Origin of the sequence: Nonomuraea sp. NPDC049637 (assembly GCF_040675235.1) — a bacterium.
In the GTDB taxonomy this organism is placed as follows: Bacteria; Actinomycetota; Actinomycetes; order Streptosporangiales; family Streptosporangiaceae; genus Nonomuraea.
Map to the genome: position 1 here is coordinate 170,542 of NZ_JBFAOM010000004.1, position 54,665 is coordinate 225,206.

A 54,665-nucleotide genomic window follows, 5' to 3' on the forward strand; every position below is an offset into this window, starting at 1 on the left:
GTCCGGCGCGTCGCTCTCGCCGTGGCTGAGCGAGTCGAGGGTGACCACCCAGCCGTCGTCGCTCGCCGAGCCGTCGACGACCACCACGCACGTGACGTCGGGCAGCTCCTTCTGCACGGACCTGAGCTTGGCCACCTGCTCGTCGTCCTCGGCGATGACGATCGTGCTGCCGGAGTCGGTGATGACGAAGGCGCACTCGGCGGCCGTGTTCGACGGGTAGATGGTGGTGGTGGCCGCGCCCGTGGAGAGCACGGCCAGGTCGGCGAGGATCCATTCGAGCCTGGTCGAGCAGAGGATCGACACGCGCCTGCCGGGCCCCGCGCCGAGCCCGGACAGCCCCAGCGCCAGTCCGCGGACGCGCCGGCCGACCTCGCTCCACGACAGGGAGGTCCACGCCTCGCCCGACGGCACCCGGTACGCCTCGGCGTCGGGGGTGGCCGCGATCCGGTCGCGCAGCAGGGAGGGAATGCTGGACATGCCTGACCTCCTGAGGGGTGTGCCGCCGACTCTAGGACGAGTGCGCCGGATCAGTCGATGGCCGTGATCGACCTGCCGCCGGCCGGGGGCGGTCCGGCGCACGCGACCGTCCTGGACGTGCGCACCTCCCACGCGCCGCATGCGCAGCGCAGGTAGGAGACCACGCCCTCGGAGGTGCGGTGGGAGGAGACGAGGGTCAGGGCGAAGGGGTCGTGCGGCTCTCCGGGATGCATGACTCCAACCTGATGTAATGACCTTGTGCATTTCAACACTTACGGCGGCAACGGCGCCGAACTCGCCGCGGCCCTCGTCAACGCGAGGGACTTCAGCCCGGCCGCGGTGCGGGAGACGCTCACGGCCAACGCCATGCGGCGCACGGACGTCACGCCGGCCCAGGCGGCGGAGCTGGCGGCCTGGGCGCGCCGGCTGGCCCCCGTCTTCGGGGAGCCCGACCTCGACGTGCAGGTGCGGCTGATCAACGAGCTGCTGGAGATCACCGCGTCCAGGCCGCACATCAGCACCCACGACGGCCTCGAACCGCACCTGCACTTCTTCTCCGCCGAGGCCGACATCGTCTCCAGGGCCAAGGACACCACCGCGGGCGGGCTGGCCATGGCCGTGTGCTTCTCCGACGGACGGCGGCTCGGGCGGTGCGACCGGACGGGGTGCGAGACCGTCTATGTGGACACCTCGCGTAACGGGCGGCGCCGGTTCTGCTCGCTGACCTGCGCGAACCGGGTCAACGTGGCCGCCCATCGAGCCCGGGACGTTGCCCGTCGGTCGTCTTTCGGGTAATGTGTCCGGGTCGTATCGCCGACCCCTGGGGGCAGTTGACGTGAGGATCTGAGGCCGCGGGCACCGCGCCTACCGCCCGGTCACGGGCTCTGTCGCGTGCGCACCTCGACCTCGGCGACCTCTTCGCCCCGGTTCTTCCCAGCTCAGGCTGTCCGGTTGTCGCGCGCGCAGCGGTGTTCCCGCCAAGTCACGAAATTTCGATTTTTGTGATGGGAGCCGCCTGATGTCTTTTTCCATTGTCGTCGATCACGTGTCCTTCGCCTGGCCCGACGGGACCATGGTGCTCGACGGTCTCGACGCCGCCTTCCCCGCCGGGCGTACCGGGCTCATCGGGGCGAACGGGTCGGGCAAGTCCACCCTGCTCAGGATCATCGCCGGGGAGCTGACCCCGGGGTCGGGCTCGGTCTCGGTCACCGGCGAGGTGGGGTACCTGCCGCAGAACGTGCCGCTGGCGGGCAGCCGCACGGTGTCCGACCTGCTGGAGATCAGCGGGAAGCGGGCCGCGCTGCACGCCGTCGAGAACGGCGACGTCGCCGAGGAGCACTTCACCGCCATCGGGGACGACTGGGACGTCGAGGAACGCGCGCGGGCCGAGCTCGACCGGCTCGGGCTCGGCCACGTCGGGCTCGACCGCACGGTCGCGACGCTGTCGGGCGGCGAGGCCGTCATGGTCGCGCTGGCCGCGCAGCTCCTCAAGCGCCCCGCCGTGCTGCTGCTCGACGAGCCCACCAACAACCTCGACCTGGACGCCCGGCGGCGGCTCCACGCCGCGGTCTCGGCGTACCCGGGTGTGCTGGTCATGGTCAGCCACGACCGGGCGCTGCTCGGCCTCGTGGACCAGATCGCCGAGCTCCGCGACGCCGCCGTGCGCCTGCACGGCGGCAACCTGAGCGACTACGAGCGGCAGGTCGCCGCCGAGCAGGAGGTGGCCGAGCGCACGGTCAGGACCGCCGAGGGCGAGGTGCGTCGGCAGCGGCGCGAGCTGATCGAGGCCAGGACCAAGCTGGACCGGCGCGGCCGCAACGCGCGGAAGGCGTTCGAGAACAAGAAGGTGCCCAAGATCGTCGCCGGCGGGCTGAAGATGAAGGCCCAGGTGTCGGCGGGCAAGCACCGCGCGCTGCACGAGGAGCGCCTGGCCGAGGCCAGGAACAGGCTGACCGAGGCCGAGCTGGCCGTGCGCGACGACGCCGAGATCCGCGTCGAGCTGCCCGGCACCGCCGTCCCGGCCGGCCGGACCCTCCTGGCGCTGCCGCTCGACCGTGCAGACCGTGCAGACCGTGCAGACCGTCCAGACCGTCCAGACCGTCCCGACCGTCCCGAGCGGCCCGGCCGGCCCGATGGCGCGCCCGGCCGGGACGGGCTCAAGGCGCTCGACCGGCTGGTCGTCCGGGGCCCGGAACGCATCGCGCTGCTCGGGCCCAACGGGTCGGGCAAGACGACCCTGCTGCGCAGGATCGTCGAGCACGGCGCGCACGTCCCGGTGGGGTACCTGCCGCAGCGGCTGGACGTGCTCGACGACGCGCTGAGCGTCGTGGACAACGTCCGGGCCGTGGCGCCGGCCGCCTCGGTCAACGACGTGCGGGCGCGGCTGGCCCGCTTCCTGTTCCGGGGCTCGCGGGCCGACCAGCCCGTGGGCACGCTGTCGGGCGGCGAGCGGTTCCGCGCCGCCCTGGCCGCGCTGCTGTCGGCCGATCCGCCGCCGCAGCTGCTCCTGCTGGACGAGCCGACGAACAACCTGGACCTGTCCAGCGTCCGCCAGCTCTCCCAGGCGCTGGCGGCCTACCGGGGCGCGCTCGTCGTGGCCAGCCATGACGTGCCGTTCCTGGAGACGCTGGGCATCACCCGGTGGCTGCGACAGGATCGCGACGAGGGACTGGCCGAATCGTAATTGACGTCTGGGGATCAACCGGGCAATAGTGGGGCAGGTGGCTTCACCCCGGTTGATCTCCTGCGTTCTCGCCCTGGCGACGGTGACGCTCGCCGCCTGCTCCTCCCCGCCACCGCTGACCGGCGGTGAGCCGAAGGTCAGCGGCGTGGCGGACGGCAAGGGCGGAGCCTTCAGCGGCGATCCCGGTGGCGACCCCGGCGGGGACCCCACGTCCGGCTCCAGCCCCGCCGTCAGCGCCCTGACGCCGGAGGCGTACAAGGGCGAGCTCGACAGCAGGCACAAGGCGATGACCGGCGCGATCAGCGGGCTGGCCGGCGCGCGCGGGGTCCAGGCGCTCAACCAGCGCGTGGACAAGGCCGAGCAGGCGCTGAGCGGCGCCGCCGACGCCCTGTCCGCGATCGCGCCGCCCGCCGAGATCCGCGCCCAGCACGACGCGTACGTCACCAGCCTGCGCGACGTCGCCGCCGAGCTCGGCTCCACCGCGGGCAAGGTCGGCAGCCGCGAGCTGTGCACCTCCTCGGCCGTGCTGAGCGACCTGAACACCAAGCTCACCGCCCTGAACAAGGCGGGCGAGGCCCTGCAGAGCGCCGGCGACTACCCGGCCGACGTCGTCACGGTCAAGGCCGGCGGCAAGCAGAACAGGCGGCTGAAGAACGGCGCGTTCATCCGCCGGACCTCCCTCGGCGGCCGCAGCTCCCTGGAGGTCGACAACGGCGGCAGCCGCGACGCCGTCGTCACGGCGGTCAGGGGCGGCGGCAAGACGTTCAGCGTGTACGTGCGCAAGAGGGCCAAGTTCAAGGTCAGGGGCGTGCCCGACGGCACGTACAAGATCTACTTCACCCACGGCGTGGACTGGGACGGCAAGAGCCGGTCCTTCAGCCGCCAGTGCAGCTTCGAGCGGTTCCAGAAGTCGGTGAAGTTCAAGACCACGGTCACCGCCACCCAGATCCTCTGGCACGACTGGCGGGTCACCCTGCACGCCATCTCCGGCGGCAACGCCCGCACCGCGCCCGTCAACCCCGACGACTTCCCGAGCTGACCCTCCAGGCCCGGGCCCGCACACGCAAAAGGGCCGCGCGGACGCGCGGCCCTTTTCCGGCTGCCGGGGCGATCAGGTCGAGAACAGCATGCCCACCCAGCTGCGCTGGCGGTGGTGGCCGTAGTGGTGACCGCCGTGGTGGGGAGCGCCCCAGGCCGGCCCGGGGGCGGGGGGCGGCGGCGGAGCGGCGTGGTACTGCGACTCCATGCGGGTCAGGGTCTCCAGCTCGCCATAGTCGAGGAAGATCCCACGGCAGTTGTCGCACTGCTCGATGTGGACGCCGTTGCGCTCATATGTCCGCATGTTGCCGCGGCACTTCGGGCACTGCATCTAAGTCGCTCTCCTTGGATCCGGGGTCTCAGGCTGAAACCTACCGCGTGCGGCCCCCGTCACGCTCGGACGATTCTGCTGCACGATTCGATTAACGCGTGCTCCACCTCGTCGAGTTCCCGGTTCTCGCGCTCGGCGTTGAGCACGGCCACGGCGGCCAGTTGCACGGTCAGCGCCCGGGCCGGCAGGTCGAGCCGCTGCCAGGGATCGTCGCCCTGGCCGAGCGCGGGGCCGCCGGAGGCCAGGTAGGCGCCGAGGAACCGCTCCCAGACGGCCGGCTCCAGCAGGCCCGCCGCGTACCAGGCGGCCGGTCGCGCCAGGTCCCAGGCCGGGTCGCCGACGCCCAGGTCGTCGACGTCGATGAGCAGCCACCGGTCGCGGCAGACCAGCTGGCCCAGGTGCCAGTCGCCGTGGGTGAGCAGGCCCGGCACCGGGGCCGGCTCGGGCAGCTCCTTGAACGCGTGCCGGACGAGCTGCTCGACCGGGCCGTCGCCGCTCATCCTGGACACCGCGCGGGCGGCCCGCGCCGGGCCTCCGGCGGGCGGCATCGGCGGCACCACCGTCAGGGGGACGGCGTGCAGCCGGGCCAGCAGCCGCGCGCCCTCCTCCCAGGGAGCGGACCCCGGATCGTCGTGGGGGACCGGGCGGCCGGCCGGCCAGACGCTGACCGCGCGGCCCGCCGCCGTCAGCACCTCGGCCTCCAGCGGGGCCAGCAGCACGCCGTTGACCGCGGCCGCGGCGGCGGCCCTGAGGCGGGCGCGCAGCGGCTCCACCTCGTCGCGGGCGGAGTGGGCCTTGACCACCACCTCGCCCATCCGTAACACGACCACGTCGGTGCGTGTCTGGTGTCGCACGGGTTCGCCCGTGCCGCCGTACGCTGCGGCGATGCCCGCAAGCTCCTCCTCTAGACCCACTCGTACAGAGTATTGGGCAGTGTTGGGGGTAAATGCCGTCGTGATGGCGGAAGCAAGGGAGTGGGCGGCGCTGGCGCGCGAGTGGCTGAGGGCGAGCTCGCCGCGGGCCGCCCAGGCGTTGCGCGAGCATGATCAGGAGGCCGCCCGGCGTCGCCGGGAGCGGCGTCCGGCGCCGCGCCGGGGGAGGCCCGTGGACCAGGAGGCCGCCCGCGAGCCGGCGCGGTGGGCGGTCGAGCCCGAGGCGGCGGACGGTCCGGGCCAGGAGGAGATCGAGCGGGCGCGGGCGGCGCTGACGCGGGCGACCTCGCTGGAGCGGGCGCGGGCCCGTGCGCGGCGGGAGCGGGGGCACGGGTGACATGACGATGAAGCCACCCGCCCCCTCGGCGAGGGCCGCCGTCAGGCGCTGCCGAGCCTGACCGCGCCCGCCCCTACTTCCGCAGCCAGAGCATGTAGTACGGGCTGTCCCAGCGGCACTCGTACTCCTTGTATCCCTTCGTGACGAGCAGGGTGGTGCCCGCCGACACGCAGTTCTGCAGGGTGCGGTACGCCTGGTACGGGGTCCAGCTCGTGGCCGAAGCGCCGGCCGGGGCGGCGACGGAGAGGGTGCCGACGGCGAGGGCCCCGGCCATGGCCAGGGCCACGCCGAGCCGTGCGGACTTCTGTCGCATGCATCGTCCTTCCTCGTGGGCGGCGCGGACGCGCCGTGTTGATCATTTCCACGGTAGCGCTTCTTGATCAAAAAGATGCCCTTTTTGTCGATCTTGTACCTTTCGTGTGGTTGGAGATCGCGAACCCCGGTCGGCCAGACTGGGACCATGAGAATCGGTTTCGCCGTACCCCAGTCAGGGCCCTGGGCCACACCGGAGAACATGCGCCGCGTCGCCGCGCGGGCCGAGGAGCTCGGCTACCACGAGTTGTGGACGTTCCAGCGGCTGCTGTACCCCGTCGGGCATCCCATGGGGCCGACCTACCGCGGCGTCCACGACCCGCTGGTCACGCTGGCGCACCTGTCCGGCATCACCGGGACGATCCGGCTGGGCGTGGCCGTGGTCAACGCGTACGTGCAGCCCGTCGTGCTGGCCAAGCAGCTCGCCACCCTGCAGACCCTCTCCGGCGGCCGGGTCAGCGCCGGCATCGGGCTCGGCTGGGTGCCGGAGGAGTTCGAGGCCGCCGGCGTCGGCATGGAGCGGCGCGGGCGCAGGGGCGAGGAGTTCGTCGAGCTGCTGCGCAAGGCATGGACGGACGACGTCGTCGAGCACGACGGCGAGTTCTACCGGGTGCCGGCCGCCCACATGGACCCCAAACCGGCGCCGGGGCCGCCGCAGGTCCTGCTGGGCGGCACCGCCGAGGTCGCGCTGCGCCGGGCCGGCCGGCTGGCCGACGGCTGGATCAGCTCCAGCAGGGAGGACCTGTCGGCGGTCGAGGGCCGGATCGCTCTGATCAAGGAGGCGATCGCCGCCGCCGGGCGCGACGCGGCCTCGTTCCGCTACGTCTGCCGCGGCGTCACGCAGGTGCGGCCGGCCGGCGCCGAGGACGCCCGCCGGCCGCTGACCGGCACGTACGAGCAGATCAGGCAGGACGTCGCCGCCCTGGCCGCCGCGGGCGTCACGGACGTCTTCCACGACCTCAACTTCGACAAGGAGATCGTCACCGCCGACGCGGGGGAGGCGATGCGCCGGGCCGAGGAGGCCCTGGAGGCGCTGGCGCCCTAACCGCCGTAGGGGACCGTGATGATCTCCAGGTTGTGCCCGTCGGGGCCCGACCAGTAGAGGCCGCGGCCGCCGTCGTGGGTGTTGATCGTGCCGGGCCTGGTGTGCCCCGGATCGGCCCAGAACGTCAGGCCGCGGCTCCTGATCCGCCCCCAGATCTGGTCGAACTCCTCCTCACCGACGAGGAAGGCGTAGTGCTGCGGCGTCACCTCGCCGTCGGCCTGCATCACGTCGAGCGAGACGTCGTTGGCCAGCGTCACGACCCGGAACGGGCCGTAGACCGGCGCGGGCTCCAGGCCGAGGACGTCGACCAGGAAGGCGGCCGTGGCGTCCCGGTCGGTGGCGGCGACGATGGTGTGGTTCAGCTGCACGGGCATGCGTTCACGCTACGTGCCGCAGCGCCTCGGCGGCCACCGCGCACCGCAGCTCGCGCATCCCCGGCCGCCCGCGCACCGGATGGACGGCGTTGGTCAGCAGCACCACGGTCAGCCCGCGCGCCGGATCGACCACCAGCGACGTCCCGGTGAACCCGGAGTGGCCGTAGGCGCCGCTCAGCGGGCCCACGATGCCGGGGTCGCCGATCCGCACGCCGAGCCCGTGCCGGAACGCCGCCCCCTCCACCCCCTGGTCGCGGGTCATCTCGGCCACGCTCGACGGGCTCAGCATCGCGCCCCCGCCCAGCCGCAGGGCCTCCCCGAAGGCCAGCAGGTCGTCCGCCGGGGCGAACAGGCCCGCGTGCCCGGCCACCCCGCCCAGGGCGTGGGCCGTCTCGTCGTGCACCTCGCCGCGCACGCAGCCGGGGCCGGGGCGTTCCGGCTTGAACTCGGTCGCGGCGACGCGCTCGGCCCGTCCGCCGCCGCCGCCGACCGGGCGGTAGCCGGTGCCGGCGAGGCCGAGCACGTCCGTGATCCGGGCGCGGACCAGGACGTCGAGCGGGGCGGACCCGGCCAGCTCGGCGATCCGGCCGGCCATCACCATGCCGACGTCGCTGTAGAGGTAGGGGCCGCCGACCGGGCCGGTGACCGGCGTGGTGAGCATCGCGGCCATGCGCTCCTCCGGCCCGGCCTGCGGGAGCTCCAGATCGATCCGGCGGGTCGGCGTCAGGCCCGCCGTGTGGGTGAGCAGGCGGCGCAGCGTGATCCGCGGGTCGGCCCCGGGGATCCACGCCCGGACCGGCTCGTCCAGGTCCAGCAGGCCCTCCTCGGTGAGCGAGAGCACCACCGACGTGGTGCACAGCTTGCTGACCGAGGCCAGGTCGAACACCGAGTCCCGGCGCGCGGGGGGCCGCTCGGCGGCGAGGGTTCCCGGGCCGCCGGACCCGGCGCCCGGCACGCTGCCCGGCACGCCGTCGGAGTCGCCGTCGGAGTCGCCGTCCTGGGTGCCGCCCGGCACGGCGTCGGTGTACCTGACCAGTTCGCCCACCGCCGCGGCGGCGGTCACCGTGCCGTGCGCGGCGATCAGCGCGACCGCCGCCGGGCACACCTGCGGCACCGCGGCGGCCAGCAGGCGCTCCAGCCGGTCCGACATCCCCGTTCCCCCCTCGTCAAGCCCCCGACAGTCCCCCGGGGGCGTCCCGTCCGGTACGTCAGCCGCTGAGCGCGTCGCTGAGCCGCTCTCCGTGCGACTCCAGCAGCGCGCGGGCCGCGTCCGGGTCCAGGCCGTGCTGGATCATCACCACGGCCGTCTTCGCCTGCCCGCCGGCCGCCTCCAGCGCCGCGCCCGCCGTCGCGGCGTCGGCCCCGGTGATCTCGCTCACCATGCGCAGCGCGCGGGAGGCGAGCTTGCTGTTCATGGCCGACATCTCGATCATCTTGTTGCCGTAGGTCCGGCCCAGCCGGACCATGGAGATCGTCGAGATCATGTTCAGCACGAGCTTCTGCGCCGTGCCCGCCTTCAGCCTGGTCGAGCCCGCCACCACCTCGGGCCCCACCACGACCTCGATCGCGTGCTCGGCGGCGGCCGACAGCGGCGCGCCCGTGTTGCACGACAGCGCCGCGGTCAGCGCCCCCCGGCCGGCGGCCTCGGCCAGCGCGCCCAGCACGAACGGGGCCCGCCCGCTGGCCGACACGCCCACCACCGAGTCGAGCGCGCCCACCTGCAGGTCCTTCATGGCCGCCGCGCCCGCCTCGGCGTCGTCCTCCGCGCCCTCGATGGACCGGGTCAGCGCCTCCGGCCCGCCCGCGATGACGCCCTGCACCAGCGAGGGGTCGGTGCCGAACGTCGGCGGGCACTCGCTGGCGTCGAGCACGGCCAGCCGTCCCGAGGTGCCGGCGCCGACGTACAGCAGCCTGCCTCCCTCGGCCATCCGGGCGGCGATCGCGTCGATGGCCGCCGAGATCGCCGGCACGGCCGCGGCCACGGCCACGGGCACCTCGGCGTCGGCCTGGTTCATCAGTCGGGCGATCTGCTCCGTCGGCAGCCGGTCGATCTGGCTGTAGCGGGGATCGCTCTGCTCGGTGGACAGCTCGGGCAGCGGATCAATCATGACGCTAATTTCCACCCTTTACTTCTCAGTTGTAAATATCTTTCAGAGAATGGATCCATGTCACACGTACGCACCGGAGCCGAACGGCTGGCCGCGGACCCCGCGCTGGCCGGCGGCGCCCGTCTCGGCCTGATCACCAATCCCACCGGCGTCCTGCCCGACCTGACCCCCACGACCGACGCCCTGCTGGCCGCGGGCCTGCCCCTGACCGCGCTGTTCGGCCCCGAGCACGGCCTGCGCGGCACGGCCCAGGCGGGATCGAGCGAGCGCGACGCGGTGGACCCCGCGACGGGACTGCCGGTCTACGACACCCACGAGCTGTCGGGCGACGACCTCGACCGCGTGGTCGCCGCCTCCGGCGTGGACACGCTGGTCTTCGACATCGCTGACGTGGGCGCCCGCTTCTACACCTTCGTGTGGACCATGTACGACCTGCTGGCCTCGGCTGCCCGCCTGGGCCTGTCGTTCGTGGTGCTGGACCGGCCCAACCCGCTGGGCGGGACCGTCGAGGAGGGCCCCCTGCTGGACCCGGCGTTCGCCAGCTTCGTGGGCCGCTTCCCGCTGCCCGTGCGCCACGGCAGGACCGCGGGGGAGCTGGCGGCGCTGTTCGGCTTCGACGCCGACCTGCGGGTGGTGACGATGGAGGGCTGGCGGCGGGACATGAGCTGGGCGCAGACCGGCCTGCCCTGGGTGATGCCCTCGGTCAACATGCCGACCCCCGACACCGCGCTGGTCTATCCGGGCACCGGGCTGTTCGAGGGCACCAACTTCTCCGAGGGCCGCGGCACCACCCGGCCGTTCGAGCTGGTCGGGGCGCCGTACGCGGACGAGCGTTACGCGGCCGCCCTGAACGGGCTGGAGCTGCCCGGCGTGCGGTTCAGGGACACCTGGTTCACCCCGACGTTCCACAAGCACGCGGGCGTCCCCGTCCGCGGGGTGCAGCTGCACGTGCACGACCCGCGGGCCTTCCGGCCGGTGCTGACCGGGTTGTCGATGCTGCACACGGCCCGCGTCCTCTACCCGGACGACCTGGTCTGGAAGGGCGATGACCTGTTCCTCGACCTGCTGTGGGGCTCCGACACGCTCACGCGCTGCCTGGAGGCCGGGGACGACCCGCGCGAGCTGTGCCCGCCGCCCGGCCGTCCAGAAGGACATCTGCTCTACAGCTGACATCAGGCCAGATCGCGCCGGTAGAGCCAGAAGACGCGTTCGGCTCGCGCGCCCACGGCGCGCGAGTAGAACCGCAACGGCCCCACCCATCCGATCTCGGCGTTCTCCTGACCGGCGGCCCGCTGCTCGGCCAGGCAGCGGCGCAGCAGCACTCCGCCGAGGCCGAGCCCGCGGGCGTCCGGCGCGGTGCCCATCGGGCCGAACCAGGCCGGCCGCGCCCCCCAGGCGGCGAAGGCCAGGACCTGCCCGTCGCGCTCGGCGTAGTGCAGGCCGGTCGCGTTGGCCGCCTCCCAGGCCCACCGCTCGTTCCAGTGCTCCTCGACGAACGCGGCCACGGCCGAGCGGTCGGCGCCCGCCGCCCGCACCGTGACCCCCGCCTGCTCCAGCCGCGCCAGATCGTCCTCGACGGACAGGTCGGCCCGCAGGTCGGCGGTCATGTTCCAGGCGACGTGGTAACGCTCGTAGCCCAGGCTCTCGGCCAGGCAGGCGGCGGCGGTGTACCGCACGTCGATGCCGGGCCAGGCGTAGCAGGGCGGGTTCCCGGCGAAACGCGCCTGCCGCACGCCGTGCCCCCGCAGCCACTCCTCGGCCGCCCGCACCAGCGCCCGCCCGTGCCCGCGGCCCTGGACCGAGGGGTGCACGGCCAGCAGGTCCAGGTGCCCGACCTCGGGGTCCTTGGAGGAGACCGACGTCATCACCACCCCGCCGTCGGTCGCCAGCGCCGTCCAGCGGCGCTCGGCGGGCGGCTCGGCCAGGCGCCGGACCAGGTCGGGGGCCTCGGGCGCGTCCAGCGTCAGCGCGGCGGCGGCCACCCGGGCGGCCTCGGCCAGGTCCGCGCCGCGGACGGTGGGCGACATCACACCTCGCTCATCGGGCGCGCGATCACGTCGCGCCGCTCGGGGTAGAAGCACGCGTGCTGCTGCGGCACGCCCTCGGTGATCTGCAGCAACGGCCGCTCGCCCGCGCACCGCTCGCCGCGGAAGGGGCAGCGGCGGGCGAACAGGCAGCCCTCGTCGGCCTTGCTCTCGTCCAGCGACTCCAGCGGCGTCACCGGCTGCGCGCCGGGCTCCTCCAGGCCGTGCAGCACGGGGATGGCAGACAGCAGCGACTGCGTGTACGGGTGCACCGGGTCGGCGATGACCGTGTCCACCGGGCCGCGCTCGACGACCTGGCCGCGGTAGATGACGTAGAGCTCGCCGTCGTCGCCGATGTAGCGGGCGGTGGCCACGTCGTGGGTGATGAACAGCACGCTCACGCCCAGCCGCTCGCGCAGGTCCTTCAGCAGCGCGAGGATGCCCAGCCGGAGCGAGACGTCGATCATCGAGACGGCCTCGTCGGCGACCAGCATCTCCGGGTCGACGGTCAGCGCGCGGGCGATGACCACCCGCTGCCGCATGCCGCCCGAGAGCTGGTGCGGGTAGCGCCCCAGCACCGAGCCCGGGTCGAGGCCCACCATCGACAGCACCTCGGCGGCCCGCTCCTCGATCCACTCCTTCGACCGCCCGGTCTGCCCGGCCCGCAGGCTGAGCGGCGCGTAGAGCGTCTGGTGGATGGTCCGGGTGGGGTTGAGCGCCGAGTACGGGTCCTGGTGGATCATCTGGATCTTGCGGAAGTACGGCTGGCGCTTCTTCTGCTTGAGCCCCGACATGGACACGTCGCCGATGACGATCTCGCCCTCGTCGTAGGTCTCCAGTCCGGCGATGATCCGGCCCAGCGTGGTCTTGCCGCAGCCGGACTCGCCGATGAAGGAGGCCGCGCCGCCCTTGGGGATGGCGAAGTCCACCCCGCGCAGCGCCCGCACCTCCCGCCCGGCCAGCACGTTGCCGCGCTGCTTGTACGTCTTGACGATGCCGGTCCCGGTGATCACGCGTGCTCCTTCACGGTCACGGCGTGGCAGGCCACGATCCTCGATCCATGCGCCACGGCCAGCGGGTCGACGGTGTCGCACACGTCCATGCGCAGCGCGCAGCGCTCCCTGAACACGCAGCCCTCCTTCGGCACCGTGGCCAGCGTCGGCGGCCGGCCGGGCAGCGCCTGGGCCTCGGCGATGTCGCCCACGAGCCGGGGGATGGCCCTGATCAGGCCCCGGGTGTAGGGGTGGCTGGGGGAGCCGAGCACCTCGCGGGTGGGGCCCTGCTCGACCAGGCGGCCGCCGTACATGACGACCAGGCGGTCGGCGACCTCGGCCACGACGCCGATGTCGTGCGTGATGACCAGCGTGGTCAGCCCGCGCTCGGCGTGCACCTCGCGGACGATCTTCAGGATGTTCGCCTGCGTGATCATGTCCAGGGCGGTCGTCGGCTCGTCGAGCACCACCAGGTGGGCGTTGAGCACCAGCGCCAGCATGATGCCGACCCGCTGGCGCATGCCGCCGGACAGCTCGTGCTGGTGCGAGTCGAGCACGCGCGCGCCGTCCAGGCCCATCCGGCCCAGCAGCTCCTTGGCCTCGCGGACCAGGCCGCGCAGGTCCTCCACGCCGTGCGAGCGGCCCAGGTCGAGGAGCTGCTTGCCGACCGTCTTGAGCGGGTTGAGCGAGTTCTGGGCGGCCTGGAAGACGTACCCGATGTGCCGGCCGCGGGCCTTGCGCAGCTCCTCGCCGGCGAAACCGGTCACGTCGCCGAGACCGTCGATCTCGACGCTGCCCGCGGCGATCCTGCCCGGCGGCTGCACCGCGTTGAGCAGCGACAGCGCCAGCGTGGACTTGCCCGAGCCGGACTCGCCGACGATGCCGGTGATGGTGCCCGGCTCCAGCGTCAGCGTGACGTCCCGGACGGCGGGCAGTTCGCCCGCGGGGGTCTTGTAGACGACCGTCAGGCCGTCGATGCGCACTCCCGGCGCTTGTTCGGCCACTTGCTACTCCTCGCGCAGCCGGGGGTTGAAGATCTCGTCCATGGCGTCCACCACGAGCACGATGCCGAGCGTGAGCAGCAGGATCGCCAGCAGCGGCGCCAGCAGGTAGCCCAGCGCGTTCGGCGTGATCATCGCGCCCGCCTGGAACACGGCGAGGTTGAGCATCACACCCCAGTTGTCCGACTCGTACGGCAGAACGCCCAGGAAGAACAGGCCCACCTGCGAGTAGACCGCGCCGGTGACCGCGATGAGCATGTTCATCGCGATGTAGGGCGCCATGCTCGGCAGCAGCTCCTTGCCGATGATGTGCGTGGTGGACAGCCCGAGCCCGCGGGCGGCCTCGATGAACCCGCGCTCGCGCAGCGACAGCGTCTGCGCGCGCACCGCCCGCGCCACGCCGCCCCAGCCGAGCAGGCCGAGCACCAGGCCCATCTGGAAGGGGTTGCCGAACTTCCACACGGTCGCCAGCACCAGCAGCAGCGGCAGGCCGGGGATGGTGAGCTTCATGTCGGTCAGCCGCATGAGCACGGTGTCCCAGCGGCCTCGCTTGAAGCCGGAGAACAGGCCGATCGCGGTGCCGGCGACGACCGTGATGAGCGCGGTGACCAGGGCGGTGAGCAGGACGTAACGCGAGCCCTTGATGACCAGCGCGGTCACGTCCCGGCCCTGCGGGTCGGTGCCGAACCAGTGGTCCCAGCTCGGCGGCTGGGTGATCGCGCCCGCGTTGCCCGGCAGGTGCTCGGGCAGCAACATCGGCCCGAGCACCGCCATGACGATGAAGCCGGCGATGATGACGACCCCGGCCATGCGGCTGGGCTTGCGCTTCATCACCCGCCAGACGCCGTTCCAGAAGTTGCGGCGCATGGCCGAGGCGGCCGGCGCGGCCTCAGGGATGAGCGTGGCGCTCACGAGCCCTCCTCTCCGCTGCGCACCCGCGGGTCGATGACCGTGTAGAACAGGTCCGCGACGATGTTGGCGATGATCGTGCCGACCGTGATCAGCAGGAACGCCCCGCCCATCAGGCCGTAGTCGCGGTCCTGGACGCCGCTGATCAGCAGCCAGCCGAGCCCCGGGTAGTTGAAGATCTTCTCGATGAACACCGCGCCGCCCAGCAGCAGGCCCAGCGACAGGGCGAGCATGGTGAACAGCGGCAGGATCGCGTTGCGCGCGATGTAGCGGAACACGATCGAGCGCTTCATGCCGCGCAGCTCGGCGGCCAGGATGAAGTCGTCGCCCAGCACGGTGACCACGCTCGACTTCATCGCCAGGATCCAGCCGCCGTAGGCCGACAGCGCGTACGTGGCCACCGGCAGCACCGCGTGCTCGACCAGCGAGCCGATGTAGCCGGCGTTGAAGCCGGGCTCGAACAGGATGTCCACCGAGCCGTCGGCCGGCAGGATCGGGAGCAGCGTCGCGAAGATCACCACGAGCAGCATCGCCAGCACGTACTGCGGGATGCCGTGCAGCAGCGAGCCGGAGATGGCCAGGGCGTCGCCCAGCTTGCCGGTGCGCTTGATGGCGGCGTACACGCCGAGCAGGATCCCGACGAGGAAGCTCAGCAGCGTGCCGGCCAGCACCGGTAGAACGGTCCACTTGGCCGCGTCGGTGAGCACGTCGACCACGGAGGTGCCGGGCCGGCTGACCGACATGCCGAGGTCGAGGTGGAGCAGGCCGGACATGTAGTCGGTGTACTGCTGCCACAGCGTGCCGTCGGGCATGAACCCGTACAGGACCTTGACGGCCTGCGCGGCGGCCTCGGGCGACATGCCCTGCTCGACCAGCTTCTCGTAGCGGGCGGCCATCGGGTCGCCGGGGATGTTGTTGATGATGAAGAAGCTGATCGTCGCGACTACGAGGATCATGACGAACCCGCGGGCCAGGTGGCCCGCGAGTCGTCGTGCGATGAGCGCCATGAACTACGACTTCGCCTTGATCATGCCGAGCTGGATCCAGACGCCCGAGGGCAGGACGCCGGCGCCCATGCGCAGGATCTCGTCGTCGTGCGGCCAGCCGGTGAAGCGGCTGTTGTTGACGAACTGGGTGTTGACGTAGTCCCAGAGCTGGATGACCGGGAGGTCCTGGTTGGCGGCCTTGGCGAGCTGGGCCATGATCGGCTTGGCCTGCTCCTCGGTGGCCGAGTTCAGCTTGCCGGTCAGCTCACCGGGGTTGATCTTGGCGCCGTCGACCTCGATCTCCTCGGGGCCGCCCATCCAGTTGCCGGCCTTGCCGGGCTCGGAGTGCTTGACCTTGCCCGCGACGTTGGTCCAGCCGTTGGAGGCGCCGTACAGGCGCTGGTAGATGTCGTACGGCGCGGGTCCGAGCGCCATCAGCCAGAAGCCCACGTCGTACTTGCCGGCCGCCAGCTCCTCCAGGTAGAGGGGGTAGTCGGCGGTCGTGACGACCTCGGCGTCGACGCCGGCCTTGACGAGCTGGCTCTTGATGTTCTCCTGCGCCGACAGCCAGTCGGAGAAGCCGGAGGGCGCGTGCATGGAGACCTTCCACGCCGAGCCGTCGGCCAGCGTCCACTTGCCGTCCTTCTTGGTGAGGCCGGCCTCCTTGAACTCCGCCTCGGCCTTGGCCACGTCGGGCGCGTACGGCTCCAGCTTGGGCAGCTCGTCGGGGATCCACGCCTGCGCGGCCTTCTGGTGGATGCCGCTGGTGGTGACCGCCGCCGTGCCGCCCTCGGGCGAGGCGACCTTGGTGACCTCCTCGCGGTTGATCAGGTAGGCCAGGCCGCGGCGCACGTGCACGTTGTCGTACGGCTTCTTGGACTGGTTGAAGGCCATGCTCACCGCGACCGGCGAGTAGCCCTTGATGACCTCGTTGCCGGCGGCCGCCTTGATCCGGTTCATCACGTCGGACGGCGCGGCGGTGAAGCCGGCGTGGTCGAGCTTGCCCGCGGTGAGGTAGTTCCAGATCTGCTCGTTGCCGGTGTAGTTGAGGAACTTCACCTGCGCCGGCGCCACGTTCGCGGCGTTGTAGAAGTACTTGTTCTTGACCAGCAGCGCCTCGGACGGGTTCACCCGCTCCAGCACGAACGGGCCGGCCGAGGTGTCCTTCGGCGGGGCGAAGGTGAGCACCTTCTCGCCCAGGCCGGTGATGGTCTCGCGGGCCTTGTCGGCCGCGGCGCCCTCGCCCCTGGAGGCCTTGAGCTGGTCCCAGAAGTCCGCGGGGAGCACGCTGCTCCACACGTGGGAGGGCAGGACGAACGTGTCGAGCACGCCGCGGGCGAACTTGGGGCTCGGGTTCGCCATGTCCTGGGTGATCTTGAGGGTGTGGTCGTCGACCACGGTCACGTCCGCCGCCGCGCCCGCGGCGCCCGGCGTGATGGAGAACGCCGTGCTGCCCTGGGTGTAGGCGATGCCGATGGACATCTTGACGTCCTCGGCGGTGACCGGCTTGCCGTCGGACCACTTGGCGTTCGGCTGGAGCTTCAGGGTGATCGCCGAGTTGTCCGGCGCGATCTCCCAGCTCGCCGCGATGCCGGGGAGGGCCTGGTTGGGGTCGGTCAGGTGGTTCTTGACCCAGCCCAGCTTCATCGCCGTGTAGCCGGGGAAGGAGTTGCCCTTCGGGTTGTACGGGTTGGCCGGGGCCGTGGCCTCCAGGCCCGGCCTGTTGACGTCGATCGTGGTGAAGAGCCCGCCACCACCACCGCTCGAGCCGCCGGACTTGTTGTTAGTACCACCGCTGCACGCCGCTGTGGCGGTGGCGAGGCCCAGCAACGCCACTACCGCTGCCAGTCGCTTCATCTGCCGCTCCGGGGGATGTCGGACCTGTTGAGGATCTGTAGGGAATTGACCGGACCCTACGGTCGCCAGCAGGCAGCGTCAATAATCTCCAGATGTTGTGAGTGTAATGTAACTTTCCTTCATAGAGGTCCGCCGTGGCGCCAATCTCCATCGTGCGACGGAGCGGGGCTTCAGTCCACGACCAGCACGGCGGCGCCGCTGACGCGGTCGGCGGCCAGATCGGCCAGCGCCCGGCCGGCCTCCTCCAGCGGGTAGAGCGTGGTCGCCACCCGAGGCGGATGGGCCAGCGCCAGCTCCAGGTAGGCCCGGCCGTCGGCCCTGGTGTTGGCGGTCACGCTGCGCAGCGTGCGCTCCTGGAACAGGTGCCGCTCGTAGTTCAGCGCGGGCACGTCGGTCAGGTGGATGCCGGCGATCGCCAGCGTCCCGCCGCGGTCGAGCGCCTCCAGCGCGGGCGGCACCAGGTCGCCGACCGGCGCGAACAGGATCGCCGCGTCCAGCGGCTCGGGCGGCCGGTCGCCCGCCGAGGCCGCGCCCAGCTCCAGCGCCAGCCGCCTGGAGGCGTCCGACCTGGTCACCGCGTGCACCGTGGCGCCCTGCGCGACGGCCGCCTGCGCGGTGAGATGGGCCGAGGAGCCGAAGCCGTAGATGCCGAGCCGGCCGCCCGGCGGCAGGTCGCAGCGGGCCAGCGCCCGGTAGCCGATGATGCCCGCGCACAGCAGCGGCGCCAGCCGCTCGGCCGGCACGTCGGCCGGCAGGGGATAGACATAGTCGGCGGGGGCCGCGACGTACTCGGCGTAGCCGCCGTCGGCGTCCCAGCCGGTGTAGGCGGAGTCCGGGCAGAGGTTCTCCGTGCCGCGCAGGCAGTAGCGGCACCGGCCGCACGTCGAGCGCAGCCAGGCCACCCCCACCCGCTCGCCGGAGCCCTCGACCCGGCCCACCACCTGGTGCCCGGGGGTGGTCCGCGGCCGCCGCGGCGCGAGGTCGCCCTCGGCCAGGTGCAGGTCGGTCCGGCACACGCCGCACGCCTCCACCCGGACCAGCACCTCGCCGGGGCCCGGCTCGGGGACGTCCCGCTCCACCCGCACGAGCGGGCCGGTCGCCATCGGCCCCGGCCGGTCCACCACCCAGGCGCGCATCACGCCCTCGACAGGCGCTCGTAGGCCAGCGAGGCGTACAGCGCGGCGCCGTCGGGCAGCACGGAGTCGTCGAAGACGGCGTCCGGCGAGTGGTTGTAGGGCGCCGTGGCCGGGTCGCGGTCGGGCGGGCAGGCCCCCAGGAAGACGAACGCGCCCGGCACCTCCTCCAGCACGTACGAGAAGTCCTCCGACCCCATGACCGGCTGCGGCGCCACGAAGTAGCGGCCCGGCCCGAACAGCTCGTCGGCGGTCGCCGAGACGAACCCCGCCTCGCCCTGGTCGTTGACCGTCACCGGGTAGCCCATGCCGAACGACGTCTCGACCGAGAGCCCGTGCGCGGCCGCGATGCCCTCGACCACCTCCACCAGACGCCGCTTGACCAGCGTCCGGTGCTCCTTGCTGAACGTGCGCACGGTCGCCTCGAAACGCGCCTCGTCGGGGATCACGTTGTCGGCCGAGCCGCCGTGGAAGGTGCCCACGGTGATCACCACGGGGTCGAACACGTCGAACGTGCGGGTCACCATCGTCTGCAACGCCGTCACCATCTCGCAGCCGGCGGCGATCGGGTCCTTGGCGCGGTGGGGGCTCGACCCGTGCCCGCCGGTGCCCTTCACCGTCACGCAGAACACGTCGGCCGCGGCCATCATCGGGCCGCCCCGCGAGGCGAACAACCCCGGCGGCAGCATCGCCGACACCACGTGCATCCCGTACGCCGCCACCGGCCGGGCGCCGGCCGCGTCGAGCACGCCCTCGCCGATCATGTGCTTGGCGCCGTCGTGCCCCTCCTCGCCCGGCTGGAACATGAAGATCACGTCACCGGCGACGTCCGCGCGCCGCGCGCTGAGCAGGTGGGCCGCGCCGACCAGCATGGCGGTGTGCAGGTCGTGGCCGCAGGCGTGCATCTGGCCGGGGTGCTGGGAGATGTAGGGCAGGTCGTTGCGCTCGCTCACCGGCAGGGCGTCCATGTCGCCGCGCAGCAGCACCGCGGGGCCGGGACGGCCGCCGCGCAGCACCGCGGTGACCGAGCTGAGCGTCTTGCCGGTGGTGATCTCCAGGGGGAGCCCGTCGAGCGCGGCCAGCACCTTCTCCTGCGTCCTCGGCAGTTGCAGGCCGAGCTCGGGGGTGGTGTGCAGGGAGCGGCGGAGCTGGACGAGCTCGTCCCGCATGTCCAGGGCGGATTCGGTGAACGACATGATGAACATTGTTCACGTGTGCGGCGAGAAGTCGACAAGGCACGCTCGATACCATGAACGGGTGACTCAGCGTAAGCGGATCGACTCCTGGTTGTCCGACATGGACGGCGTCCTCGTCCACGAGGGGCGGCCGATCCCCGGTGCGGACGAATTCATCAAGCGGCTCAAGGAGTCCGACAAGAAGTTCCGGGTCCTGACCAACAACTCCATCTACACCCAGCGCGACCTGTCGGTGCGCCTGGCCGGCGCCGGGCTCGACGTGCCCGCCGAGTCCATCTGGACCTCCGCCCTGGCCACCGCCCAGTTCCTGGAGGACCAGCGCCCCGGCGGCTCGGCGTACGTGATCGGCGAGGCCGGCCTGACCACGGCCCTGCACGAGGTCGGCTACGTCCTGACCGACCTCGACCCCGACTACGTCGTGCTCGGCGAGACCCGCACCTACAGCTTCACCCAGATCACCCGCGCGATCCGGCTCATCGAGGCCGGCGCCCGCTTCATCGCCACCAACCCCGACCCGATCGGCCCCTCCACCGAGGGCTCGCTGCCGGCCTGCGGCGCGGTGGCCGCGATGATCACCAAGGCCACCGGCGTCGAGCCATACTTCGTGGGCAAGCCCAACCCCCGCATGATGCGCAGCGCGCTCAACGCCATCGAGGGCCACAGCGAGACCACCGCCATGATCGGCGACCGCATGGACACCGACATCGTCTCCGGCATGGAGGCGGGGCTGTTCACCATCCTGGTGCTGACCGGCGTCACCCAGCGCGACCAGGTCGACCGCTTCCCCTACCGCCCGTCCCTGGTCGTCGAGTCGGTCGCCGACCTCGTCGACCTGATCTGAGCCCGGCGACCCGCCCGGGATGACAAGTCTTCTTCCGGGGCGCGAAGGATCGTGGCCCGGGAGAAGAAAACCACTCCCGGCGGCCGCCGTCCGGCGGCGCGGGCCGCGTTCGGCTGCGATCCTTGGTTGCGGAAGGTGACTTACCGAATGCGAGGAGGCAGCCGTGTGGCGTGAGGATCCGGGGGAGCAGGGGCCGGCGGCGGAGCTGGCGACGCTGCGCGTCGAGGTGACCGAGGAGCTGCGGTTCGTCAGGACGGCGATGGCCGAGGAGTTCAACTCGCTGCGCTCGGAGATCCTCGACCTCAACATCAAACTGGACCGGCTGCTGCAACGCGCCGGCATTTAGGACAACGAGGTCGACACCGCATCACATGGCCTTCGGGTAGCCTAACCTACGGTCCCGTAACCTGAAGGAGAAGATCTTTATGGCGATGTCTCAGACGGAACTGCTGCACGAGCTCGAACCCGTCGTGGGCGTGGAGCTCGATCGCCACAACGCGACGGCCAAGGAGTGGTTCCCGCACGAGTACATCCCGTGGAGCGAAGGACGTGACTTCGACGGCATCTACGGCGGCCAGGCCTGGCAGGAGGGCGACTCCAAGATTCCCGAGGCCGCCCGCATCTCGCTGATCGTCAACCTGCTCACCGAGGACAACCTGCCCAGCTACCACCACGAGATCGCCACCACGTTCGGCCGTGACGGCGCGTGGGGCACCTGGGTCCACCGCTGGACCGCCGAGGAGGACCGCCACGGCACCGCCCTGCGCGACTACCTCACCGTCACCCGCGCGGTCGACCCGGTCGCGCTGGAGCGGGCCCGCATGCACCACATGGAGCAGGGCTTCGTCACCGAGTACAACACCATGCTCCAGCAGCTCGCCTACGTCTCCTTCCAGGAGCTGGCCACCCGCATCTCCCACCGCAACACCGGCCGGGCCTCCGGCGACGAGGGCTGCGAGCGCCTGCTCGCCCGCATCGCCGCCGACGAGAACCTGCACATGCTCTTCTATCGCAACCTGCTCAAGGCGGCCTTCGAGCTCGACCCCAACCAGACCATGCGCGCGGTGACCGACGTCGTCACCACCTTCCAGATGCCCGGCACGGGCATGGAGGGCTTCGCCCGCAAGGCCATGATCATCGCCCACGAGGGCATCTACGACCTGCGCCTGCACCTCGACGACGTGCTCATGCCGGTGCTGCGCCAGTGGGCGGTCTTCGACAAGACCGGGCTCGACGCCGAGGGCGAGCAGGCCCGCGAGGAGCTGTCGGCGTTCCTGGCCAAGACCGAGGTCACGGCCGCCCGGTTCGTCGAGCGCCGCGACGAGCGCCGCGCCCGCGCCGCCGCCAGGGGCTGACGCCGGGCCGCTGCCGTCCGCACGGCCGTCCGCACGGCCGTCCGCACGGCCGTCCGCGGCCGTGGCATGATCCCTCCTCATGGAGCTCCTGGGCACGCTGTTCGTCTCGCTCGCTATCCTGGTGATGATCCTGCTGCTGGCGACGGCGGCCCAACGCCTGCTCGGGGTCAGGTTCGGCGCGTTACGCACCTTCCTGGCCGCGATGGTGGCCTGGGGCCTGGCCCAGCCGATGCTGACGCCGGTGATCGCCTCGTTCGGGCCGGTCGACCCCCAGACCACGCCCGACGCGGGCGCGCTCGGGCTGCTGCTCCTGATCGCCATGTGCATGGTGCTCATCCCCATGGTGATCCTGGTGCTGGCCGAGGCGCTGGTCCCGCCGGGCTCGGTGCCGGGGCCGCTGGAGGTGCTGCGCTCGCTGCGCGGCCGGATCCGCCGGGCCCGGCGCTACTCGCAGATCACCAGGATCGCCTTCCGGCACGGCCTCGGCCCCTACCTGCGGGGCCGCGGCGAGAGCCTGGAGGACAGGTCGGGCAAGGTACGCCTGGCCAGGTCGCTGCGCCAGGCGCTCGACGACGGCGGCGTCACTTTCGTCAAGCTCGGTCAGGTGCTGTCCACCCGGCGCGACCTGCTGCCGGCCGAGTTCATCGACGAGCTGGGCCGCCTGCAGGACCACGTCGCCCCCGCGCCGTGGGAGCGCATCGAGCCGGTGCTCGCCGCCGAGCTGGGCGGGCCGGTCGAGGAGGTGTTCGCCGCCTTCGACCGGACGCCGCTGGCCGCCGCCTCCATCGGCCAGGCCCACACCGCCCGCCTGCACACCGGCGAGGACGTCGTGGTCAAGGTGCGCAGGCCGGGCATCGAGGGCGTGGTGGCCCAGGACCTCGACATCGTCCGCCGGCTGGCCGCCACGCTGGAGTCCAGGACCCGGTGGGGGCGTTCGCTGGGGCTGCGCGACCTGGCCGAGGGGTTCGCCGTCGCCATCCGCGAGGAGCTGGACTTCCGCGTCGAGGCCGCCAACATGGCCGCCGTGGCCGCCTCCGGCAGCGGCGGCGTCACCTACCCCGAGCCGTTCCCCGCCCTCTGCACCGAGCAGGTGCTGGTCATGCGGCGTCTGTCGGGCGGGCCGGTCACCGCGGCCGCCCCCGGGCAGGGGCCCGCGCTGGCCCGCGACCTGCTCGACTGCCTGCTCCGGCAGATCCTCGTCGAGGGCGTCTTCCACGCCGACCCCCACCCGGGCAACCTCATGCTGCTCGACGACGGCACGCTCGGCCTGCTCGACTTCGGCTCGGTCGGCCGCCTGGACGGCTCCGTCCGCTCGGCCCTGCAGCGTTTCCTGCTCGCGATGAACCGGCAGGACCCGCTCGGCGTCACCGACGCGCTGCTGGAGGTCGTCCCGCGGCCGGAGGAGATCGACGAGGCGGCGCTGGAGCGGGCGCTCGGCCAGTTCATGGCCAGGCACCTCGGGCCCGGCATGGACAGCGTGCAGATGTTCACCGACCTGTTCAAGATCGTCTCAGCGTACGGGCTGTCCGTCCCGCCCGAGGTGGCCGCCGTGTTCCGGGCCCTGGCCACGCTGGAGGGCACGCTGGTGCGGCTGTCGCCCGGCTTCAACCTGATCGGCGAGGCCCGCGCGTTCGCCGGGCGCTACCTGGCCGAGCGGGCCGGGCCCGAGTCCGTCAAGGAGGCCGTGGGGCAGGAGCTGGCCGCGCTGCTGCCGATGCTGCGCCGCCTGCCGCGCCGGGTCGAGCGCATCGCCAGCGCCGCCGAGCACGGCAGGTTCAGCCTGAACGTCCGGCTGCTGGCCGACGACCGCGACCGCCGCTACGTCACCGGGCTGGTCCACCAGGTGCTGCTCACCGTGCTCGGCGCCACGGCCGGGCTCATGGCCGTGCTGCTGCTCGGCATCGAGGGCGGGCCCGTCGTGGTCGGCACGACGAGCCTGTACCAGCTCCTCGGCTACAACCTGCTGGTGATCGCCTCGATCATGGTGCTCCGGGTGCTCGCGCTGATCTTCCGCCGCCCGCCTGACCAGGAGCGTCACCGGCGCTGAGGCGAAGACTGAGCTGCTTTTGACCTCGGGCTGGTCTTGGACATCCGAGGCATCGGGAAGTTTCCAGGTGACACCGGAACGCCTGGGGAGCAGTAGGTGAAAATCATCGGGATCGCCGCCAGTCTCCACGCGGGGTCTTTCATCAACAGATTGCTGGACGCAGCGGGCGGCGAACTGCCGGAAGGCGTACGGTTCGAGATCTGGACGGGGATGGGCGACGTCCCGCCGTACCAGCCGGGCAAGGTGCCGGTGGCGGCCAGGGAACTGCTCGGGCTGGTCGCCGGGGCCGACGCGGTGCTGCTGACGGCTCCCGAGCACAGCCTGCTGCCGCCGGAGCTGACGTACACGCTGGAATGGCTCTCGGCCGGCGACGTGCTGTCCGGCAAGCACGTGGCGGTGATGAGCGCCAGCGCGCGGGCGTGCGGCGCGATGTGGGCGCAGGCGGAGCTCTACAAGCAGCTCCAGGGCGCGGACGCGGTCGTGATGGGCGCCGAGCTGGTCATCTCGCCGGCCTGCCCGCACTTCGACGACGACGGCCACCTCACCGACCCCGTGCTGCGCGGCCAGGTGCGCGCGGTGATCGGGCAGCTCTGCCCGGCGGGCGTCAGGGAACCGGCGTTCTCGCTGTGATCCTGAGCCGGCTCAGTGGGGGTCGCGGCGCAGGCGCTTGACGTCGGAACGGTGCTTCTTGCCCGCGATGCGCCGCTCGACGGCGCCCCGGCTGGGCTTGGTCGGGCGGCGGCGCTTGGGCGGCGGCGCGACGGCCTCCCGGACGCGCTGGGCCAGCCGGTGACCGGCGGCCTCCCTGTTGCGCAGCTGGGACCGGTACTCCGAGGCCACGACGGTGATCGTGGCGGCGCCCAGCCGGTCGAGCGCGCGGGCCTTGAGCGCGGGCGGGATCGCCGTGCTCGCGGCCACGTCGAAGATCAGCTCCACCCGGCTGTCGGTGGTGTTGACGCCCTGGCCGCCCGGACCTGAGGAACGGGAGAAACGCCAGACGAGCTCGGCGTCGGGGATGACGATCGAGTCGTTCACGACCAGCGGGCCGGGCATGGCGGGAGCTCCTGTTCCGGGGGAAAGCGTCTTGCTCAGATGAGTGTCACCGTATATGAGCGACATATGCCGTCCGCAACGGCATTTTCAATCACTGCCCTCGCTGCGAATATGGAGAGAACATTTCGCGGGAAGGGCAAATTCCATGGACCCGAAGTGGGTCGCGCAGGCGGCGCTGACCGTTGGGCTCGCCGTGGTCTCCGCCGTCGTCTTCCTGCTGCTGAGGTGCCAGGGGAAGGGGCGGCCCTTCGGACCCGCCGGGCGGCGGCTCGCGGTCGCCATCAGCCTGCTCACCGGCGGCCTGTCCGCCGGCGCCGCGCTGGCCGGGCACGCGCTGCTGAGCGACTCGCTGGCCACCGTCCTGGGCGCGGCCGCGCCGAGCGGACTGTGGCTCGGCCAGATGCGCGCCAGGCAGGACGAGCGGCGCTCGCTGGCCCGGGAGGCGGCCACGTTCTGGCTGGTGTCGCTGCTAGCCCGGCTCGACCAGGCGATGGCCGAGGACGAGCGCGTCTGGTGCGAGAAGCGGGTGGACCCGTCCTGGAACGTCTACGAGCTGAGCCTGGCCGCGGCCCGCTACCACGAGCGCATCCGCGAACGGCTGTCGGCCGACGACCGGCGGCGCGAACGGGTGCACGCCCGCCTGGACGCCGTCGGCCGCCGGCTGGACGTGGCCGCCCTGATCGAGGACGGCGCCGCCCGCTCGAAGGTGGCCACCGCGCTCACCCTCTCCCGCCACACCAGGATCCCCAGGTACGAGCGCTACCTCGGCAACCTCAACCGGCTGCACGGCGTGCTGCGGCACGACGCGGAGAACGACGTGCTGCGCCTGCTGGCCGCGGCCTACCGGGCCGGCTACCGCTCGCTGCCGGGGTACGTGCCGCCGTCACGGGCCCGCGGCGGCGAGCACATCGCCCGCGCCCGCTGACCGGGAATGACGGCCGGCGCTCAGGTCAGGGCGGTGGGGGAGCCCTCGGCGTCGCCGAGCGTGAGCTCCAGGCGGGCGCCCAGCGCGTCGACGACCGCGCCGAGCGTGCGCAGCGTCAGGTTCTCGTCGCCGGAGAGTATCTGACTCACCCGGCCGGGCGAGACGCCCAGCGACGCGGCCAGATCGGCGCGGGTGATCTTGTGTTCCCGCATGTACCACGTGATCTCGTCGACGACCTCTTGGGCGAGACCGCCCACCTCGTCACGGGGGTTCCGGCGAAAGGCCATGTCGGTCTCGCTCTCGACGCTGTCCGTCCTCGTGACTCCACTTTAGCTCTACCTAAACCTTTAGGCAAGCCTAAACCTCTGCGGCTCTTGACGGGCGGGGACCGGCGGCGTATGCCAATATCCGCGGGAAGACCGAGCGGTCAGGGGGAGGCGCTGTGACGGCCATCGTGGGCGTGCACGGGATCGGCAAGTACAACTACTACCTGGAGGCCGGCGGGTCGGCCGCCGGGGCCGCCGCGGCCATGCGGCTCAAGTGGGACCGCTACCTGCACGCGGCGCTCGGCGGTGAGACGGCCGCCTACTTCAGCGAGGTCGCCTACTTCTCCCACCTGCTGCGCGACCCCAAGCCCGGGGAGAGCTCCAAGCAGGCGGCGGCGCGCGTCGAGGCCGCCACCCAGCAGGTGCTCGTCGAATGGGCCAAGGACCTCGGGCTCGGCGAGCACGTCACCGGCGCGCTCAAGTCGTTCACCGGATGGCTGCTCGGCAAGCTCGACAGCAGGTCGGCGGCGTTCGCCAAGCTGTTCGCGCCCGAGGTCGCGGTCTACCTGACCGACCAGGAGCGGCGCGAGCGGTGCCGGCAGGCCGTGGCCGACGCCATCCGCAGGAACCGGCCGCGGGTGGTGATCGCCCACTCGCTCGGCAGCGTCGTGGCCTACGAGGCCCTGTGGGCCAACCCCGACCTGCCCGTGGACCTGCTCCTGACGCTCGGCAGCCCGCTCGGCATGCGCAACGTCGTCTTCGAGCGCCTCCTGCCCGCCCCCGTCAACGGCCTGGGCGAACGCCCCAAGAACGTCGCCCGCTGGGTGAACATCGCCGACAAGGACGACATCGCCGCCATCCCGCCCGCCCTGCGCGCCAGCTTCACCGGCGTGGACGTCGAGGAACTGGTCAACCTCGACTGGATCGACTTCCACACGGCCGAGAAATACCTGGGCTGCCCGGCCCTCGACCCGCATCTGCGACCATTCCTTGCATGACGTGGATTGTGTTCGACTACGGCAACGTCCTGTCCCTGCCGCAGCCCGCGGCCGACGCCGAGGCCATGGCGCTGGCCGTCGGCGCGGAGCCCGAGGCGTTCCTGCGCCGCTACTGGGAGCACCGCCTGGAGTTCGACCGGGCCAGCCTGAGCCCCGTCGCCTACTGGTCGGCCGTGCTGGGCCGGGCCGCCACCCCGTCCGAGGTCGCCCGCCTGGTGGCCATGGACGTCGCGAGCTGGGCCTACCCCGACGAGGGCACGGTCGCCGTCCTCGGTGAGATCCTCGACGCGGGCGACGGCGTGGCGCTGCTGTCCAACGCGCCCGTCTGCATCGCCGACGGCCTCGACGAGCTGCCCTGGATCGCCGCCATCGGCCACCGCTTCTACAGCGGCAGGATGGGCCTGGTCAAACCCGACCGGGAGATCTTCGACGAGGTCGCCCGCGAGCTGGCCGCCGACCCGTCCGAGATCGTCTTCATCGACGACCGGGCCGAGAACGTCGAGGGCGCCGAGCGCGCGGGCATGACCGGCGTGCTGTTCACCAGCGCCGCCGCGCTCCGCAAGTCCCTGCGCGAGCTGCCCCGCTGACCGCCCGCCGGCTCCCCGCCGGCCTCCCGCCGGGCGACCGGCGCTGTTCACCCACGCTTGACTCCGCTGTCATGACGGGGCCACGACGGGGTCAGCGCGGGCGGACATACCTGGAGCGTGGACCGCAGAACGTTCCTGACAGCGGCGGCAGCCGGCCTCGTCGCGCCCCGCGCCGTCACCTCGCCCGCCTCCGCCACGACACTGAGATCCGACCCGTTCACCCTCGGCGTGGCCTCCGGCGACCCCTCCGCCGACGGCTTCGTCCTGTGGACCCGGCTGGCCGTCGACCCGCTCGGCGGCGACGGCCGCGGCGGCATGCCCGCCCGCGACGTCGAGGTCGACTGGCAGGTCGCCACCGACGAGCGGTTCTCCTCGGTCGTCCGGTCGGGCATCGTGACCGCCCGGCCGCGCGACGCCCACAGCGTGCACGTCGAGCTGGACGGGCTGGAGCCCGGCCGCGACTACTTCTACCGGTTCAGGAGCCAGGGCAGGCTCTCGCCCGCCGCCCGCACCCGGACGACGCCCGCCGGGGAGAGCCCGCTCACCTTCGCCGTGGCCGCCTGCGCCCACTACGAGCACGGCTACTACACCGCCTACCGCCGCCTGGCCGAGCAGGAGCCCGACCTGGTCGTCTTCCTCGGCGACTACATGTACGAGTACGGCCCCAGCGGCTACACCGCCCTGGCCGGACGGGTGCGCACGCACACGCCGGGCAAGTGCGCCACCCTCGCCGACTACCGGCTGCGGCACGCCCAGTACAAGAGCGACCACGACCTGCAGGCCGCGCACGCGGTCGCGCCCTGGCTGGTGGCCTTCGACGACCACGAGGTGGAGAACAACTGGGCCGGCCCCGTCTCCAGCACCGGCGCGCCCGGCTTCGCCCGCCGCCGCGCCGACGCCTTCCGCGCGTACTACGAGAACATGCCGCTGCGCCGCGCCAGCCTCCAGGGGGCGGTGCTGCGCATCAACCGGCGCGTCTCCTGGGGGACGCTGGCCCGCTTCCACCTGCTGGACACCCGCCAGTTCCGCGACGACCAGGCCTGCCTGGACGGGGTGCGGGCCGGCTGCGACGAACGGCTGTCCGACGGGCGCACGCTGCTCGGGTCCGCCCAGTGGCGGTGGCTGGAGGAGGGGCTGAGCGGGTCCGGCGCCCGGTGGAACCTGCTGGGCCAGCAGATCCTGATGGCCCAGCGCGACTACAAGACCGGGCCGGGCCGCGAGGTGAACCTCGACTCCTGGGACGGCTACGCCGCCGAGCGCACCCGTCTGCTCGGGTCGCTGTCGGGCACCTCGAACCCCGTCGTCCTGACCGGGGACGCGCACATGCACCACCTGGCCGACCTCAAGACCGACTTCGACGACCCGGACTCCCCGGTGGTGGCCAGGGAGCTGGTGACGTCGTCGATCGCCAGCGACGGCGACGGCTACCGGGACCGCACCTGGATCGCCGAGGCCCTGCAGGAGAACCCGCACATCTCCTACATCGACCAGCGGCGCGGCTACCTCATGGCGCGGCTGACCCGGGACGAGCTGTCGGTGGACTTCCGCACGCTCGACTACATCTCCCGGCGCGGCGCGCGGGCCCGCACCGCCCACCGGCTCACGATCCCGGCCGAACCGCCCCGCTCGGCCGCCGGCCGGGCCGCACCCCGCCATGGCTGAGGTACGGCGGGGTTCGCAGTCCTCGTCGGCCGGGGACCTGCGGGAGCGCGGTCCTCGTCGGCCGGGGACCTGAGGGAGCGCGGTCCTCGTTCGCTGAAGGTTCGCTGGGAGCGGGCTGAGGGCCGGCTGGGAGGCGCGGGCGGGTGGTCAGGCGCCGGGCCAGGTCCCGTCGGGGAACTCGCCGGTGGTGGTGCCGGACATGACGACCTGGTCGCGTTCGTCCAGACCTGAGGTGATCTGGACGTACTGGTCGCCGCGGACGCCGGTGCCGACCACCTTGGCGGCGTCGTGCCCGCCCGCGCGCACGGTGACCACCTGGGCGCCGTCGGAACGGCTGCGGACGGCGGCGGCCGGGACGTAGATCGCGTCCTTGGCCTCGGCGGTCGTCACCGACACCGTGGCGGTCTGGCCGAGCATGAGCCCGGCGGGCGGCTCGTCGAAGGCCAGGGTGACGGAGTAGCGGACCAGCTGGTCCTCGACGGTGGCGGTCGGGGCGATCGCGGTGACCGTGCCGCCGTGGCGCTCGCCGGGGCGGGTGGCGAGGGTGATGGCGGCCTGCTGGCCGAGTTTCAGCCGGTTGACGTCGGACTCGGTGACCATGGCCTGGACCTGGAGCTCGTTCAGGTTGCCGAGGCTGATGAAGGTGCCGGTGCCGGCCGTGTCGCCGACCCGGCCCGCCACCGACAGGACGGTGCCGGAGGTGGGGGCCACGATGCGGGTGGCGCGCACGGCGTCGGCGGCCTCCTCCAGGGTGGCTTCGGCGCGGTCCACGTTCGCGGCGGCCTGGTCCTTGGTGATCCCGCCCCTGGCGGCGCCGTCCTTGGGGGTGGTGGCGGTCCTGGTGGTGCCTCGCGAGGTCGTGCCGGGGGAGCAGGAGCCGGTGGGACGGGCGGAGGCCGTGGCGTGCGGCCTGGCGGTGGGCCTGGCGGTTGGGGACGGGGGCGCGGTGGTCGAGGGCCTGGCCGTGGCGGACGGCTCGGGGGTGGACGGGCCGCCCGGTGCGGAGGGTTCGCCGGGGTTCGACGGTGTGCCGGGACTGGAGGTGTGGCCGCCTCCAGGAGTGCCCCCACCAGGGGTGCCGCCTCCAGGAGTGCCCCCGCCGGGAGTGCCCCCGCCGGGAGTGCCCCCGCCGGGAGTGCCCCCGCCGGGCGGGGGCGCCGTCACGGTTACCGTGGCCGTCACCGTTGCCGTCACCGTGGCGGTCGCGGTGACCGTCACCGTGGGCTGGGGCTCGGAGGGCTCGTGAGTGGGGGTGGGCGTCCTGGTGGGGGTGGGGGGCGCGGTCGGGGGCCGGCTGTGAGCCGGGGACGCGTCCGAGGGCCGCGTGGAGGCGGGGGTGACGGCCTTGCTCGCCTTGGTGGCGGGGGCGTCGGTAGGCGTGGCGGCGGCGGGCGGAGTGGTCGCGGGCGGAGTGGTCGCGGGCGGGCCGGCCGGGCCGAAGACGCCCTCGCCCGCCGAACCTCCCCCGATGGCCGCGCCAGGGCCGCCCGCCGCACCCGGAACGGCGCCGCCGCCGGGAGTGGCGGCGGTGGTGTCCGGGGTGGGCGAGGTGGCGGGACCGGTGCCGCCGGTGGTCGGGGTGGGCCTCGCAGTGACCGGCGGCTCGGGCTTCGAGGAGGCCGACGGGGCGGGGCAGGCGGCGGCGTTAGGCGTGCCCTGGTTGGCGGTGCTCCCCGTGGTTCCGGTGCTCGCGGAACCGGCGGTTCCGGTGCCGGTGGGTCCGGTTGAGGTGGTGGCGGTGGTGAGGGCTTCTTGGGCGGCGGAGAGGTCGGCCTTGGCGGCTGCGTACGCCTCGCGGGCGGCCCGCCCGTCGATCCTGGCCAGCACCTGGCCCTTGGTCACCTTGGTCCCGACCTTGACGTACACCTTGGTCACCGGGCCGGACGAGCCGAACGCCAGGTCACGGCGGGCACCGTCCACGGTGTTGCCGGCGGCGCTGACCAGGGCCGTGACCGGGCCCCGCTGGGCGGCGGCGAGCCGTACCCGGACGGCGGGCGGGTCGTCGTCGCGGAGCGCCAGCGCCAGGCCCGACCCGGCGACGAGCACGGCCAGGGCGAGCCCGCCCAGCGCGAAAGTCGGTCTCATGGCGGCCCATCCTGGCCGACCAGCTTCACGGCAGCCTGCGAGCAGCCTGAGAGTTCGCTGTGTGACCCCGCCCAGGCCCGGGTTGTCAGCGAACGTTCAGCTCCGTCACGGCTGCGGCGCAGGCTGGTGTGCAAGTGTCACCGGCTGTGAAGGTGTCGACAAGGCGCAGAGCGCTGATGACCAACGGAGCGCTGGGCGTGCTCCTGCTGGGCGGGGCCACGCTCGCCTACGTCCAGCTCGGCACGGACCGCGCGGCCGGCGAGACGGCCGTGCGCACGGTGACGGCGAGCCGCGGCTCGGTGTCCGCGTCGGTGTCGGCGTCGGGCGCGGTGGCCAGCTCCAGGACCAGGTCCCTGTCGTTCGGCACGAGCGGCACGGTCGAGCGCATCTACGTCAAGGCGGGGGACAAGGTCGACAAGGGCGACATCCTGGCCAGGCTGGACGACTCCGCCGCGCAGGAGAGCCTGTCGGCGGCCAAGGCCACGTACCAGAGCGCGATCGACGAGGGCACCGGCACGGCCGCGCTCTACGCCTCCTACGTCAAGGCGCGCAACGCCTACCGCGAGGCCGAGCGCACGGTCGCGGCCACCGTCCTGCGGGCCCCGTTCAAGGGCACGGTCACGGCGGTGAACGGATCCGTCGGCGGCACCGCCTCCGGCTCGGGCGGAAACCAGAGCCAGTCCCAGTCCCAGGGCCAGTCTCAGAGCAACGGCAGCGGCACGGGCGGGTTCGTCGACCTGGCCGACACCGGACGGCTCCAGCTCGTGGGCACCTTCACCGAGTCCGACGTCGGCAAGCTCGAACAGGGCCAGAAGGCCACCGTCACCTTCGACGCCCTGCCGGGGGTGACCGCCGACGGCAAGGTCACCCAGATCCAGCCGGTCGCCTCCACCAGCAACAACGTCGTCCAGTACCCGGTCACGGTCACCTTCACCAAGGTGCCCGCCAAGGTCAGGCTGGGCCAGACCGCCACCGTCGAGGTCGTCGTCGGCCGGGCGGAGAACGTCGTCACCGTCCCCTCCACCGCGGTCTCCACCAGCGGCGGCCAGACCACGGTCACCCTGCTCAGGGACGGCCGCCAGGTCAGGACCCAGGTCGAGGTCGGCGTCCGGGGCACGGCGCTCACCGAGATCAGGTCCGGGGTGTCCGAGGGCGACCAGCTCGTGCCGCCCGCGACCGGCACGCAGGGCACCAGCCAGCGCGGCGGGTTCGGCGGCGGGTTCCCGGGCGGCGGCGGCATGCCGGGTGGCGGGCGATGACGGCCCCCGCCACCGCCCCCGCCACCGCGACGGCGGCCCCGGTCCTGCGGGTGAAGGACCTGGTCAAGGAGTACGGCGAGGGCGACGCCAAGGTCCACGCCCTGCGCGGCGTCAGCCTGGACGTCGAGCGCGGCGACTACGTCGCCATCATGGGCGCCTCCGGCTCCGGCAAGTCCACCCTGATGAACATCCTCGGCTGCCTCGACGTCCCCACCTCCGGCACGTACCAGATCGACGGCGCGGACGTGGGACGGCTGGCCGAGCACCAGCTCGCGGTCCTGCGCAACCGCAGGGTGGGGTTCGTCTTCCAGTCCTTCAACCTGATCCCGCGCATGAGCGCGCTGGCCAACGTCGAGCTGCCGCTGGTGTACGGCGGCGTCGGCCCGGCCGAGCGGCGCTCGCGCGCCCTGGCCGCGCTGGAGCAGGTGGGGCTGACCGACCGGGTGCGGCACGAGCCGAACCAGCTCTCCGGCGGCCAGCAGCAGCGCGTGGCCGTGGCCAGGGCGCTGGTCACCGCGCCCGCGCTGCTGCTGGCCGACGAGCCCACCGGCAACCTGGACACCGCCTCCACCCGCGACGTGCTGCAGATCCTCGACCGGCTCAGCGCGTCCGGACGCACGATCGTGCTCATCACCCACGAGGACGACGTGGCCGCGCACGCCAAACGGGTGATCCGGCTGGTGGACGGCGAGATCGTGGAGGACCGCCGCCAGGCGCCGGTCGACGGACCACCCCCGAGGACGGCGGCCAGTGAACCAGCTTGAGATCCTCCGCTTCGCGCTGCGCGGCCTGCTGGCCAACAAGATGCGCAGCGCCCTGACCACGCTGGGCATCCTCATCGGCGTCGCCGCGGTCATCCTGCTGGTGGCGGTCGGCGAGGGCTCCTCGCAGAGCATCCAGAAGAACATCCAGCGCCTTGGCGCCAACACGCTGACGATCTCCCCGTCCTTCTCGGGCGGTGGCGGCGGAGGCGGCTTCGGCGGGCGCGCGCCGGGCGGCGGCGGCAACACCGGGCCGCGCACGCAGGCCAGGCAGCTCAGCCTGGCCGACGCCAAGGCGCTCACCGACCGGACGCTCGCGCCGTCGGTCAGGTCCGTCTCGCCGGTGGTCGGCGCGAACTCCGCCACCGCCGCGTACGGCGCCGCCAGCCACACGATCGCGCAGTTCGTCGGCACCTACCCCAGCTACTTCGAGGCCATGAACAAGCCGGTGGCCGAGGGCACGTACTTCTTCAACGACGACGTGCTGGCCGCCAGGAAGGTCGTGGTGCTCGGCCGGACGGTGGTGGAAGAGCTGTTCGGCGCGGTGGACCCGATCGGCCGGCAGGTCAGCGTGTCCGGGGTGCCGTTCACGGTGGTCGGGGTGCTCAAGGAGAGCGGCTCCACCGGCATGCAGGACGCCGACGACGTGGCCGTGGCGCCGCTGCCCGCCGTGCAGCAGAGCCTGAGCGGGTTCGGCTCGCTGGACTCGATCGTCGTGCAGGCCACCGGGGCCGAGGCCACCACGGCGGCGCAGTCGGAGGTGACCGCCGTCCTCAACCAGCGGCACGGCATCACCGACGGCAACCCCGACTACCGGATACTCAACCAGGCCACCCTGCAGGAGACGGTGAGCGAGGCCACCGGCACGTTCACCGTGCTGCTCGGGGCGGTGGCGGCGATCTCGCTGCTGGTGGGCGGCATCGGCATCACCAACATCATGCTGGTCACCGTGACCGAGCGGACCCGGGAGATCGGCATCCGCAAGGCGATCGGCGCGCCGCGCGGCGCGATCCTGGGCCAGTTCCTGATGGAGGCCACCCTGCTCAGCCTGGTCGGCGGGCTGCTCGGGGTGCTGGTGGCCTTCGTCGGCACCCGGTTCACCGTGGCCGGCATCGAGCCGGTCCTCGTGCCGTCGTCCGTCGCGCTGGCGCTCGGCGTGTCGGTGGGGATCGGGCTGTTCTTCGGCAGTTATCCCGCCAACAGGGCGGCCAAGCTCCGGCCGATCCAGGCCCTGCGGCACGAGTAGGCGGCATGAGTAAGGAGACAGACATGGACCGGCTCGACTCCTCGCCCTTCCCCGACGACCTGGGGGAGGAGCTCGCCGTCCGGCCACGCGGGGGCGTCTCGAAGCTGACGCTCGGGCTGGCCGCCGGGGTGGTGCTGGTGGCGGGCGTGCTCATCGGGATCCAGGCGGGCAAGCTGTTCGGCACGTCCGACGCCGCGCCGTCCGCCGCGCAGCTCCGGCGTACGGACGGCCAGTTCCCCGGCGGCGGCTACGGCCAGCGCGGCAACGGCGCCCAGAACGGCGCCCAGAACGGCACCCAGAACGGCGGGTTCGGGCAGCGCATGGGCGGCGGCACGGTCGGCACCGTCGAGAAGGTCGACGGCGACAAGATCTACGTCAGGACCATGGACGGCGCCACGGTGACGGTCACCACCAGCGACCAGACCACGGTCCAGATCTCCAGGCCCGGCAAGGTCGCCGACCTGGCCGCCGGCACCACGGTCGTGGTGCGCGGACAGCAGTCCGGGGACGGCTCGGTCACCGCGACCGCGATCACCCAGGGCGCCCAGGGCATGCCGGGAGGGGGCCCGCGATGAACCAGCCCGAGGCCAGGCTGCTGGTGGTCGACGACGAGCCCAACATCAGGGAGCTGTTCTCGGCCGGCCTGCGCATGGCCGGGTTCGAGGTGCTGACCGCCGCCGACGGGCGGGAGGCGCTGCGGGTGGCCGAGGAGAGCACGCCCGACCTGGTGATGCTCGACGTGATGCTGCCCGACATCGACGGCCTGGCGGTCGCGGGAAGGCTGCGGTCCCGTGGCCGCCGGGTCCCGGTGCTGTTCGTGACCGCCAAGGACACGCCGGAGGACCGGATCACCGGCCTCGGGCTCGGCGAGGACTACGTGACCAAGCCGTTCAGCCTGGAGGAGGTCATCGCCCGGATCCGGGCGGTGCTGCGCAGGACCCGCAGGGGCGCGCCGCCGCCCCACCGGCTGAGCGTCGCCGACCTGGAGCTGGACGAGGAGAGCCACGAGGTCTGGCGCGACGGCGTCCCGGTGCGGCTGTCGCCGACGGAGTTCCGGCTGCTGCGCTACTTCATGCTGAACGTCGGCCGGGTGCTGTCCAAGACGCAGATCCTCGACCACGTCTGGAACGGCGACTGGCGCACCGACGTGGGCCTGGTGGAGTCGTACGTGTCGTACCTGCGGCGCAAGATCGACACCGGCGACCGGAAGTACCTGCACACGCTGCGCGGGGTCGGCTACATCCTGCGCCCGCCGCGCCTATGAGGAAACACCTCGCCCGCGCCCCGCTCTGGCTGCGGCTGGTCTCGGCCACGCTGCTGCTGGTCACCCTCGCCATCACGGTCACCGGCCTGTTCGCCGTGCGGCTGCTGCGCGGATACCTGGTCGAGCGGGTGGACCGGCAGCTGGTGGCGGCCGCCGCGCCGCGCGACCTGCCGCCGCCGCCCGAGGCGTGGCCGGCCGGGCGGCAGCCGCAGCGGTTCTTCGGGCTGTTCCACTCGGTGCTGGTGGACGCGGGCGGCGCCACCGTACGGGTGATCAGCGAGTCCACCGAGGAGCACACGCCCAGGCTGCCCCGGCTGACCGGCGCGGACGTCGCCGCGCGCGGCGGGCGGCCGTTCACCGTCGAGTCCCGCGCGGCCGGCGGGCCGGACTGGCGGGTGGTAGCCGTCCCGGGCCGCGACGGCGTCAGCCGGGTGATCGCCATCAGCCTCGGCGACGTCGAGGGCACGGTGGCCCGGCTCGCCCTCATCGTGGCCTTCGCCGGCGGCGGCACGCTGGCCGTGCTGGGCGTCGCCTGCTACTGGCTGGTACGGCGGAGCCTGCGCCCGCTGCGCGAGATCGGCCGCACCGCCAAGGACATCGCGGGCGGCGACCTGTCGCGCCGGGTGCCGATGTGGGCGAGCACCACTGAGGTCGGCAAGCTGGGCCGCTCGCTCAACGGCATGCTCGCCCAGATCGAGTCGGCGGTGCGCGAGCGGGAGGCGGCGGCGGAGTCGGCGCGCGAGTCGGCGACGGCGGCGCGGCGTTCGGAGGAGGTCATGCGCCGGTTCATGGCCGACGCCTCGCACGAGCTGCGCACGCCGCTCACCTCGATCAGGGGGTTCGCCGAGCTGTTCCGGCTGGGGAAGGAGAAGGACCTGGCCGAGGCCGTGCGGCTGCTGAGCCGGATCGAGGGGCAGGCCGCGCGCATGGGCCTGCTGGTGGAGGACATGCTGCTGCTGGCCAGGCTGGACCAGCGGCGGGAGCTGGCGCGGCGGCCGGTGGACCTGCTCAGCCTGGCCGCGACCGCCGTGATCGACGCCCAGACGCTCGCCCCCGACCGGCGGATCGAGCTGGTCCGCCTGGACGGCGGCGAGGGCGAGGTGCTGGTGACCGGCGACGAGTCGCGGCTCGGCCAGGTGGTCGGGAACCTGGTGAGCAACGCGCTGCAGCACACGCCGCCCGGGACGCCGTTCGAGGTGCGCGTCGGGGTGGACGGCGAGCGGGCCGTGATGGAGGTGGCCGACGAGGGGCCGGGGTTCCCGCCGGAGGTGGCCGAGCGGGTGTTCGAGCGGTTCTACCGGGCCGATCCGGCGCGCGGGGTGGGCGGGGCCGGGCTGGGGCTGTCGATCGCGGCGACGCTGGTGGAGGCGCACGGCGGCGTCATCATGGCCGAGGGGGAGCCGGGCCGGGGCGCTCTGTTCCGCGTGCTCCTGCCGCCCGCCGGCAGCCCGGCGGGCGCTCAGCCGAAGGTGTAGCCGTACAGGCCGGTGCCCTGGGAGACCTGGCGGAGGCGGCCCAGGCGCAGGCCCGTCTCGCGGACGCCGGGGGCGAACATGACCAGGCCCTGGTCGGGGGCGGCGACCAGGAGCCCGTCCAGGGGACGGCCGGCGGTCAGCGCGCGGTAGCGGCCGCCGCCGCCGGGCAGCGTGGCCAGCGCGGCGCCGAAGTCGCGGCCCCTGCCCTTGACCAGCAGGTTCCCCTTCCGGGTCAGGCCGCCCGACGCGCGCCCCTGGAGCACCTGGACGGCGTGCTCGCCGGGCACGCCGATGGCCAGCTCGTCGTTGCCGTCGCCGGTGAAGTCGCCGGCGGCCAGGGCCGCGCCGAACCGGTCGTAGTAGCGCGGCTCGCCCTTCAGCGAGCGTTGCGACCACGCCTCGCTGCCGTGGGTGCGCAGGCCGGCGCGCGAGCCGTACAGGACGTCCACGGTGCCGTCGCCGTAGTCCATGGCCCGCTGGTTCTCGCTGAGGCCCTCGCCGGGGACGCCGACCGCCAGGTCGTCGCGGCCGTCGCCGTTGAAGTCGCCGGTGGCCAGGGCCGCGCCGAAGGCGTCCCACTTCTCCGCCGCGCCGGCGATCCCCGGCGAGCTCTGCGTGAGCAGCCGGGCCCGGCGGGCGCGCGGGTCGAGCACGGTCACCGACCCCTGGCCGTCCAGGCGCACGCTGTCGGCGGGCGCGCCGACGGCCAGCTCGTCGCGGCCGTCGCCGTCGAAGTCGCCGGCCGCCAGCGCCGCGCCCCACTGGTCGGTGACGTTCGCCGGCTGCCGCACCCACGACGTCTTCTGGGTGATCTGGTACGCCTTGCGGCCCTTCATCCCGTAGACGGTGACCGCGCCGCCGGAGGCGTGGCTCGGCGAGCCCACGGCCAGCTCGTCGCGGCCGTCGCCGTCGAAGTCGCCCGCCGCCAGCGCGGCGCCGAACCGGTCGCTGCCCCGCCGGGCCGGGGCCAGCTGCTCGCCGGCGACCAGCCCGGCGGGGGAGCCGTCGAAGATCTGCACGACCCCGTTGCCGTCCGCGCCGGGGACCCGCTTTCCGGCGAACTCCTCCGACACCCCGACCGCCAGGTCGGCGCAGCGGTCGCCGTCGAAGTCGCCGACGGCCAGCGCCGAGCCGAAGGCGTCCCCGGGTTCGGCGCCGGGCTGGGTGAGCCTGACGGTCCGGCCGGAGCCGTACATGACGGTCACCGAACCGGCCCTGGAGTCGTCGAAGGGAGCGGCGACGGCGATGTCGGCGCGGCCGTCGCCGTCGAAGTCGAGAGGATGCCCGCCGCACCCGGGCGCGGCGGCGGGTGCGGCACCGGACACGAGGGGAGCGACCAGGCAGACGGCGAGCAACGCGTTCATACCGACAGTCATCTCCGTCCAGGTCGAACCCGGACTTAACGCCACGAGAACGGGCCAGGAGGGCACGATGCACATCCGTTTCGGAAGGGACTTTCGGCCCGTCCGCCGGGGCGTGGGAGCGTGCCAGGATAGACGGGTGGACATCGACCTCGCTGATCTGGACTTCTGGCGCAAACCGCTCAAAGAGCGGAATGAGGCCTTCGCCCGGCTCCGGCAACTGGAGCACCCGGTGTTCTTCCCGGAGAAGAAGGTGCCCTTCCTCCGCTCCGGCAAGGGCTTCTACGCCCTCGTCCGGCACGCGGACGTCGTCGAGGCCAGCCGCAACGCCAAGATCTTCTCCAGCGAGCCCGCCGTCACCAACCCCGAGCCGCCGGGCTGGGTCAAGCAGGTGTTCGGCGAGTCCATGGTGAACATGGACGACCCCCGCCACGCCCGCCTGCGCCGCATCGTGACGCGCTCGTTCAGCCCGAAGATGCTGGCCGGGCTCCAGAGTGACATCGAGGCCGCCTGTGCCCGCATCGTCGACGACGTCGTCAAGGAGGGCCCGCGCGACTTCGTCACGCAGGTGGCCGCCAAGCTTCCCATCCACGTCATCTGCGACATGCTCGACATCCCGCAGGAGCTGCGCGCCAAGGTCCACCAGCACGTCGACATCTCCACCGCCTACACCGGCGTGCGGCCCAGCCTGGCCCGCAGCGTCCAGATGGCCGGTCAGAACATGCTGGCCCTGCTGGCCCTGCAGCGCATGGTCATCAAGCTCGGCCACGAGCGCGTCGCCGAGCCCAAGGGCGACCTGGTCTCGCTCCTGGTCAACGCCAACCCCGACGGCGAGAAGCTGACCGACAAGGAGCTGGGCTCGTTCTTCTCGCTGCTGCTGGTGGCCGGCAACGAGACCGCCCGCAACACCATGGCCCACGGCATCCGGCTGCTCACCGAGAACCCGGCCCAGCGCGAGCTGCTGACCTCCGACTTCGACGCCCACATCAACGGCGCGATCGAGGAGATGGTCCGCTACGTCTCGCCCATCATGCAGTTCCGCCGCACGGTCACCGAGGACTGCACGCTGCGCGGGCTGGAGCTGAAGCAGGGCGACAAGGTCGTGCTGTTCTACGGCTCGGCCAACCGCGACGAGTCGGTCTTCCCCGACCCCGACACCTTCGACATCACCCGCGACACCAAGCCCCACGTCGGGTTCGGCGGGCCGGGCCCGCACTTCTGCCTCGGCGCCAACCTGGCCAGGCAGGAGATGCGCACGATGTTCCGGGAGTTGCTGACCCGGCTGCCCGGCGTGCGCTCGGTCGGCGAGCCCGAGCTGCTGCTGTCGAACTTCGACAACAGCGTGCGCAGTCAGGCGTTCACGTACTAGCCGTCTCCGGCTCCCCGGCCAGCACGTTCGTCCTGATGGTGAAGAACGTGACGGCCGCGGCGACGGCCATCATGGCGGCGCTGATCAGCATGGCCGCCCGGAACCCGGCGTCGAACACCGGCGGGTTCTCGAACGCGTCGCCCACCAGGCCCACCAGCGGCGGCACGGCGGCCACCGCCAGCAGGCTCCCGGTGCGGGCCACGGCGTTGTTGACGCCGCTGGCCGTGCCGGCGTAGCGCTCGTCGGCGGTGGCCAGCACCGTCGCGGTCAGCGGCGCGACGGCCGCCGACAGGCCGAGCCCGAAGACGGTCACCGCGGGCAGCACCAGCAGCGGGTAGGAGGCGTGCGGGCCGATCATGCTCATCAGCACGAACCCGGCCCCCGCCAGCAGGATCCCGAGCGTCATCGGCCAGCGCGGCCCGAGCCGCCGGGCCGTCTCCCCGGCCCGCGACGACAGCAGCATCATCAGGATCGTGGTCGGCAACATCGACAGCCCGGCCGCGATCGGCGAGAACCCGGACACCACCTGGAGCTGGATCACCAGCAGGAAGAACACCACGCCCATGGCGGCGTACATGATGAGCGTGACGACGTTGACCGCCGTGAAGACGTGGTTCCTGAAGATGGCGACCGGCACCAGCGCCTGCGGCGACCTGCGCCGCTCGGTCACCACGAACGCCGCCCCGAGCAGCGCCCCCGCGATCAGCGGCACCGGGGCGCCCTTCTCGATCAGCCCGTACGTGATCCCGGCCAGCGCCAGCGCGGCCAGCAGCGAGCCCAGCACGTCGAACCGCCCGGCCGCCTGCTCGTCGCGGCTCTCCGGCACGTGCCGCAGCGTCACCAGCACCACGATCAGCGCGAACGGCAGGTTGATCAGGAACGCCCACCGCCAGCCCGCCGTCTGCACCAGCCAGCCGCCCAGCAGCGGCCCGATCGCGCTGGCCACGCCGCCCAGCCCGGACCAGACGCCGACGGCCCGCGGCCGGTCCTGCCTGACGAACGACGCCTGGATGATGGCCAGCGACCCCGGGGTGAGCAGCGCGCCGCCGACGCCCTGCAACGCGCGCGCCGCCACCAGGAACTCGATGTTCGGCGACAGGCCGCACAGCGCCGAGGCCACGGCGAACCACACCGTGCCGATCAGGAAGATCTTGCGCCGCCCGTAGCGGTCGCCGAGCGAGCCGCCCAGCAGGATCAGGCCCGCCAGGGTGAGGGTGTAGGCGTTGACGGTCCACTGCAGGCCGTCCATGGCCGCGTGCAGCTCCTTGCCGAGGAACGGCAGCGCGACGTTGACCACGGTGCTGTCGAGCAGGGCCAGCCCGGAGCCGAGCACGGTCGCGCCGAGGATCCACCGCCCGCGCGCCGACTTCACCTGGATGTGACCGTTCTGTCCCATCCGACAATCTTGTCACCGTCCCGGACCGGCTCCGGCGGCCACCCCGGCGTTCGGCCCCTACGGGCGGGCGCCGAGAGCCCGGAGCACGAAACCGGACACGGCCTGCTCGGCCGTCTCGACCGTGACCTCGCCGCTGATCAGCGGCACCCGCTCGGCCCCGATGACGGCCAGCACCATCCGCGCCGTCGCGCCCACCTCGGGCACCTGGAAGTCGCCCGCCCGCACGCCGTCGTCGAGGATCTCCACCAGCACCCGCTGCATGGGCGCGACGTGCTCGGCGAGCTGCTGGTAGGCGTCGGGCCCGAGCGCCGCGCCGAGGTCGGCCGCGCCCGGGTGGGGGTGGGCGAGCAGCCCCGCGAGCTGCAGCCGGACGAAGGCCCGCAACCGGTCGGCGGGCGAGGCGTGCTCGGGCAGCTCCCGCTCGTAGCTCTCGATGAAGTAGCTGGTGACGCGCTCGGTGAAGGCCAGCAGCAGCGCGGCCTTGTCGGGGAAGTAGTTGTACAGGACCGTGCGGGTGATGCCGGCCTCGTGGGCCACGTCCGTCAGGGAGATGGCGTCGATGCCCTGGGCCCTGGACAGGCGCGAGACGGCCTGCAGGATGCGGTCGCGCGTCTGGGCGCGATGCTCGCCGATCGTGGCGGCCGAGATGCGGGGCATAGGCCCATGGTAGGCCGGATCGCCGCCGGCGCACCCGGGACCGTCCCCCGGAACCCCGCGCCGGCGCGGGCCGGGCTCAGGGTTTGCGCCGGTCCGGGGCCGGCTGCCCGATGACCGCGCGCCGGGCGAGGTCCCACAGGCGTTCCAGGGCGGCGAGGACGGGCGGCGACTCCGGCCCGAGCAGCCTGACCCAGGCGCCCGCCCCGTTCGGCAGCGTGCTGGCCCCGCCGGGCAGCCCGCTGCCCGCCGCCACCTCGTGCAGCGCCCCGGCCAGCTCGTCCGCGGGCACGGCGGAGGTGATCACGTACAGGGTGGACAGGACGCCGTGCTCGCCGAACATCGCCGGGCCGGTGACCGGGGCCCGCTCGGGCACGAGCCTGAGCGGGTCGGCGAACAGCAGCCGGCCGCCGGCGTCGCGGACGTCCAGGTCGGTGCAGTACGCGGTGTAGGCGTGCCGCTCGCCCCGGGCCAGCCGCCCGGCCAGCACGGTCTCCCCGAGGATCACCGTGGCCCCGGGCCCGGCGCTCACCAGGGTGCGCTGGTAGAACCGGGACCCGGCGAAGGGGATCACCGGGTCCGGCAGGTACTCCAGGTAGCCGTCCGGCCCGGCGGTGAGCGTGACGAGCTGGGTGGCGTAGTCCTGCTCCATCCGGTAGAGCTTGGTGGCCGCCTGCGTGGTGACGTGCACGGACGCGCCCGCGCCGCAGGCGACGTCGAGCCGGTGGCGGTCGCCCTGGAGCACGCCGCCGCCGGTGGACATCACCATCACGTACGGCAGGTCGGGCCGGGCCGGGTCGTAGTAGTGCGGCCGCATGATCTGCAGCGGCGCCTTCTGGAAGTGGCCGGTCAGCTCGGTGCGCCCGCCCCGCCGCTCGAACGCCAGCTCCAGCACGCCGACCTTGCCCGGGCTGCCCACCGGCAGGGTGTCGGGCACGTCGGCGTGCCGGGCCACGTCCGCCGGGACCGCGTCGATCGTGTAGTGGCCGGCGGCCAGCCGGTCTACCGGGCCGGCGAGCACGCCGGCGCCCCGCTGAGGACGAAGTCGGCCACCTCGGCCACGCCGGTGCCCCGCAGGGCGTCGGTGAGCACGACCGGCCGCCCGTCGCGGACCCGGTCGGCGTCGCGCGCCATGACCTCCAGGTCGGCCCGCACGTACGGCGCGATGTCGATCTTGTTGATGACCAGCAGGTCCGAGTCGGTGATGCCGGGGCCCCGCTTGCGCGGCATCTTGTCCCCCTCGCCGGTGTCCAGGACGAAGACGTAGACGTCGGCCAGGACGGGGCTGAAGGTGAGCGTCAGGTTGTCGCCGCCGCTCTCGAACAGCAGCGTGTCGATGTCGGGGAAGCGCTCCAGCAGCTCGGCCCCGGCGGCCAGGTTCATCGTCGGGTCGTCGCGCACGGCGGTGTGCGGGCAGGAGCCGGTCTCGACGCCCACGACCCGCTCGGGGGCCAGCACGCCGTCCAGGGTGCGCCGGACGTGCTGGGCGTCCTCCTGGGTGTAGATGTCGTTGGTGACGACGGCCACGCTGCGCCCCCGGTCGAGCAGCACGGGCACCAGCGCCTCGATGAGGGCGGTCTTGCCGGAGCCGACCGGGCCGCCGATGCCGATCTTGAAGACGCGGTCCATGGCGGTGCCCGCCGGCACGTTCACGACGGGGTGCGGGTGGTGGTGATGCATCGGGACGCTTCCCTTCTCAGGTGGTGGACAGCCGGGCCCCGGCCGTTCCCTTGTCAGGTGGTGAACAGCCGGGCCTCGGCCCGTTCGTGGGCGGCGCTCATCGTGTCCGCGAGCGGCGTCGCGGCGTGCAGGTCGAGCGGGCCGCTGGCGGCCAGGGCGCGCTCGGCGGCCCGCCCGATCGCGCCGGCCGCGCCGTGCAGGGTGGCCTGGGCCTGGCGGAAGTCCAGCAGGCGCAGCCGTACGGCGGCGCTGACCCAGCTCGCGGCGAACGCGTACAGGTCGCCGGTCACCGCGTCGGCCTCCCGGACGCCGAGCCCGGCGTAGGCGGTGCCCAGCACGACGGCGTGGTTGCCGGGCGTGACCCTGGCCTCCACCAGCTCCGACAGGCGGCCCAGCGCCGGCGTCGCGAAGACCAGGACGGCCGTGCGCAGGACCTGGTTGCCGGTCCTGGTGGCGGCGGCCCGGATCTCCCGGCCGAGCTTGACGGCGTGCAGCCGCCGGTCCACCTCGGTCACCGCGTCCCAGTCGCCGGCCGTCACCGCCCGGTGGGTCAGGACCAGGGCGGTGGCGTCGCCCGGCCCCGCCGCGTGCAGCAGCAGGTCCTCCAGCAGCGCGGCGACGTCCACCGGGCCGGCCTGCGCGTACGCCTCCAGGCCGTGCGAGAGCGTGTAGAGGCCGCCGGGGAAGGCCGAGTCGGTGAGCTGGAGCTGGGCGAGCAGGCTCATGCCAGGAAGAACAGGTGGTTCAGCGGCAGCTCGCGGGCCGGCGCGATGGTCGCGTGCTCGCCGTCCACCGTGACCTTGTACGTCTCGGGGTCCACGGTGATCCGCGGCAGCGCGTTGTTGCGGATCATGTGCCGCTTGTCCACCGTCCTGGTGTGGCGCACCTTGGCGATCAGCCGCTGCAGGCCCAGCCGCGCCGGCACGCCGGCGGCGATGGCGGCGTCCGGCAGGAACGTCACGCTGCTCTTGCGCTGCGCCATCCCCATCGCGCCGAACATCGGCCGGTAGTAGACCGGCTGCGGCGTGGGCAGCGAGGCGTTCGGGTCGCCCATCTGCGACCAGTTGATCAGGCCGCCCTTGACCACCAGCGCCGGCTTGGCCGCGAACGACGTGAACGGCCACAGCACGACGTCGGCCAGCTTGCCGTCCTCCAGCGAGCCGACGTGCTCGGCGATGCCGGTCGTCCGGGCCGGGTTGATGGTCAGCTTGGCCAGGTAGCGCAGCACCCGCGCGTTGTCGTTGCGCTCGGAGTCCTCCGGCAGCCGGCCGCGCTGGTCCTTGCAGTGGTGGGCGGTCTGGAAGGCGCGGGTGAAGGTCTCCCCGATCCGGCCCATCGCCTGGGAGTCGGAGGAGAACATGCTGATCACGCCCATGTCCTGCAGCACGGTCTCGGCCGCGATGGTCTCCACCCGCACCCGGCTGTCGGCGAAGGAGACGTCCTCGGGGATGTCGTGGTTGAGGTGGTGGCAGACCATCACCATGTCCAGCAGCTCGTCGGCCGAGTTGATGGTGTACGGCAGCGTCGGGTTCGTCGAGGACGGCAGCGCGTTCGGCTCGCCGGCGATGCGGATCATGTCCGGCGCGTGACCGCCGCCCGCGCCCTCGGTGTGGAAGGTGTGGATCGCCCGGCCGTCGATGGCGCTGATCGTGTCCTCCAGGTAGCCGGCCTCGTTGAGGCTGTCGGCGTGCAGCGCCACCTGGACGTCGTACTCGTCGGCGATGCGCAGCGCGCAGTCCACCACCGCCGGGGTGGAGCCCCAGTCCTCGTGCACCTTCAGCGCGCACGCCCCGGCCTCGATCTGCTCGGCCAGCGCGGCCGGCAGGCTGCCGTTGCCCTTGGCCATGATGCCGATGTTCACCGGCAGCGCCTCGACGGCCTGCAACATGCGGCCGATGTTCCACGGGCCGGGCGTGCAGGTGGTGCCGCGGGTGCCGTCGGTGGGGCCGGTGCCGCCGCCGATCAGCGTCGTGATGCCGTTGGTGAGCGCGGCCTCGGCCTGCTGCGGCGCGATCAGGTGCACGTGCGGGTCGATCGCTCCCGGCGTGGCGATCATGTTCTCGCCCGCCAGCACCTCGGTCCCGGCGCCGATCACCAGGCGGCGGTCCACGCCGTTCTGGGTGTGCGGGTTGCCCGCCTTGCCGATCCCGACGATCCGCCCGTCCTTGATGCCGATGTCGCCCTTGACGACGCCGAGCACCGGGTCCAGCACGACCGCGTTGGTGATCACCAGGTCGAGCGCGATCGTGGCGTTCTGCGAGCCCGGGTCGGCCGCCATGCCGTCGCGGGCGGTCTTGCCGCCGCCGTAGACGGCCTCGTCGCCGTAGAAGCCGGCCGTGTGGTCCTTCTCGATCTCGATCACCAGGTTGGTGTCGGCCAGCCGCACCCGGTCGCCCACGGTCGGGCCGAACATGGCGACGTACTGCTTGCGGTTCATGGTGCTCATCGGCTCAGGCCTTCTTCTTCCTGGCGGCCGGCTTCTTGGCCGCCGGTTCCTTGGGGGCGGCCTTCTTGGCGGCGGGTTCCTTGGCGGCGGCCTTCCTGGCGGGCGCCTCGCGCGCGGGCGGCTCCTCGCCCGGGGTGCGGACCGTGGCCCCGGGCTCCGGCTGGTCGGCGTACCCCAGCTCGGCCAGGCGGCGCAGGGCGCGGGTGCGGCTGTCCCTGGCCCGCAGGCCGCCGTCCACCAGGCCGGCGAAGCCGACGACGCGCATGCCGCCGGCGAACTCCACCAGCGTGACCTGGTGGGTGTCGCCCGGCTCGATGCGTACGGCGGTGCCGGCCGGGATGTCGAGATGCATGCCGTACGCCTTCTCGCGGTCGAAGCTGAGCGCCCGGTTCGCCTCGAAGAAGTGGAAGTGCGAGCCGACCTGGATGGCCCGGTCGCCGGTGTTGCGCACGGTCAGCGTCACCGTGGCGCGACCGGCGTTGATCTCGATCGGCTCGTCCCCGTACATGATCCGGTCCGTGTCCGTCATGGCGAACCGCTCCTTTCTGGTCGCGGCGGTGTCAGCCGCCGATGGGGTCGTGGCAGGAAACGAGCTTGGAGCCGTCCTTGAACGACGCCTCGACCTGCATCAGCTTGAGCATTTCGCGCACCCCGGGCATGACGTCCCCGGCGCCGAGCACCTGCTTGCCGAGCTCCATGCACTCGGCCACCGTCCTGCCGTCGCGGGCGGCCTCCAGGACCGCGACGCTGATCAGCGCCACCGCCTCGCTGTAGTTCAGCTTCACGCCGCGCTCGCGGCGCTTGGCGGCCAGGTCGGCGACGACGTAGATCAGCAGCTTGTCGATCTCGCGCGGTGCGAGGTTCATGAGCTCTCCTTAGGTGGAAGCGCGCCGGACGCCGGAGAACGCCGGGACCGCCGCCAGGAAGATCCAGGTGACCAGGACGAACGGCCAGGTCAGGGTGTGCCCGCCGACCGGCGCGAACAGGTAGCCGACGAACGCCGTCAGCACGGTCGCCGACACCACGCCGGCCAGGGCGTACAGCAGGCCGAGAACGGTCGGCACGACGAACGCGCAGCACAGCGCGATGCCGGTGAGCACCGCGTTGTAGCCGTACAGACCGGCGCCGATGTCGGCCGCGGGCGCGCCGAGCAGCACGGCCACCAGGATCCCGACGGCGCTGGCGGCCAGCGCGGCCCCGGCCACCCGCCACCCGGCGAACGCCAGGCCGATCAGGAAGATCAGGCCGACGTACCACTTGCCCTGGAAGAACACCTGCCCGACGCCGTTCAGCAGCCCCTGCCACAGGTCGGCGAACGTCACCGCGGTCCCCGGGGACGTCGCCGACGGCGGCGCCGCCAGGACGTGCCGGCGCCAGACCCGCTCGTAGGCCGGGCCGCCGACCACCATGATCGTGGCCACCGCGCAGAACGGCGCGGTGAGCCCCGGCAGGTCGTGCGGCCCGAGCAGCACCTTGAGCGCCGACGTCAGGACGCTGCCCATGATCGCGCCGACGACGACCAGCAGCAGCGTGATCCACCGCGCCTGGAAGTACAGCACCAGCGCGACGCCGATCAGCGTGCCGTTGAACCCTTCGAGCCCGGCGGTCACGCTCTCCCTGGCCGCGCCGAGGAACCAGGCGGTGAGCGTGCTCACGGCGGCGCCGACCAGGCCGAACAGCGCGAAGCGCCATCCGGCGGCGAGCAGCGCGACGACGAAGCAGATCGCGGTCCCCAGGTTGTTCTGCAGGTCCACCTGGCTGACGCCGCGGAGCGTGGCGAGCGGCAGGTCGGGCATCTCGGCGCGCATTCCGCCTGCCTCTCTCGCCGGCACCGGGGTTGACGTGCGGCAACATTCCCCTGCGACGGGCGGGCCACGCGGCGGCGGCGGTTCGATGGACATTCTTTGCGAAAGCCGTCGAGGACTAAGAGCGCCTCAACAATGCACATCCCCGGCAAAGGCGGTTGACCAGGGAGTTTTGCCTCCGGTGCGCCCGATCATCTCTGTCTGGGGACAGGGAGGGAGGCCGAGCGATGCCGCCAGGGCTCAACACCGGGGATTCGGCCTGGGTGCTCGTGAGCGCCGCCATGGTGCTGCTCATGACGCCCGGACTGGCCTTCTTCTACGGCGGCATGGTCCGCGCCCAGAACGTGCTGAGCATGCTCTTCATGAGCTTCGTCTCGATCGCTCTGGTCACGATCCTGTGGTTCGGCTACGGCTACGGGCTGGTCTTCGGCCCCGACGTGGGCGGCGCCGGGGTGATCGGCTTCGGCGACCTGCGCTTCGCCGACATCACGCCCACGATGCTGCACGGCCGCGTCCCCACCTACGCCTTCGCGCTGTTCCAGCTCACCTTCGCCATCATCACGGTGGCCCTGATCAGCGGCTCGGTCGCCGGGCGCACCCGGCTCGGGCCGTGGATCGTGTTCTCCGTCGTCTGGGTGACGCTGGTGTACTTCCCGGTCGCGCACTGGGTGTTCGACCGGCAGGGCTGGATCAGCCGGTGGGGCGTGCTCGACTTCGCCGGCGGCCTGGTCGTCGAGCTGAACTCCGGCATGGCCGGCCTGGCCCTGGCCCTCGCGCTCGGCCCCGGCGTGCGTTTCCGCAGGAAGGAGCCGCCCCGGCCGAGCAACATCCCGTTCGTCATGCTCGGCCTGGGCCTGCTGTGGTTCGGCTGGTTCGGCTTCAACGCCGGCTCGGCCATGGCCGACGGCGGCATCGCGGTCAACGCCTTCCTGACCACCATGATCGCCGGGGCCGCCGGGATGCTGACCTGGCTCGTCCTGGAGTGGCTGCGCTACCGGCACTTCACCCGGCTCGGCTCGGCCACCGGCGCGCTGGCCGGGCTGGTGGCCATCACGCCCGCCTGCGCCTTCGTCAACGCCGAGGGCGCCCTGGTCATCGGCATCGTGGCCGCCGTCGTGGTGTCGTACGCGGTCACCTGGAAGCTCGTCCTCGGCTACGACGACACCCTCGACGTCGTCGGCGTGCACGGCGCGGGCGGCATCGTCGGCACCGCCCTCATCGGCCTGCTCGCGACCGGCGTCAGCGCCACCAGGACCAAGGGCCTGCTGTACGGCGGCCCGATCGAGCTGCTGCTCAAGCAGCTCGCCGCGATCGTCGTGGTCGGCCTCTACTCCTTCGTCGTCACCTACCTCATCGGCCGCGTCGTGGACCGGCTCTGCCGGATGCACGAGACCGAGGCCGAACAGCTCGCCGGCACCGACGCGCAGCTCGGGACGGAGGACTGATGGCCGCCACCCGTCATCCGGCCCGCGCGCTCGTCCTGATCGGGGTGGGCGGCGGCGTCGGCGCGGTCGCCCGCCACCTGCTCACCCAGACGCTGATGGGCGCCGACCACCCGCTGCCCTGGCCCACGCTGGTGGTCAACGTCCTCGGCTGCCTGCTGATGGGCCTGCTCACCGGCGAGCTGACCCGCCACCCGCTGCACCGGATGCCGGTCAAGGCGCTGCTCGGCACCGGCTTCCTGGGCGGCTTCACCACCTTCTCGCACCTGGTGGACGGCGTCCGCGAGCTCACCGTCGGCGGCGCGGCCGGCTGGGCGGTGCTCTACCTGGTGCTCAGCGTCGTCCTGGGCCTGCTGGCCGTCTGGGCGGGCCTGCGGCTGGGCAGCCGCCGATGATCCTGGTGCTGGTGGTCTTCGTCGGCGGCCTGATCGGCGCGCCGGCCCGCTACCTCGTGGACGCCGGCGTCACCAGGGCGGCCGGAAAGGCGATGCCCTGGGGCACGCTGGCCGTCAACGTCATCGGCTCGGCCGTGCTCGGCGTCCTGATGGGCATCGCCTCCCACGGGACCCTGCCGCCGGCCGTGTTGTCGCTGGTCGGCACCGGGTTCTGCGGCGCGCTCACCACCTTCAGCACCTTCAGCGCCGACACCTGGAAGATGCTGGCCGCCGGGTCCACCGGCCGGGCGCTGGCCAACATCGCCATGAACCTGGTGCTCGGCCTGGCCGTCGTCAGCCTCGGCTACCTGCTCGGCAGGGCGATCGCCGGCTGACCGGAAGGAGGCGGGAACGCCCATGACCACCGCCTCCCCGTGGGAGCGGGCCAAGCGGGCCCTGGTCGGCCGGCCGCTGCGGACCCAGCACCTGGAACGGCAGCTCCTGCCCAAGCGGCTGGCGCTGCCGGTCTTCTGCAGCGACCCGATCTCGTCGGTGGCGTACGCGACCGAGCAGATCATCATGGCCCTCACCCTGGGCGGCCTCGCCCTGCTGCACGTGACCGGCTGGATCGCCGCGGCCATCGCAGCCATGCTGGTGATCATCGTCGTGTCCTACCGGCAGACCTGCTACGCCTACCCGGGCGGCGGCGGCGCGTACGTCGTCAGCCGGGAGAACCTGGGCGTCAACGCCAGCCTGGTCGCCGCCAGCGCGCTGCTGGTCGACTACGTGCTGACCGTCGCCGTCTCCGTCGCCGCCGGGGTGGACGCCATCACCTCCTACGCGCCCGGCCTGGACCGCTGGTCGGCGCCGCTGAGCGTGGCCTGCGTCGCGCTGCTCACCCTGGTCAACCTGCGCGGCACCCGCGAGTCCGGCCGCGGGTTCGCGGTGCCCACCTACGCCTTCATCGCCTCGGTCTACCTGCTGTTCCTGGTCGCCGCCTGGCGGCTGCTCACCGGCGAGCATCCCCGCGCCGTCAGCGCCGGCTTCACCATCGAGCCGCTCTACCAGCCCGTCGGCTTCGTCGCCGTCTTCCTGGTGCTGCGCGCGTTCGCCTCCGGCTGCACGGCGCTGACCGGGGTGGAGGCGGTCAGCAACGGCGTGCCCGCCTTCCGGCGGCCGAAGAGCAGGAACGCGGCGAACACCCTGGCGATCATGGGTGTGCTGTCGGTCACCATGTTCTCCGGCATCACCGTGCTGGCTCTGCTGACCCACGTGCGGATGACCGACCCCGACCATCCCGGCCGGCTCGCCGGGATGCCCGCCGGGTACGTCGAGCCCACCGCCCTGGCCCAGATCGGCGACGCCGTGCTCGGCCGCGGCGTCCTGTACGCCTTCCTGCAGGCCAGCACCGCGGCGATCCTGATCATGGCGGCCAACACCGCCTACAACGGCTTCCCCATGCTGGCCTCGATCCTGTCCGCCGACTCCTACCTGTCCAGCCAGCTCCACAAGCGCGGCGACCGGCTGGTCTTCAGCAACGGCATCCTGCTGCTGGCGACGGCCGCGGCCGTGCTGCTCGTCGTCTTCGACGCCAGCAGCTCCCGGCTCATCCAGCTCTACATCATCGGCGTCTTCATCTCCTTCACGCTGAGCCAGGCCGGCATGGTGCGGCACTGGCAGCGCGCCGGCCCGCGCTCGCCCGGCGTGCGGCGACGGCAGGCCGTCAACGCGACCGGCGCGACGGTCACCGCCGCCGTCCTGGTGATCGTGCTGATCACCAAGTTCGCGAACGGCGCCTGGCTGGTCTGCCTGGCCATCCCGGGGCTGTTCGCGCTCATGAAGGGCATCAGGCGGCACTACGACCAGGTACGGGCGGCCACCACGCCGGACACGCCGGTCGAGCTGCCGGGCGGCGCCCACGCCATGGTGCTGGTCTCCCGGCTGGGCAGCCCCGCGCTCCAGGCGGTCGCCTACGCCGCGGCCACCCGTCCGGCCGGTCTGGAGGCCGTGCACGTGTGCACCGACGAGGAGGCGACCCGCGAACTGCGTGAAGGCTGGGAGCACTACGCGCCCTCCTCCGTGCCGCTGAGGATGATCGAGGCGCCCTACCGGACCGCCGTCGGCCCGATCCTGCGGCACGTCCGCGACTGGCTGGCGCTGCACCCCGACCAGATCGTGACCGTCTACATCGTCAGCTACGTCACCGGCCGCTGGTGGGAGCCGGCCCTGCACAACCGGCTGACCGCGCGGCTGCGGGACCGGCTGCTGCTGCTCCCGGGGGTCATGGTCACCCTGGTGCCCTACTGGCTGGCCTCGGGGGAGGGCCGCGCCGAGCGCCCGCCGCGGCTGCCCACCCGCCTGGCCGTCCTGGCCCAGGCGCCGGACGGCGGCGACGACCCGGCGCAGGCTACGCCGCGGCCCTGACGACGTGCATGAGCTCGGCCAGGACCTCGGTGTTGAGCTGGTAGGCCAGCCGCACCTCGCCGATGATCCGCTGCCGCTCGCGCTCGTCGAGCTGCGCGCCGAGCGCGTCGAGCCGGGCCCGGTACTCGTTCTTGAACCGCGGCAGGCTGCCCACCTCGTCGAAGATGTAGAAGTCGACGCCGCCGCCGGGCTGGTAGCCGAAGATCTTCTGCAGCTCCATGCGGATGAACTGGCCGCCCGACAGGTCGCCGAGGTAACGGGTGTAGTGGTGGGCGACGTAGCCGCCGGGCCAGTCGGTCATCTGGTGGATGCGGGCCTGGAGGGTCCGGGTGGCCTTGGAGGGGGCGACGCGCTCGCGCCAGGCGGGGCCGTAGATGGTGGCCAGATCGCGTTCCAGGGCGGGCTCGCGGTACAGCTCGGGGAAGACGAAGCGGCCGGCGACCGGGTGGGCGGCCAGCTCCTTGGAGACGCCGTCGAGCGCGAGGTAGGCGAAGTAGTGCTGGGCGACCATCTCGCCGTACTCGTGCTCGGTCAACCGGCCGGCCATCAGCTCGGCGAGGTAGCCCTCGGACTCGGCCGACTCGTGGTCGCCCCAGGTGGCGGCCCTCAAGGTCTCGGAGAACGACGTCGTCACAACACTTCCCCAACTCGCGCGAATGTTTCTGACACAGTGTCACAACCCTCGGAGGCTCCGTCAAGGCGATGGCGACAGCATGTCAGCAAAACTCGCCTCCGCCGTTCATCTACCCAGGAAGGCGGCGCTCAAGGGGGCGGGCCTGGCGGGGCCGCCCGTCGCGCACAGTGGCGGGCGTCAAACGGTCCGCTACCTGGAAAAATCCCTCTAACATACGGTGACACCGTCACTCGCTAGCCAACCCAGGAGTGATCCTTGACCGTCCAAGCCGACGTCGCCAGGCGACGCATCGAAGAGCTGCTCCGTGAGCACGAGGAGCAGATCCTCGCCCGCTGGGTACAGCTCGCCAAGGCCCCGTCGGACGAGCTTCTCGACATCTACCGCGCCCTGCGGTCCTCGCTCGATCAGGGCAAGGGAGACCTCGTCGACGTCCGCGGGCTGCTCGCGGAGCTCTCCCGGACCCGCGCCCGCGCGGGCCACGCGCCCGCCGACACCGCCCGCGCGGTCTTCGGGCTCAAGGAGGCCCTGTACGAAGTCATCGAGGCCGACGGCGAGCCCGAGGCCCTGCGCGGCTTCATCTGGTTCTCCCGGCTCATCGACGACCTCGGCCTGCTCACCTTCGAGACCTTCGCCGACGCCCGCGAGAAGATCATCCTGGACCAGGCCGAGCAGCTGCTCGAACTGTCCACCCCGGTGGTCAAGCTTTGGGAGGGCATCGTCGCCGTGCCGCTGATCGGCACCCTCGACTCCGCCAGGACCCAGGTCGTGATGGAGAAGCTGCTGCAGACCCTGGTCGACACCGGCGCCGAGCACGCTGTGATCGACATCACCGGCGTGCCCGCCGTGGACACCCAGGTGGCCCAGCATCTCCTCAAGACCGTGGTGGCCGCCAGGCTGATGGGCGCCGAATGCGTCATCTCCGGCATCCGCCCGCAGATCGCGCACACCATCGTCACGCTCGGCATCGAGTTCGGCGACATCGTCACCAAGGCGTCGCTGGCCGACGCCCTCGCCCACGCCTTCAAGCGCAGCGGCGTGCAGGTGACGCAGTCGAAGCACGCCCGCATCGCCGTCCGGGCGGAGGGCGCCTGATGGACCGGGTCCCCGTACTCAAGCTCGGCGACATCCTGATCGTCTCCATCCAGATCGACCTGGAGGACCAGAGCGTGCTGGCCCTGCAGGAGGACCTGGCCGAGCGGGTCGTCGCCACCGGGGCCAGAGGCGTGATCATCGACATCACCGCGGTCGAGATCGTCGACTCCTTCATCGGCCGCATGCTGGCCACCATCGCCACCATGTGCCGCATGCTGGACGCCCAGACGGTGGTCGTCGGCATGCGTCCCGCGGTGGCGATCACCCTCGTCGAGCTGGGCCTGTCGCTGGGCGGCGTGCGCACGGCGCTGAACCTGGAGAAGGGAGTGGCGCTCCTCGACCACGTCAGGGGCGCCGCCACGTGACCGAGACGATGACGATCGCGGGCAGCGCGGACGTCGTGATGGTCCGGCAGATCGTGCGGACCCT

General features: G+C 72.6%; 58 protein-coding genes and 1 pseudogene (2 of these 59 only partly in view). 29 read left to right on the plus strand and 30 right to left on the minus strand.

Going from position 1 to position 54,665, the window contains the following annotated elements:
* Nucleotides 1-477, minus strand: the 5' portion of a protein-coding gene (locus AB0J71_RS07595; protein WP_364413300.1) for a long-chain fatty acid--CoA ligase. 1,293 nt of this gene lie to the left of the window's left edge; only the first 477 of its 1,770 coding nucleotides appear in the window; its start codon is at nt 475-477; the stop codon falls past the left edge of the window.
* Nucleotides 478-527: 50 nt separating this feature from the next.
* Nucleotides 528-710, minus strand: coding sequence for a hypothetical protein (locus AB0J71_RS07600; protein WP_352326792.1), 183 nt, complete (start codon nt 708-710; stop codon nt 528-530).
* Between the two features lie 25 nt (nt 711-735).
* Between AB0J71_RS07600 and AB0J71_RS07605 the strand changes: the two genes are divergently transcribed.
* From AB0J71_RS07605 to AB0J71_RS07615, 3 genes are all read left to right on the plus strand, one after another.
* Nucleotides 736-1,272: a CGNR zinc finger domain-containing protein gene (locus AB0J71_RS07605; RefSeq protein ID WP_352326793.1), complete on the plus strand. Its 537-nt coding sequence runs from the start codon at nt 736-738 to the stop codon at nt 1,270-1,272.
* 223 nt (nt 1,273-1,495) lie between these two features.
* Entirely contained in the window at nt 1,496-3,160 is a 1,665-nt protein-coding gene (locus AB0J71_RS07610) for an ABC-F family ATP-binding cassette domain-containing protein (protein WP_364413302.1), read from the plus strand.
* 37 nt (nt 3,161-3,197) lie between these two features.
* Nucleotides 3,198-4,199, plus strand: a complete 1,002-nt coding sequence (locus tag AB0J71_RS07615; protein WP_352331029.1) for a hypothetical protein — start codon at nt 3,198-3,200, stop codon at nt 4,197-4,199.
* 72 nt (nt 4,200-4,271) lie between these two features.
* Here the strand turns inward: AB0J71_RS07615 and AB0J71_RS07620 are convergent, their stop codons facing one another.
* Entirely contained in the window at nt 4,272-4,529 is a 258-nt protein-coding gene (locus tag AB0J71_RS07620; RefSeq protein ID WP_352331027.1) for a zf-TFIIB domain-containing protein, read from the minus strand.
* A gap of 59 nt (nt 4,530-4,588) precedes the next feature.
* Nucleotides 4,589-5,443: a phosphotransferase gene (locus tag AB0J71_RS07625; RefSeq protein ID WP_364389668.1), complete on the minus strand. Its 855-nt coding sequence runs from the start codon at nt 5,441-5,443 to the stop codon at nt 4,589-4,591.
* 40 nt (nt 5,444-5,483) lie between these two features.
* On the opposite strand from AB0J71_RS07625, the gene AB0J71_RS07630 reads away from it, so the two are divergent.
* Nucleotides 5,484-5,798 carry a hypothetical protein gene (locus AB0J71_RS07630; RefSeq protein ID WP_364413304.1) on the plus strand — a complete coding sequence of 105 codons (315 nt, stop codon included), beginning with the start codon at nt 5,484-5,486 and terminating at the stop codon, nt 5,796-5,798.
* A gap of 73 nt (nt 5,799-5,871) precedes the next feature.
* Here the strand turns inward: AB0J71_RS07630 and AB0J71_RS07635 are convergent, their stop codons facing one another.
* Nucleotides 5,872-6,111, minus strand: coding sequence for a hypothetical protein (locus tag AB0J71_RS07635; RefSeq protein WP_352331431.1), 240 nt, complete (start codon nt 6,109-6,111; stop codon nt 5,872-5,874).
* A 147-nt stretch (nt 6,112-6,258) separates the two neighbouring features.
* Between AB0J71_RS07635 and AB0J71_RS07640 the strand changes: the two genes are divergently transcribed.
* Nucleotides 6,259-7,155 carry a TIGR03619 family F420-dependent LLM class oxidoreductase gene (locus tag AB0J71_RS07640; protein ID WP_364413306.1) on the plus strand — a complete coding sequence of 299 codons (897 nt, stop codon included), beginning with the start codon at nt 6,259-6,261 and terminating at the stop codon, nt 7,153-7,155.
* On the opposite strand, the gene AB0J71_RS07645 is transcribed toward AB0J71_RS07640, so the two are convergent.
* From AB0J71_RS07645 to murQ, 3 genes are read right to left on the minus strand one after another with little or no spacing between them, the layout of a single operon-like run.
* Nucleotides 7,152-7,529, minus strand: coding sequence for a VOC family protein (locus tag AB0J71_RS07645; protein ID WP_352328216.1), 378 nt, complete (start codon nt 7,527-7,529; stop codon nt 7,152-7,154). The genes AB0J71_RS07640 and AB0J71_RS07645 overlap by 4 nt on opposite strands.
* Nucleotides 7,530-7,533: 4 nt before the next feature.
* Nucleotides 7,534-8,679 (minus strand): serine hydrolase domain-containing protein, encoded by a 1,146-nt coding sequence (locus AB0J71_RS07650; RefSeq protein WP_364413308.1) that lies wholly within the window; start codon nt 8,677-8,679, stop codon nt 7,534-7,536.
* A 58-nt stretch (nt 8,680-8,737) separates the two neighbouring features.
* The gene (murQ, locus tag AB0J71_RS07655) at nt 8,738-9,637 is read right to left on the minus strand and encodes an N-acetylmuramic acid 6-phosphate etherase (RefSeq protein WP_352328218.1); all 900 of its coding nucleotides are present in this window, start codon (nt 9,635-9,637) and stop codon (nt 8,738-8,740) included.
* A 57-nt stretch (nt 9,638-9,694) separates the two neighbouring features.
* Between murQ and AB0J71_RS07660 the strand changes: the two genes are divergently transcribed.
* Nucleotides 9,695-10,807 carry a DUF1343 domain-containing protein gene (locus AB0J71_RS07660; protein WP_364413310.1) on the plus strand — a complete coding sequence of 371 codons (1,113 nt, stop codon included), beginning with the start codon at nt 9,695-9,697 and terminating at the stop codon, nt 10,805-10,807.
* 2 nt (nt 10,808-10,809) lie between these two features.
* Here the strand turns inward: AB0J71_RS07660 and AB0J71_RS07665 are convergent, their stop codons facing one another.
* The 8 genes from AB0J71_RS07665 to AB0J71_RS07700 all read right to left on the minus strand — a co-directional run bounded on the left by AB0J71_RS07665 (nt 10,810) and on the right by AB0J71_RS07700 (nt 19,735).
* The gene (locus AB0J71_RS07665; RefSeq protein ID WP_352328220.1) at nt 10,810-11,664 is read right to left on the minus strand and encodes a GNAT family N-acetyltransferase; all 855 of its coding nucleotides are present in this window, start codon (nt 11,662-11,664) and stop codon (nt 10,810-10,812) included.
* Nucleotides 11,664-12,674: an ABC transporter ATP-binding protein gene (locus AB0J71_RS07670; protein WP_352328221.1), complete on the minus strand. Its 1,011-nt coding sequence runs from the start codon at nt 12,672-12,674 to the stop codon at nt 11,664-11,666. The genes AB0J71_RS07665 and AB0J71_RS07670 overlap by 1 nt, the downstream gene beginning before the upstream one ends.
* Nucleotides 12,671-13,657 (minus strand): ABC transporter ATP-binding protein, encoded by a 987-nt coding sequence (locus tag AB0J71_RS07675; RefSeq protein ID WP_364413312.1) that lies wholly within the window; start codon nt 13,655-13,657, stop codon nt 12,671-12,673. Before AB0J71_RS07675 ends, AB0J71_RS07670 begins: the two co-directional genes overlap by 4 nt.
* A 3-nt stretch (nt 13,658-13,660) precedes the next feature.
* Nucleotides 13,661-14,566, minus strand: a complete 906-nt coding sequence (locus AB0J71_RS07680; RefSeq protein ID WP_352328223.1) for an ABC transporter permease — start codon at nt 14,564-14,566, stop codon at nt 13,661-13,663.
* Complete coding sequence (locus AB0J71_RS07685) at nt 14,563-15,570, minus strand: ABC transporter permease (RefSeq protein ID WP_364413314.1); 1,008 nt, start codon at nt 15,568-15,570, stop codon at nt 14,563-14,565. Before AB0J71_RS07685 ends, AB0J71_RS07680 begins: the two co-directional genes overlap by 4 nt.
* Before the next feature lie 3 nt (nt 15,571-15,573).
* On the minus strand, nt 15,574-17,406 hold the full coding sequence (locus AB0J71_RS07690; RefSeq protein WP_364389676.1) for an ABC transporter substrate-binding protein: 1,833 nt from the start codon (nt 17,404-17,406) through the stop codon (nt 15,574-15,576).
* 170 nt (nt 17,407-17,576) lie between these two features.
* A complete protein-coding gene (locus AB0J71_RS07695; protein ID WP_352327441.1) occupies nt 17,577-18,542 on the minus strand; it encodes a zinc-dependent alcohol dehydrogenase family protein in 966 nt (321 codons plus the stop codon).
* Nucleotides 18,542-19,735, minus strand: a complete 1,194-nt coding sequence (locus AB0J71_RS07700; protein WP_352327442.1) for a M20 family metallopeptidase — start codon at nt 19,733-19,735, stop codon at nt 18,542-18,544. Before AB0J71_RS07700 ends, AB0J71_RS07695 begins: the two co-directional genes overlap by 1 nt.
* A 100-nt stretch (nt 19,736-19,835) precedes the next feature.
* Here AB0J71_RS07700 and AB0J71_RS07705 point away from each other — a divergent pair, with 100 nt between their 5' ends.
* The 5 genes from AB0J71_RS07705 to AB0J71_RS07725 all read left to right on the plus strand — a co-directional run bounded on the left by AB0J71_RS07705 (nt 19,836) and on the right by AB0J71_RS07725 (nt 24,608).
* Nucleotides 19,836-20,576 (plus strand): HAD-IIA family hydrolase, encoded by a 741-nt coding sequence (locus tag AB0J71_RS07705; RefSeq protein ID WP_352327453.1) that lies wholly within the window; start codon nt 19,836-19,838, stop codon nt 20,574-20,576.
* A 163-nt stretch (nt 20,577-20,739) separates the two neighbouring features.
* Complete coding sequence (locus AB0J71_RS07710; protein WP_352327443.1) at nt 20,740-20,922, plus strand: hypothetical protein; 183 nt, start codon at nt 20,740-20,742, stop codon at nt 20,920-20,922.
* An 85-nt stretch (nt 20,923-21,007) separates the two neighbouring features.
* The gene (locus AB0J71_RS07715) at nt 21,008-21,931 is read left to right on the plus strand and encodes an acyl-ACP desaturase (RefSeq protein WP_352327444.1); all 924 of its coding nucleotides are present in this window, start codon (nt 21,008-21,010) and stop codon (nt 21,929-21,931) included.
* 79 nt (nt 21,932-22,010) lie between these two features.
* Nucleotides 22,011-23,978, plus strand: coding sequence for an AarF/UbiB family protein (locus tag AB0J71_RS07720; RefSeq protein ID WP_352327445.1), 1,968 nt, complete (start codon nt 22,011-22,013; stop codon nt 23,976-23,978).
* A gap of 96 nt (nt 23,979-24,074) precedes the next feature.
* A complete protein-coding gene (locus tag AB0J71_RS07725) occupies nt 24,075-24,608 on the plus strand; it encodes an NAD(P)H-dependent oxidoreductase (RefSeq protein WP_352327446.1) in 534 nt (177 codons plus the stop codon).
* 12 nt (nt 24,609-24,620) lie between these two features.
* Here AB0J71_RS07725 and arfB read toward each other — a convergent pair whose 3' ends face one another.
* Nucleotides 24,621-25,031, minus strand: a complete 411-nt coding sequence (gene arfB, locus AB0J71_RS07730) for an alternative ribosome rescue aminoacyl-tRNA hydrolase ArfB (protein ID WP_352327447.1) — start codon at nt 25,029-25,031, stop codon at nt 24,621-24,623.
* 145 nt (nt 25,032-25,176) lie between these two features.
* On the opposite strand from arfB, the gene AB0J71_RS07735 reads away from it, so the two are divergent.
* Nucleotides 25,177-25,956 carry a hypothetical protein gene (locus AB0J71_RS07735; protein WP_364413316.1) on the plus strand — a complete coding sequence of 260 codons (780 nt, stop codon included), beginning with the start codon at nt 25,177-25,179 and terminating at the stop codon, nt 25,954-25,956.
* A 20-nt stretch (nt 25,957-25,976) separates the two neighbouring features.
* Here AB0J71_RS07735 and AB0J71_RS07740 read toward each other — a convergent pair whose 3' ends face one another.
* Nucleotides 25,977-26,243, minus strand: coding sequence for a helix-turn-helix transcriptional regulator (locus AB0J71_RS07740; protein ID WP_352327449.1), 267 nt, complete (start codon nt 26,241-26,243; stop codon nt 25,977-25,979).
* Nucleotides 26,244-26,398: 155 nt separating this feature from the next.
* Between AB0J71_RS07740 and AB0J71_RS07745 the strand changes: the two genes are divergently transcribed.
* From AB0J71_RS07745 to AB0J71_RS07755, 3 genes are all read left to right on the plus strand, one after another.
* Complete coding sequence (locus AB0J71_RS07745; RefSeq protein ID WP_352327450.1) at nt 26,399-27,220, plus strand: hypothetical protein; 822 nt, start codon at nt 26,399-26,401, stop codon at nt 27,218-27,220.
* Nucleotides 27,217-27,807: an HAD family phosphatase gene (locus tag AB0J71_RS07750; RefSeq protein WP_352327451.1), complete on the plus strand. Its 591-nt coding sequence runs from the start codon at nt 27,217-27,219 to the stop codon at nt 27,805-27,807. The genes AB0J71_RS07745 and AB0J71_RS07750 overlap by 4 nt, the downstream gene beginning before the upstream one ends.
* 117 nt (nt 27,808-27,924) lie before the next feature.
* A complete protein-coding gene (locus AB0J71_RS07755) occupies nt 27,925-29,469 on the plus strand; it encodes an alkaline phosphatase D family protein (protein WP_364413318.1) in 1,545 nt (514 codons plus the stop codon).
* A gap of 147 nt (nt 29,470-29,616) precedes the next feature.
* On the opposite strand, the gene AB0J71_RS07760 is transcribed toward AB0J71_RS07755, so the two are convergent.
* Nucleotides 29,617-31,554 (minus strand): efflux RND transporter periplasmic adaptor subunit, encoded by a 1,938-nt coding sequence (locus AB0J71_RS07760; protein ID WP_364413320.1) that lies wholly within the window; start codon nt 31,552-31,554, stop codon nt 29,617-29,619.
* A gap of 176 nt (nt 31,555-31,730) precedes the next feature.
* Here AB0J71_RS07760 and AB0J71_RS07765 point away from each other — a divergent pair, with 176 nt between their 5' ends.
* From AB0J71_RS07765 to AB0J71_RS07790, 6 genes are read left to right on the plus strand one after another with little or no spacing between them, the layout of a single operon-like run.
* Entirely contained in the window at nt 31,731-32,813 is a 1,083-nt protein-coding gene (locus tag AB0J71_RS07765; protein ID WP_352330084.1) for an efflux RND transporter periplasmic adaptor subunit, read from the plus strand.
* Nucleotides 32,810-33,577, plus strand: a complete 768-nt coding sequence (locus AB0J71_RS07770; RefSeq protein ID WP_364389682.1) for an ABC transporter ATP-binding protein — start codon at nt 32,810-32,812, stop codon at nt 33,575-33,577. Before AB0J71_RS07765 ends, AB0J71_RS07770 begins: the two co-directional genes overlap by 4 nt.
* Nucleotides 33,564-34,820 (plus strand): ABC transporter permease, encoded by a 1,257-nt coding sequence (locus tag AB0J71_RS07775; protein WP_352330358.1) that lies wholly within the window; start codon nt 33,564-33,566, stop codon nt 34,818-34,820. The genes AB0J71_RS07770 and AB0J71_RS07775 overlap by 14 nt, the downstream gene beginning before the upstream one ends.
* Nucleotides 34,821-34,825: 5 nt before the next feature.
* Nucleotides 34,826-35,395 (plus strand): hypothetical protein, encoded by a 570-nt coding sequence (locus AB0J71_RS07780; RefSeq protein ID WP_352330356.1) that lies wholly within the window; start codon nt 34,826-34,828, stop codon nt 35,393-35,395.
* A complete protein-coding gene (locus AB0J71_RS07785) occupies nt 35,392-36,084 on the plus strand; it encodes a response regulator transcription factor (RefSeq protein ID WP_352330355.1) in 693 nt (230 codons plus the stop codon). The genes AB0J71_RS07780 and AB0J71_RS07785 overlap by 4 nt, the downstream gene beginning before the upstream one ends.
* On the plus strand, nt 36,081-37,559 hold the full coding sequence (locus AB0J71_RS07790) for a HAMP domain-containing sensor histidine kinase (RefSeq protein WP_352330353.1): 1,479 nt from the start codon (nt 36,081-36,083) through the stop codon (nt 37,557-37,559). Before AB0J71_RS07785 ends, AB0J71_RS07790 begins: the two co-directional genes overlap by 4 nt.
* Here the strand turns inward: AB0J71_RS07790 and AB0J71_RS07795 are convergent.
* Nucleotides 37,544-38,923: an FG-GAP and VCBS repeat-containing protein gene (locus tag AB0J71_RS07795; RefSeq protein WP_364413322.1), complete on the minus strand. Its 1,380-nt coding sequence runs from the start codon at nt 38,921-38,923 to the stop codon at nt 37,544-37,546. The genes AB0J71_RS07790 and AB0J71_RS07795 overlap by 16 nt on opposite strands.
* 136 nt (nt 38,924-39,059) lie before the next feature.
* Here AB0J71_RS07795 and AB0J71_RS07800 point away from each other — a divergent pair, with 136 nt between their 5' ends.
* Nucleotides 39,060-40,289 carry a cytochrome P450 gene (locus AB0J71_RS07800; protein WP_352330626.1) on the plus strand — a complete coding sequence of 410 codons (1,230 nt, stop codon included), beginning with the start codon at nt 39,060-39,062 and terminating at the stop codon, nt 40,287-40,289.
* Here AB0J71_RS07800 and AB0J71_RS07805 read toward each other — a convergent pair.
* From AB0J71_RS07805 to AB0J71_RS07845, 9 genes and pseudogenes are all read right to left on the minus strand, one after another.
* Nucleotides 40,279-41,685, minus strand: coding sequence for an MFS transporter (locus AB0J71_RS07805; protein WP_352330624.1), 1,407 nt, complete (start codon nt 41,683-41,685; stop codon nt 40,279-40,281). The two genes, AB0J71_RS07800 and AB0J71_RS07805, sit on opposite strands and share 11 nt — an antisense overlap.
* 57 nt (nt 41,686-41,742) lie before the next feature.
* Nucleotides 41,743-42,342, minus strand: a complete 600-nt coding sequence (locus AB0J71_RS07810; protein WP_352330623.1) for a TetR/AcrR family transcriptional regulator — start codon at nt 42,340-42,342, stop codon at nt 41,743-41,745.
* A 76-nt stretch (nt 42,343-42,418) separates the two neighbouring features.
* On the minus strand, nt 42,419-43,360 hold the full coding sequence (locus AB0J71_RS07815) for an urease accessory protein UreD (RefSeq protein ID WP_364413324.1): 942 nt from the start codon (nt 43,358-43,360) through the stop codon (nt 42,419-42,421).
* Nucleotides 43,342-44,019: an urease accessory protein UreG gene (ureG, locus tag AB0J71_RS07820; protein ID WP_352331342.1), complete on the minus strand. Its 678-nt coding sequence runs from the start codon at nt 44,017-44,019 to the stop codon at nt 43,342-43,344. Before ureG ends, AB0J71_RS07815 begins: the two co-directional genes overlap by 19 nt.
* Nucleotides 44,020-44,072: 53 nt before the next feature.
* The gene (locus tag AB0J71_RS07825; RefSeq protein WP_364389690.1) at nt 44,073-44,744 is read right to left on the minus strand and encodes an urease accessory UreF family protein; all 672 of its coding nucleotides are present in this window, start codon (nt 44,742-44,744) and stop codon (nt 44,073-44,075) included.
* Nucleotides 44,741-46,465: an urease subunit alpha gene (ureC, locus tag AB0J71_RS07830; protein ID WP_352331102.1), complete on the minus strand. Its 1,725-nt coding sequence runs from the start codon at nt 46,463-46,465 to the stop codon at nt 44,741-44,743. Before ureC ends, AB0J71_RS07825 begins: the two co-directional genes overlap by 4 nt.
* 223 nt (nt 46,466-46,688) lie before the next feature.
* Nucleotides 46,689-46,994, minus strand: a pseudogene (locus AB0J71_RS07835) (urease subunit beta); the annotation flags it as partial.
* 31 nt (nt 46,995-47,025) lie between these two features.
* On the minus strand, nt 47,026-47,331 hold the full coding sequence (locus AB0J71_RS07840; RefSeq protein WP_352330244.1) for an urease subunit gamma: 306 nt from the start codon (nt 47,329-47,331) through the stop codon (nt 47,026-47,028).
* Nucleotides 47,332-47,340: 9 nt separating this feature from the next.
* Nucleotides 47,341-48,273, minus strand: coding sequence for an urea transporter (locus tag AB0J71_RS07845; protein WP_352330242.1), 933 nt, complete (start codon nt 48,271-48,273; stop codon nt 47,341-47,343).
* A 224-nt stretch (nt 48,274-48,497) separates the two neighbouring features.
* Between AB0J71_RS07845 and AB0J71_RS07850 the strand changes: the two genes are divergently transcribed.
* From AB0J71_RS07850 to AB0J71_RS07865, 4 genes are read left to right on the plus strand one after another with little or no spacing between them, the layout of a single operon-like run.
* On the plus strand, nt 48,498-49,715 hold the full coding sequence (locus AB0J71_RS07850) for an ammonium transporter (protein WP_352330241.1): 1,218 nt from the start codon (nt 48,498-48,500) through the stop codon (nt 49,713-49,715).
* Nucleotides 49,715-50,107, plus strand: coding sequence for a fluoride efflux transporter CrcB (gene crcB / locus AB0J71_RS07855; RefSeq protein WP_364413326.1), 393 nt, complete (start codon nt 49,715-49,717; stop codon nt 50,105-50,107). The genes AB0J71_RS07850 and crcB (AB0J71_RS07855) overlap by 1 nt, the downstream gene beginning before the upstream one ends.
* Entirely contained in the window at nt 50,104-50,481 is a 378-nt protein-coding gene (crcB, locus tag AB0J71_RS07860; RefSeq protein ID WP_352330237.1) for a fluoride efflux transporter CrcB, read from the plus strand. Before crcB (AB0J71_RS07855) ends, crcB (AB0J71_RS07860) begins: the two co-directional genes overlap by 4 nt.
* Nucleotides 50,482-50,503: 22 nt before the next feature.
* Entirely contained in the window at nt 50,504-52,510 is a 2,007-nt protein-coding gene (locus AB0J71_RS07865) for an APC family permease (protein ID WP_364413328.1), read from the plus strand.
* Here AB0J71_RS07865 and AB0J71_RS07870 read toward each other — a convergent pair.
* The gene (locus AB0J71_RS07870) at nt 52,494-53,144 is read right to left on the minus strand and encodes a biliverdin-producing heme oxygenase (protein ID WP_352330700.1); all 651 of its coding nucleotides are present in this window, start codon (nt 53,142-53,144) and stop codon (nt 52,494-52,496) included. The genes AB0J71_RS07865 and AB0J71_RS07870 overlap by 17 nt on opposite strands.
* 255 nt (nt 53,145-53,399) lie before the next feature.
* On the opposite strand from AB0J71_RS07870, the gene AB0J71_RS07875 reads away from it, so the two are divergent.
* The 3 genes in view from AB0J71_RS07875 to AB0J71_RS07885 are tightly spaced (at most 8 nt apart) and all read left to right on the plus strand, a layout consistent with a single transcriptional unit that may run on beyond the window.
* Complete coding sequence (locus AB0J71_RS07875; RefSeq protein ID WP_352330698.1) at nt 53,400-54,236, plus strand: STAS domain-containing protein; 837 nt, start codon at nt 53,400-53,402, stop codon at nt 54,234-54,236.
* Nucleotides 54,236-54,601, plus strand: a complete 366-nt coding sequence (locus AB0J71_RS07880; RefSeq protein WP_221762408.1) for an STAS domain-containing protein — start codon at nt 54,236-54,238, stop codon at nt 54,599-54,601. Before AB0J71_RS07875 ends, AB0J71_RS07880 begins: the two co-directional genes overlap by 1 nt.
* 8 nt (nt 54,602-54,609) lie before the next feature.
* A protein-coding gene (locus tag AB0J71_RS07885; protein ID WP_352330701.1) for an anti-sigma regulatory factor crosses the window boundary here: on the plus strand, nt 54,610-54,665 show its 5' end (the start). Its footprint extends 328 nt past the window's final position; the window shows 56 of its 384 coding nt (coding positions 1-56); the start codon lies at nt 54,610-54,612; its stop codon lies off the right edge, out of view.

Coding starts and splice junctions, on each gene's coding strand:
- AB0J71_RS07865 (WP_364413328.1), top strand. CDS start 50,504: ATGACCACCGCCTCCCCGTGGGAGCGGGCCAAGCGGGCCCTGGTCGGC.
- AB0J71_RS07750 (WP_352327451.1), top strand. CDS start 27,217: ATGACGTGGATTGTGTTCGACTACGGCAACGTCCTGTCCCTGCCGCAG.
- AB0J71_RS07645 (WP_352328216.1), bottom strand. CDS start 7,529: ATGCCCGTGCAGCTGAACCACACCATCGTCGCCGCCACCGACCGGGAC.
- AB0J71_RS07780 (WP_352330356.1), top strand. CDS start 34,826: ATGAGTAAGGAGACAGACATGGACCGGCTCGACTCCTCGCCCTTCCCC.
- AB0J71_RS07610 (WP_364413302.1), top strand. CDS start 1,496: ATGTCTTTTTCCATTGTCGTCGATCACGTGTCCTTCGCCTGGCCCGAC.
- ureG (WP_352331342.1), bottom strand. CDS start 44,019: ATGCATCACCACCACCCGCACCCCGTCGTGAACGTGCCGGCGGGCACC.
- AB0J71_RS07810 (WP_352330623.1), bottom strand. CDS start 42,342: ATGCCCCGCATCTCGGCCGCCACGATCGGCGAGCATCGCGCCCAGACG.
- AB0J71_RS07660 (WP_364413310.1), top strand. CDS start 9,695: ATGTCACACGTACGCACCGGAGCCGAACGGCTGGCCGCGGACCCCGCG.
- crcB (WP_352330237.1), top strand. CDS start 50,104: ATGATCCTGGTGCTGGTGGTCTTCGTCGGCGGCCTGATCGGCGCGCCG.
- AB0J71_RS07685 (WP_364413314.1), bottom strand. CDS start 15,570: ATGGCGCTCATCGCACGACGACTCGCGGGCCACCTGGCCCGCGGGTTC.
- crcB (WP_364413326.1), top strand. CDS start 49,715: ATGGCCGCCACCCGTCATCCGGCCCGCGCGCTCGTCCTGATCGGGGTG.
- AB0J71_RS07805 (WP_352330624.1), bottom strand. CDS start 41,685: ATGGGACAGAACGGTCACATCCAGGTGAAGTCGGCGCGCGGGCGGTGG.
- AB0J71_RS07600 (WP_352326792.1), bottom strand. CDS start 710: ATGCATCCCGGAGAGCCGCACGACCCCTTCGCCCTGACCCTCGTCTCC.
- AB0J71_RS07620 (WP_352331027.1), bottom strand. CDS start 4,529: ATGCAGTGCCCGAAGTGCCGCGGCAACATGCGGACATATGAGCGCAAC.
- AB0J71_RS07790 (WP_352330353.1), top strand. CDS start 36,081: ATGAGGAAACACCTCGCCCGCGCCCCGCTCTGGCTGCGGCTGGTCTCG.
- AB0J71_RS07840 (WP_352330244.1), bottom strand. CDS start 47,331: ATGAACCTCGCACCGCGCGAGATCGACAAGCTGCTGATCTACGTCGTC.
- arfB (WP_352327447.1), bottom strand. CDS start 25,031: ATGCCCGGCCCGCTGGTCGTGAACGACTCGATCGTCATCCCCGACGCC.
- AB0J71_RS07760 (WP_364413320.1), bottom strand. CDS start 31,554: ATGAGACCGACTTTCGCGCTGGGCGGGCTCGCCCTGGCCGTGCTCGTC.
- AB0J71_RS07880 (WP_221762408.1), top strand. CDS start 54,236: ATGGACCGGGTCCCCGTACTCAAGCTCGGCGACATCCTGATCGTCTCC.
- AB0J71_RS07785 (WP_352330355.1), top strand. CDS start 35,392: ATGAACCAGCCCGAGGCCAGGCTGCTGGTGGTCGACGACGAGCCCAAC.
- AB0J71_RS07845 (WP_352330242.1), bottom strand. CDS start 48,273: ATGCGCGCCGAGATGCCCGACCTGCCGCTCGCCACGCTCCGCGGCGTC.
- AB0J71_RS07635 (WP_352331431.1), bottom strand. CDS start 6,111: ATGCGACAGAAGTCCGCACGGCTCGGCGTGGCCCTGGCCATGGCCGGG.
- AB0J71_RS07765 (WP_352330084.1), top strand. CDS start 31,731: ATGACCAACGGAGCGCTGGGCGTGCTCCTGCTGGGCGGGGCCACGCTC.
- AB0J71_RS07650 (WP_364413308.1), bottom strand. CDS start 8,679: ATGTCGGACCGGCTGGAGCGCCTGCTGGCCGCCGCGGTGCCGCAGGTG.
- AB0J71_RS07825 (WP_364389690.1), bottom strand. CDS start 44,744: ATGAGCCTGCTCGCCCAGCTCCAGCTCACCGACTCGGCCTTCCCCGGC.
- AB0J71_RS07690 (WP_364389676.1), bottom strand. CDS start 17,406: ATGAAGCGACTGGCAGCGGTAGTGGCGTTGCTGGGCCTCGCCACCGCC.
- AB0J71_RS07740 (WP_352327449.1), bottom strand. CDS start 26,243: ATGGCCTTTCGCCGGAACCCCCGTGACGAGGTGGGCGGTCTCGCCCAA.
- AB0J71_RS07715 (WP_352327444.1), top strand. CDS start 21,008: ATGTCTCAGACGGAACTGCTGCACGAGCTCGAACCCGTCGTGGGCGTG.
- AB0J71_RS07640 (WP_364413306.1), top strand. CDS start 6,259: ATGAGAATCGGTTTCGCCGTACCCCAGTCAGGGCCCTGGGCCACACCG.
- murQ (WP_352328218.1), bottom strand. CDS start 9,637: ATGATTGATCCGCTGCCCGAGCTGTCCACCGAGCAGAGCGATCCCCGC.
- AB0J71_RS07720 (WP_352327445.1), top strand. CDS start 22,011: ATGGAGCTCCTGGGCACGCTGTTCGTCTCGCTCGCTATCCTGGTGATG.
- ureC (WP_352331102.1), bottom strand. CDS start 46,465: ATGAGCACCATGAACCGCAAGCAGTACGTCGCCATGTTCGGCCCGACC.
- AB0J71_RS07795 (WP_364413322.1), bottom strand. CDS start 38,923: ATGAACGCGTTGCTCGCCGTCTGCCTGGTCGCTCCCCTCGTGTCCGGT.
- AB0J71_RS07735 (WP_364413316.1), top strand. CDS start 25,177: ATGGACCCGAAGTGGGTCGCGCAGGCGGCGCTGACCGTTGGGCTCGCC.
- AB0J71_RS07850 (WP_352330241.1), top strand. CDS start 48,498: ATGCCGCCAGGGCTCAACACCGGGGATTCGGCCTGGGTGCTCGTGAGC.
- AB0J71_RS07665 (WP_352328220.1), bottom strand. CDS start 11,664: ATGTCGCCCACCGTCCGCGGCGCGGACCTGGCCGAGGCCGCCCGGGTG.
- AB0J71_RS07705 (WP_352327453.1), top strand. CDS start 19,836: ATGGACGGCGTCCTCGTCCACGAGGGGCGGCCGATCCCCGGTGCGGAC.
- AB0J71_RS07700 (WP_352327442.1), bottom strand. CDS start 19,735: ATGTCGTTCACCGAATCCGCCCTGGACATGCGGGACGAGCTCGTCCAG.
- AB0J71_RS07770 (WP_364389682.1), top strand. CDS start 32,810: ATGACGGCCCCCGCCACCGCCCCCGCCACCGCGACGGCGGCCCCGGTC.
- AB0J71_RS07695 (WP_352327441.1), bottom strand. CDS start 18,542: ATGCGCGCCTGGGTGGTGGACCGGCCGGGGCCGATGGCGACCGGCCCG.